Source organism: Streptomyces sp. NPDC046261 (assembly GCF_040646235.1).
In the GTDB taxonomy this organism is placed as follows: Bacteria; Actinomycetota; Actinomycetes; order Streptomycetales; family Streptomycetaceae; genus Streptomyces.
Map to the genome: position 1 here is coordinate 1 of NZ_JBEYZU010000030.1, position 57,671 is coordinate 57,671.

Here is a 57,671-nt window from a genome sequence, read left to right on the forward strand (position 1 = left end):
GCATCATCACCGAACAACACCCCCCGCAGCGAACTATCCATCCGCTCCAGCACCGCATCCAGCGCCTCCGCGAACACCGGGAACCGGCCGTACAACTCACGACCCATCCCCACCCGCTGCGAACCCTGACCCGAGAACAACACCGCCAACGACCGATCACCGATCGCCGCACCACGCGCCACCTCAGCCACCGCACCACCACCGGCCAGCAACACCGCACGGTGCTCGAAAGCCGACCGCCCCGCCGCCAGCGAGAAGCCCACATCGACCGGGGACAGCCCCTCCAAACCCGAGACCCGCTCCAGCTGCTCGGCCAGCGCGTCCTCGGTCTTGGCCGACACCAGCCACGGCACCACGGCCGGCGGCGGGGACATCGACACTGCGGGCTGCTGCTCGGTGAGAGCCTCCGCCGGGGCCGCCTGCTCCACGATCACGTGCGCGTTCGTACCGCTGATGCCGAAAGACGACACGCCCGCCCGCCACGGCCGGTCCACCTCGGGCCACGCCTGTGCCTCTGCCAGCAGCTCCACGGCTCCGGCCGACCAGTCCACGTGCGACGACGGCGCTGCCACATGCAGCGTCTTCGGCAGCACGCCTTCCCGCATCGCCATGACCATCTTGATCACACCTGCGACACCGGCCGCCGCCTGCGTGTGGCCCAGGTTGGACTTCACCGAGCCCAGCCACAACGGCCGGTCCTCCGGCCGTTCCTGCCCGTACGTGGCGAGCAGGGCCTGCGCCTCGATCGGGTCACCGAGTGGTGTGCCCGTACCGTGCCCTTCGACGACGTCCACGTCCGCGGGGGTGAGTCCGGCCGCGCGCAGCGCTCGCCGGATCACGCGCTGTTGGGAGGGGCCGTTCGGGGCGGTGAAGCCGTTGGACGCGCCGTCCTGGTTGATCGCGGACCCGCGCACCACGGCCAGCACCTGATGGCCCTTGCGGCGGGCGTCGGACAGCCGCTCGAGTACGAGCATGCCCACGCCCTCGGACCAGCCCGTGCCGTCGGCGGCGTCCGAGAACGCCTTGCACCGGCCGTCGGAGGCCAGGCCGCCCTGGCGGCTGAACTCCATCAGGGAGCCGGGGGTGGACATGACGTTGACGCCGCCGGCCAGGGCCAGTGAGCACTCGCCGTTGCGCAGGGCCTGGGCCGCCATGTGGAGGGCCACCAGGGAGGAGGAGCACGCGGTGTCCACGGTCACCGCCGGGCCTTCCAGGCCCAGGGTGTAGGAGAGCCGACCGGAGGTGGCGCTGGCGGCGATGCCTGTGCCGATGTCGCCGGTGGCGTCCGCCAGGGACCGGACGAGGAGGTAGGCGTAGTCCTGGCCGTTGGTGCCGACGTAGACGCCGGTCTGGCTGCCGCGCAGCGACACCGGGTCGATTCCGGCGCGCTCGAACGCCTCCCAGGAGGTTTCCAGCAGCAGGCGCTGCTGCGGGTCCATCGACACGGCCTCGCGCGGCGAGATGCCGAAGAAGTCGGCGTCGAAGTCCGCGACGCAGTCGAGGAATCCGCCCTTCTGGCTGACGTGGTTGCCGCGCTGGTCGACGCCGGCGTCCCGCAGGGCGTCGAGGTCCCAGCCTCGGTCCGCCGGGAAGCCGGCGATGGCGTCCGTCCCGGATGCCACCAGGTCCCAGAGGGCTTCGGGGGAGTTCGCCCCGCCCGGGTAGCGGCAGCTCATCGCCACGATGGCGATGGGTTCCGTGGCCGCGGCGAGGAGCTTGTGGTTCTGGCGCCGCAGCCGTTCGGTCTCCTTCATCGAGGACCGGAGGGCTTCGACGACTTTTTCGCTAGGCGTGGTCATTGTCAGCTCCGTCGGTCCCGCTGTCGGTCAGGGAGTTGCCGTTCAGTGCGGCGCGCACGAGGTCGTCGACGCCCATGGCGTCGATCGATTCGTCGTACGCGGCCTCGGTGCCCTCGCCGTCCCCGGCCGCGGTGTCGCTGCCCGCCCGGGTGCGGTCGGCGAGCTTGAGCAGGGGCTCCAGGACGCCGATCTCCCGCAGTTGGGCGAGGGAGACGTTGGCCAGCAGCGACCGGATGCCGGCCTGGTCCGCGTCTTCGGTCTCGTACGCGTCCTCGTCGCCGTCCCGGTCGTTGCCGGCGCCGCCGGATACGAGCTGGTCCAGCATGTGCCCGGCGAGGTCGAGCGGCGTCGGGTGGTCGAAGACGAGCGTGGCGGGGAGGCTCAGGCCGGTGGCGCCGTTGAGCTGGTTGCGCAGCTCGACGGAGCTCAGGGAGTCGAAGCCGAGGTCCCGGAAATTCCGGTCGGCGCCGACCGCGTCCACGTCGCTGTGGCCCAGTACTTCCGCGACCCGGGCGCGCACGATGTCGAGGACGACCGTGGAGCGCCGTCCGGCCGGCAGGCCGGCCAGTTTCTCGCGCAGGGCGGGGCCGGCATTGCCGGCGTCCGGCGTGGCGGTGCCGGTGGTGGCCGTTTCCGTGGGGGCTGGCAGCTCGGCCAGCAGGGGGCTGGGCCTGACGGTGGTGAAGGCGCGTACGAACTGTCCCGGTTCGACGTCGGCGACGACCGTGGTGGCGTCGGCGCTCATGACCACCTGGCGCAGCGCGGTGACGGCCAGGTCCGGGTCCAGTGGCCGGATGCCGGTGCGCTGGGCGAGGACGACCGCCCGGCTGTCGGCGGCCATGCCGTCTCCGCCCCAGGCGCCCCAGGCGATCGAGGTGGCGGCGAGGCCGTGGGCGCGCCGGTGCTCGGCCAGTGCGTCCAGGATGGCGTTCGCGGCGGCGTAGTTGCCCTGGCCGGGGTTGCCCACCGCCGCGGAGGCGGAGGAGAACAGGGCGAACACCGACAGGTCCAGGTCCCTGGTCAGTTCGTCCAGGAGGAGTGCCGAGGCGACCTTGGCGTGGAAGACCGACTCGAACCGTTCCGGGGTCAGGCTGTCCAGCACGCCGTCGTCCAGTACGCCGGCCGCGTGGACGACGCCGGTCAGGGGCGCGTCCTGCGGTATGGCGGCGAGGACGGCGGTCATCGCCTGCCGGTCGGCGCAGTCGCAGGCCGTGATCGTGACCTCGGCGCCCAGTGCGGTGAGCTCGTCGCGCAGTTCCCGTGCGCCGGGGGCGTCGGGGCCGCGGCGGCTGAGCAGCACCAGGTGGCGGGCGCCGGCGGCGGCCAGCCTGCGGGCCACCTGTGCGCCGAGGGCGCCGGTGCCGCCGGTGACCAGCACGGTGCCGGCCGGGTCCCAGGTGCGTACGGCCTGTCCCGCCGGTGCGGGCACCAGCCTGCGGCCGAAGACGGCCGCGGGCCGTACCGCCAGCTGGTCCTCGCCGTCGGAGGCGGCGAGGGCGGCCGTGAACCGGGCGCCGGAGCGCTCGTCCATGACCTCGGGCAGGTCGATCAGGCCGCCCCAGCGCTGCGGGTACTCCAGCGCGGCGACCCGGCCCAGGCCCCAGACACCGGCCTGTGCCAGGCCCGGTACGCGTTCGGAGCCCGACACGGCGACCGCGGCGCGGGTGACGCACCACAGGGGTGCCGTGATGCCGGCGTCGCCGAGGGCCTGCAGCAGTGCGGTGGTGAGCGCCAGTCCGGCGGGCACGCCGTGCGCGTCCCGCGTCGTGTCGAGGGCGAGCAGGGAGACCACGCCGTTGAACTGCCGGCCTGCGTCGGTGTGCTCGCGCAGTCGCTCGGCGAGGGCTTCGCGCTTGGGGTCGGCCACTTCGAGGCGGACCGCGTCGGGGCCCAGGAGGGCGACGACGTCGCCTGCCCAGTCCTGGCCGGTGTGTCCTGCCGGGACCACGGCGAGCCAGGTGCCGGACAGGGCGGTGGAGCGTGCCCTGCTCAGCGGCTTCCAGGTGATCAGCTGGCGCCAGCCGTCCACGGTGCTCTGCTCGCTGCGCCGGCTGCGCCAGTCCTTCAGCGCCGGCAGCACCTTGGACAGGGAGTCGCTGTCGACGTTCAGGGTCTCGACCAGGGAGTCGAAGTCCTCACCCTGGATGGCGGACCAGAACGCGGCGTCCTCGTGGGCCGCGGCGGGTGCGGCGGAGGGCTTGGTCTCCGGCCAGAACCGCTGACGCTGGAACGCGTAGGTCGGCAGGTCGGCCCGGCTCGCCCCGGTTCCGGCGAAGAAGCCGGACCAGTGCGGGCTCATGCCGTTGACGTGCAGGCGGGCCATGGCCGTGACGACCGAGGCTTCCTCACCGCGGTCCTTGCGGAGCGCCGGTACGGTCATCGCCTGCGGGAAGGCGTCGTCGAGGGTCTCCTGGGCCATCGCGCACAGGACGCCGTCGGGGCCGATCTCCACGAAGCGCGTCACGCCGCGCTCGGCGAGGGTGCGTACACCGTCGCCGAAGCGTACGGCCTGACGGATGTGGTCGACCCAGTAGCCGGGGTCGCACACCTGCTCCGCGGTGGCCATTCCACCGGTCAGGTTCGACACGAGCGGCAGGGTCGGCGCAGCGTACGACACGCTACGAGCGACCTGCCCGAAGTCCTCAAGCATGGCGTCCATATGCGGTGAGTGAAATGCATGGCTCACCCGCAAACGCCTAGTCTTTCGTCCTTCGGCGTCGAAACCTTCGGTGATGCGCAGCACGGCGGCTTCGTCGCCGGCGATGACGAGGGCGTTCGGGCCGTTGACGGCGGCGATGGAGACGCCGTCGGTCAGGCGCTCGGCCACCTCGTCCTCGGTGGCCTGGACGGCCGCCATCGCGCCGCCCGTGGGCAGTGCCTGCATCAGGCGGGCGCGCGCGGCCACCAGGGTGCAGGCGTCCTCGAGGGTGAGGACGCCCGCCACGTGGGCGGCCGCGAGCTCACCGATGGAGTGGCCGGCCACGAAGTCCGGGCGCAGTCCCCAGGACTCCACGAGCCGGAAGAGGGCCACCTCGACGGCGAACAGGGCGGGCTGGGTGAATCCGGTCTGGTTCAGCAGCTCCTCGTCGCCGGACATCACCTCGCGCAGCGGCCGGTCCAGTGCGACGTCGAAGCGCGCCAGGACGGCGTCCAGCGCCTCGGCGAAGACGGGGAAGCGGCCGTACAACTCCTGGCCCATGCCGAGCCGTTGCGAGCCCTGGCCGGAGAAGAGGAACGCGGTCTTTCCGCCGGGGACGGCCCGGCCCTGGAGGACCTGCGGTGTGCTGTGACCGGCGGCGAGCGCGGTCAGGCCCTTGAGCAGCTCGTCGTGATCGCCCGCCAGGACCGTGGCCCGGTGCTCGAAGTTCGAGCGGGTCGTGGCCAGGGAGTAGGCGATGTCGGCGACCGGCAGGCCGGGGTGTTCCGTCACGTACGACAGCAGCTGGGCCGCCTGGGCGCGCACGGCGTCCGGCGTGACGGCGGACACCGGGACCGGGGTGTGGCGCTGTGTGCCGGTTTCGGCTTGCGGGGCTTCTTCGCCGGTGGTCGGGGCTTGTTCGAGGATCACGTGGGAGTTGGTGCCGCTGGCGCCGAAGGCGGAGATTCCGGCCCGGCGCGGCCGGCCGGTTTGCGGCCATGCCGTCTCTTCGGTGAGCAGTTCGACGGCGCCTGCCGACCAGTCGACGTGGGTCGACGGCCGGTCGATGTGCAGGGTCCTGGGCAGGACCCCGTGCCGCATCGCCATGACCATCTTGATGACGCCCGCGACGCCCGCCGCGGCCTGGGTGTGACCGATGTTGGACTTGACCGAACCCAGCAGCAGGGGCCGTTCGCGGTCCTGGCCGTACGTGGACAGCAGCGCCTGGGCCTCGATGGGGTCGCCGAGGGTGGTGCCCGTGCCGTGGGCCTCGACCGCGTCCACGTCCGTGGGCGCCAGTGCGGCGTTGGCCAGGGCGCGGCGGATCACCCGCTGCTGCGAGGGGCCGTTGGGCGCGGTGATGCCGTTGGACGCGCCGTCCTGGTTGATGGCCGAGCCGCGCAGCACCGCCAGGACCTGGTGGCCGAGCCGCTGGGCGTCCGAGAGCCGTTCGACGACGAGGATGCCCACGCCCTCCGACCAGCCGGTGCCGTCGGCGGCGTCGGAGAACGCCTTGCACCGGCCGTCGGGCGAGAGTGCGCCCATCTCGCCGAACTCGACGAATGTCACCGGTGTGGACATCACCGTCACACCTCCGGTGAGCGCCACCGAGCACTCGCCCGAGCGCAGCGCCTGGGCGGCCAGGTGCAGGGCCACCAGGGACGACGAGCAGGCCGTGTCCACGGTCACCGACGGCCCTTCCAGGCCGAGGGTGTAGGACAGCCGGCCGGAGAGCAGGCTGGCCGACTGTGCCGTCTGCGCGTGGCCGATGTGGCCGGCGTCGGGGCGGTAGTCGCCGCTGCCGCCGCCGATGAACACACCGGTGTCACCGCCGCGCAGGGCGGCCGGGTCGATCCCGGCCCGCTCCAGGGCCTCCCAGGCGGCTTCGAGCACGATGCGCTGCTGCGGGTCCATGACCATCGCCTCGCGCGGGGAGATCCCGAAGAAGCCGGGGTCGAAGTCCGCCGCGTCGTAGAGGAATCCGCCCTGCTGGGTACGGGTACGGCCCCGGCCGTCCTGGTCGCCGCGGGAGAGCCGGTCGAGGTCCCAGCCACGGTCGGTGGGGAATCCGCCGATGACGTCCACTCCCCCGCTGACCAGCTGCCACAGGTCCTCGGGCGAGCGGACGCCGCCTGGGTAGCGGCAGCTCATGCCGACGATCACGATCGGGTCGTCGGCGACGGCCCCGGCATGACCGGCCGGGCCGGCCGGCGCGGGCCGCCCGCCGTGCGCGTCCTGCGCGTCCTGCTCGCCGAGCAGTTCGGCGCGCAGGTGGTCCGCCAGCAGGGCGGGGGTCGGGTAGTCGAAGACGAGCGTGGCGGGCAGGCTCAGCCCGGTGGCGGTGGCGAGCTGGTTACGGAGGTCGACGGCGGTGAGCGAGTCGAATCCGAGGTCGCGGAACGCCTGTCCGGACGGGACGGCGTCGGCGCCGGCGTAGCCCAGTACCGCCGCGACTTCGGTGCCGACGAGGGTGAGCAGCGGCTCGGTGCGGTCGGCCGGGGCGAGCCCGAGGAGTTCGGCGCGCAGGGCGGAGGCGGTGGTCGCCTTGCCCTGCTCGGCGTCCTGGGTGTCCGTGACGGCCTGCCGGGCCTCGGGCAGTTCCGCGAAGAGGGAGCTGCGGCGGGAGCGGGTGAAGGCCTGTGCGAAGCGGTCCCACGCCACGTCGGCCACGGTGACGGATGCTTCGCCGTCGCCGGTGGCCCGGCCGAGCGCGGCCAGTGCCCGCTCGGGGTCCATGGCGGGCAGCCCGTTGGCCCGCAGGTGCGCGGCGAGGCCGTCCTGGGCGGAGTCCGCCCAGGCGCCCCACGCGACTGATACGGCCCGGGCGCCCTGTGCGCGGCGCAGCTGTGCCACGGCGTCCAGGTAGGCGCTCGCCGCGGCACCGGCGTGCTGGCCGCCGATGCCCCAGATCCCGGAGATCGACGAGAACAGCACGAACGCGTCGAGCTGCCGGTCGCCGAGCACCGCTTCCAGGCTCGCGACGTCGGCTTGGACGTCGGACAGGAACGCGTCCGGCTCCTGCGGTGTGGAGCCGTCGAGTGCCGGCTGCCTGTTCTCGCCCGTGTGGACGACCGCGGTCAGCGGGAACTGATCAGGGACCGAGGCGACGGCTGCGGAGAGCGCCTGGCGGTCGGCGACTTCGCAGGCGGTGACGGTGAGTTCGGCACCCTGGTCGGCGAGCTCGGCCCGCAGTTCGGTGACGCCGGTGCCGGCTGCCGCCGGGTTGCCGGCTGTGTCCTCGGTGCCGAGCAGCAGGATGTGCTCGGCACCGTGCCGGGCGAGCCAGCGGGCGACGTGGCCGCCGAAGCCCGTCACCCGGCCGGTGACCAGCACGGTGCCGGCCGGCTGCCAGGGGGTCTCGGCCGGGGCCGCGGGGACCCGGACCAGTCGGCGTGCGAAGGCTCCGGAGGGCCGCAGGGCGACCTGGTCCTCGCCTTGCGCGCCGGACACGATGGCGCGGAAGCGGTCCACCGAGCGCTGGTCGAGTACGTCCGGTGCGTCGAGGAGGCCGCCCCATCGCGTGGGGTGGTCCAGGGCGGCGACGCGGCCGAGGCCCCAGACCGCCGCCTGGGCGGCGCTCTTGAGCGTCTCGGAACGTCCCACCGACACCGCGCCCCGGGTCACGCACCACAAGGGGGCGTCGATTCCGGCGTCCTCCAGCGCCCGCAGCACGGCATCCGGCCACGCCAGGCCCGTCGGCAGGTCTCCCTGAGCACCGGGCGCGGCGGGCGCGGCGGCGAGCAGGGAGACGACGCCCGCGTACGCGGTGTCGTGGGCGGCGAGCCGCCCGGCGAGTCCGGCGGCATCGGTGACATCGGTTTCGACGCACACCGTGTCGGCGCCGACCGCTCCGACGACGGCGGAGAACCACGCGTCCTCCGCCTGCCCGGCGGGGAGCAGCACCAGCCACGTCCCCGCGGGGGCGCTGCCCGCTGCCGTACCGGTCAGCGGCTTCCACGTCACGCGGTACCGCCAGCCGTCCACGACGGACGACTCGTTGCGCTTGCGGCGCCAGGAGGACAGGGCCGGCACCAGGGCCGACAGGGACGCGTCGTCCAGGTCGAGTGTGGAGGACAGCGACGTGAGGTCCTGTCGCTCCACCGCCGCCCAGAACGCGGCGTCCACGGCGTCCTGGGCGCCGGTGACGGCCGGTGCGGTCGCGCGCTCGGGCCAGTACCACTCGCGCTGGAAGGCGTACGTCGGCAGGTCGACGCGGCGGGCGCCGGTGCCGGTGAAGAGCGCCGCCCAGTCCACGTCGATGCCCGCGACGTGCAGCCCGGCGAGGGCGGTGAGCAGCGAGGTCTCCTCCGGCCGGCCCTTGCGCAGGGCAGGGACGACGACGGCGTCGTAGGCGTCCAGGCTCTGCTGGGCCATCGCGGCGAGGACGCCGTCCGGTCCCAGTTCCAGGAAGGCCGACACCCCGGCTTCGGCGAGCGCCGTGACGCCGTCGGCGAATCGGACGGTCTCGCGGACGTGCCGCACCCAGTACTCGGGTGTGCAGACCAGGTCCGCGGTCGCCGGCTCGCCGGTCACGTTCGACACCAGGGGAATCTCCGGCGCCGCGAACGACAGCCTTGAGGCGACCTGGCGGAACTCCTCCAGCATCGGGTCCATCAGCGGCGAGTGGAACGCGTGACTGACCGACAGACGCTGCGTCTTGCGGCCCTCGGCCGCGAACGTCTCCGCGATCCGGGACACGGCGGCCTCGTCACCGGCGATGACGACGCCGTTGGGGCTGTTGACCGCGGCGATGGAGACGCCCTCGGTGAGGCGGGGCAGCGTCTCGTCCTCGGTGGCCTGGACGGCCACCATGGCGCCGCCCGCGGGCAGCGCCTGCATCAGCCGCGCCCGGGCCGCCACCAGCGTGCAGGCGTCGTCCAGGGACAGCACCCCGGCGACGTGCGCGGCAGCAATCTCACCGATGGAGTGGCCGGCCACGAAGTCCGGGCGTACGCCCCACGACTCCACCAACCGGAACAGCGCCACCTCGATCGCGAACAGCGCTGGCTGCGTGAACCCGGTCTCGTTCAGTGTCTCGGCGGCGTCCTCGCCGAACATCACCTCCCGCAGCGGACGCTCCAGCTCCACGTCGAACCGGGCCAGCGCCGCGTCCAGCGCCTCGGCGAACACCGGGAACCGGCCGTACAGTTCACGGCCCATGCCCGCCCGCTGCGAGCCCTGGCCGGAGAACAGGAACGCCGACTTGCCGGCGACCGCGTCGGCGACACCGCGCGCGGCCTCCGTGACGGCTCCCTCCCCGTCGGCCAGGAGCACGGCGCGGTGGGCGAACGTCGACCTGCCCGTGGCCAGGGAGTATCCGACGTCGACGGTGGAGAGGTCCGGCTGCGCCGCGGTGAACGACGTGAGCCGTTCGATCTGTGCCCGCAGCGCGTCGGGCGTCTTGCCGGATACCGGCCACGGCACCACGTCCGGCACGGTGTCCGGCACGGTGTTCCGCGCTTCGCCGGTTCCGGCGGGCGAGGGGGCCTGCTCGACGATGACGTGCGCGTTCGTGCCGCTGACGCCGAAGGCGGACACGCCCGCGCGGCGCGGGCGTCCCGTCTCCGGCCACGCCAGCTGCTCCTGGACGAGCGACACCGCGCCGTCGGACCAGTCGACGTGCGAGGACGGGGCGTCGACGTGCAGCGTTCTGGGCAGCGTGCCGTGTCGCATCGCCATGACCATCTTGATGACGCCGGCGACGCCCGCCGCGGCCTGGGTGTGGCCCAGGTTCGACTTGACCGCGCCGAGGAGCAGGGGCCGTTCCCGGTCGCGGCCGTATGCCGCGATGAGGGCGTGGGCCTCGATGGGGTCGCCGAGGGTGGTGCCGGTGCCGTGGGCTTCCACGGCATCGACGTCCGAGGGGGCCAGGCCGGCGTCGGCGAGCGCCTGCCGGATCACGCGCTGCTGTGCGCGTCCGTTGGGGGCGGTCAGGCCGTTGGACGCGCCGTCCTGGTTGACTGCCGCGCCGCGCACGATGCCGAGGACGTGGTGTCCGTTGCGGCGGGCGTCGGAGAGCCGTTCGAGGACGAGCATGCCGGCGCCCTCGGACCACGCGGTGCCGTCCGCCGAGTCGGCGAACGCCTTGCACCGGCCGTCGGGGGCCAGCCCGCCCTGTGCCGTGAACTCGACGAAGGCGTCGGGGCTGGACATCACGGTGACGCCGCCGGCGAGGACGAGGGAGCATTCGCCGCTGCGCAGGGCCCGCGCGGCCATGTGCAGGGCGACCAGGGAGGAGGAGCAGGCGGTGTCGACGGTCACGGCCGGGCCTTCCAGGCCCAGCGTGTAGGACAGGCGTCCGGACATGATGCTCGCCGTGTTGCCGGTGGCGACGTGTCCCTGGACATCGGCGGTGCCCCTGCGCAGCACGGAGGTGTAGTCCTGGCCGTTGGTGCCGACGTAGACGCCGGTCTGGCTGCCGCGCAGCCCGGTGGGGTCGATGCCGGCGCGCTCGAGGGCCTCCCAGGTGGTTTCGAGCAGCAGGCGCTGCTGCGGGTCCATCGCGATGGCCTCGCGCGGCGAGATGCCGAAGAAGGGTGCGTCGAAGCGGCCGACGCCCTCCAGGAAGCCGCCTTCGAGTGTGGCGGAGGTGCCCCGGGCGAGGGTGTCCAGGTCCCAGCCGCGGTCGGCGGGGAATCCGGAGATCGCGTCCTCGCCCCGGGACAGCAGGCGCCACAGGTCCTCGGGGCTTTCGACGCCGCCGGGGAAGCGGCAGCTCATGCCCACGATAGCGATGGGGTCGTCGTCGACGGCCCGCGCGGCCGGTGCCGTGGTGTCCTGTTCGGGCATCGAGCCGAGGAGCTCGCTGAGGAGGAACGCGGACAGGGCGAGCGGGGTGGGGTAGTCGTAGACGAGGGTGGCCGGGAGGCGCAGCCCTGTCGTCGCGGTGAGCGCGTTGCGCAGTTCGACGATGGTCAGCGAATCGAAGCCGAGGTCGCTGAACGCCTGGTCGGTGCCGATGCTGTTGGCGTCGGAGTGGCCGAGGACCGCGGCGACCTGGCCGCGCAGGAGGTCCAGGACGAACCGTGCGCGTGCCGTCTCGGACAGGCCGGCCAGCCGCTGTCGCAGCGCCGGCTCGGCCGGGGTCGTACCGTCCGTGCCGCCGCCGATGGCGGTCAGGGCGTGGCGCACCTCGGGCAGGTCGCCGACGAGGGGGTTGGGCCGCAGGGCGGCGAAGACCGTGGCGAAGCGGTCCCAGTCGATGTCGGCGACGGTCAGGGCCGTGTCGTCGTGTTCGATGGCGTGCTGGAGGGCGGACAGGGCGAGTCGCGGTGCCATGGGGGTGAAGCCGCCACGGCGTACGCGGTTCTCGACGCCCGCTCCGTCGACGGCCATGCCGGCCTCGGCCCAGGGGCCCCAGGCGAGCGAGGTCGCGGGCAGGCCGTGGGCCCGTCGGTGTTCCGCGAACGCGTCGAGGAACGCGTTGGCGGCGGCGTAGTTGCCCTGGCCTGCGGCGCCGAGGGTGCCGGCGGTCGAGGAGAACAGGACGAAGGCGCTCAGACCGAGGTCCCGCGTCAGCTCGTGCAGGTGGACCGTCGAGGTGATCTTCGCCCGCAGGACGGTCGAGAACTTCTCGGGTGTCAGGGTGTCGAGGACCGCGTCGTCGACCACGCCGGCGGTGTGGAAGACCGCGGTGAGCGGGTGTTCTTCGGGAACGCCGGCCAGGACGGCCGCGAGGGCGTCGCGGTCGGCGGTGTCGCAGGCGGCCAGGGTGACCTTCGTGCCGAGTGCGGTGAGCTCGCTGCGGAGCTCCTCGGCTCCCGGGGCCTGCGGGCCGCGGCGGCTGACGAGCAGCAGGTGCTCGGCCCCGCGGCCGGCCAGCCAGCGGGCGACATGGCCGCCCAGCCCGCCGGTGCCGCCGGTGATCAGCACGGTGCCGGTCGAGGTGAATTCGGCCGGTGCGGGGCTTTCGCCGACGGGGTGACGGGTCAGGCGGCGTACGAACGTGCCCGAGGGCCGGACGGCGATCTGGTCCTCGCCGTCGGTGCCGGCGAGGACGCCCGCCAGGCGGCGGAGCGTGGTCTCGTCGAGGGTGCCCGGCAGGTCCACCAGGCCGCCCCAGCGCTGCGGCTGCTCCAGCGCGACGACGCGTCCCAGGCCCCATACGGCCGCCTGTGCCGGTGCGGTGAGGCGCTCCGAGCGGCCGACCGCGACGGCCTCGCGGGTCACGCACCACAGGGGTGCGTCGATGCCGGCGTCGCCGAGCGCCTGCACGGCCGTCGCGGTGAGCAGCAGGCCGGTGGGGACGTCCGGCTGTGTGGCCGCCGCGTCCTCGTGCAGGGCGAGCAGGGACAGGACGCCGGTGAAGGCGGTGCCGGACGCGGCCAGTTCCCGCAGGCGGTGGGTCAGGGCGTCCCGGTCGTGGTCGGCGACCTCGACGCGGAGGGTCGCGGTGGCCAGGGCGTCGACGACGGTGCCGGTCCATTCCTGCCCGGCGGTGCCGGCGGGGGCGAGGACCAGCCACGTGCCCGTGGGGTGTGCCGTCGGGGCGCCGGTGAGGGGCTTCCAGACGGACCGGTAGCGCCAGCTGTCGACGGTGGACTGGGCGCGGCGCCGGCGGCGCCACGAGGACAGCGCGGGCACGACGGCGGTCAGTGTGTCGTCGTCGAGTTCGAGGGAGGATCCCAGGGCCGTCAGGTCGGCTCGTTCGACCGCCGACCAGAATTCGGCGTCCACCGGGTCCGCGGGGGCCTGGCCTGGCGCCGCGGAGCCCGCGACGGCCTCCGGCCAGTAGCGCTGCCGCTGGAACGGGTAGGTGGGCAGGTCGACGCGGCGTGCGGCGCGGTCGGCGAACACCCCGTTCCAGTCCACCTTCGCGCCACTCACGTACAGCCGGGCGAGGGCGCTGGTGAGGGCGGGGACCTCGGGGCGTTCGCGGCGCAGCGCCGGGACCCCGACGATCTCGGACGCCTCGTCGAGGGTCTCCCGTGCGGCGCCGGAGAGGACGCCGTCGGGGCCGAGTTCGAGGAAGGCGGTCATGCCCTGGTCGGCGAGCCGGCGCACGGCGTCGGCGAAGCGGACCGTGGCGCGGACCTGTCCGACCCAGTACTGCGGGGAGCACAGCTGTTCGGTGGTGGCCAGTTCGCCGGTGACGGTGGAGACGAACGCGACTGTCGGAGCGTGGTAGGTCACGCCTTCGGCGACGCGGGCGAAGTCCGCCAGCATGGCGTCCATGTGGGGCGAGTGGAAGGCATGGCTCACCCGCAGTCGCCTTGTGCGGCGTCCGTCGGCCGCGAAGTGGGCGGCGATCGCCTCGACCGCGTCCTCGTCGCCGGCGACGACCAGGGAGGAGGGGCCGTTGATGCCCGCCACGGAGACGCGGTCCTCCTGCCCTGCCAGCAGGGGCAGGACTTCGTCCTCGGTGGCCTGCAGCGCGACCATGGCTCCGCCGGGGGGCAGGGCGGCCATCAGGCGGCCGCGCGCCGCGACGAGGGTGCAGGCGTCCTCCAGGGAGAGCACGCCCGCCGCGTGCGCGGCGGCGAACTCGCCGATGGAGTGGCCGGTGACGTAGTCGGGGCGCAGGCCCCACGACTCGACGAGGCGGAAGAGGGCCACTTCGAGCGCGAAGAGCGCGGGCTGGGTGTAGCCGGTGTCGTCGAGCAGCGCGGCCTCGGGCGTGCCCGGCTCGGCGAACAGCACGTCGCGCACGGGGCGGTCCAGCTCGGTGTCGAGGCAGGCCAGGACGGCGTCCAGGGCGTCGGCGTACACCGGGAACCGGTCGTAGAGCTCCCGACCCATCTGCGGGCGCTGGCTGCCCTGGCCGGTGAACAGGAACGCGAGCCTGCCCCGGCCGGTGCGGCCGGTGACGACGTGGCTGTCGGGCGTGCCGTCGCGCAGGGCCTCCAGGGCGCGTACGAGCGTGTCGCGCTCGGCGGTGACCACGGCCGCGCGGTGGTCCAGGCTCGCCCGGCCGGTGGCCAGCGAGCGGGCCAGGTCGGCCAGGGGCAGATCGGGCCGGGATTCGACGAACGACAGCAGCCGCTCCGCCTGTGCCCGCAGTGCCGTCTGCGTACGTGCCGAGAGCACCACGGGTACGGTGCCGGGCTCGGCGGGCGCGTGCGTTTCCGCTTCCTCGGCGGGGTTTTCGGGGGCCTGTTCGAGGACGGTGTGGACGTTGGTGCCGCTGAGTCCGAAGGAGGAGACACCGGCGCGGCGCGGCCGCCCGGTCTGCGGCCATGGGCTCTGCTCGGTCAGCAGGCGGATGGCGCCGGAGGCCCAGTCGACGTGGGAGGAGGGTTCGTCGATGTGCAGGGTCTGGGGCACCGTGCCGTGGCGCATGGCCATGACCATCTTGATGACGCTGGCCACGCCGGACGCCATCTGGGTGTGGCCGATGTTGGACTTGACCGAGCCCAGGAGCAGGGGCCGCTCGCGGTCCTGGCCGTAGGTGGCCAGCAGGGCCTGGGCCTCGATGGGGTCGCCGAGCTTGGTGCCGGTGCCGTGGCCGTCCACGACGTCGACGTCGGAAGCGGTCACGCCCGCGTTGGCGAGGGCCTGGCGGATGACGCGCTGCTGCGAGGGGCCGTTGGGGGCGGTCAGGCCGTTGGAGGCGCCGTCCTGGTTGACGGCGCTGCCGCGGACGACCGCCAGGACCTGGTGGCCGTTGCGCAGGGCGTCGGAGAGCCGCTCGACGAGCACCAGGCCGACGCCTTCGGCGAGGCTCATGCCGTCGGCGGCCTCGGAGTAGGCCTTGCAGCGGCCGTCGGCGGCCATGGCGCGCTGGCGGCTGAAGCCGACGAACGCGTTGGGCGTGGCCATGATGCTCACGCCGCCGGCCAGGGCGAGGGAGCTCTCGCCGTTGCGCAGCGACTGGCACGCCAGGTGCAGGGCGACCAGCGACGACGAGCAGGCGGTGTCGAGGGTGACCGCCGGGCCTTCGAGGCCGAAGGTGTAGGACAGGCGGCCGGACAGGACGCTGGAGATGGTGCCGGTGATGAGGTGGCCCTCGGCGCCGTCGGGGCTCGCCCCGCCGGAGCTGTAGTCCTGGTAGCTGGCTCCGATGAAGGTGCCGGTCAGGCTGCCCCGGAGGGAGGCGGGGTCGATGCCGGCCCGCTCCAGGGCCTCCCAGGCGGTTTCGAGCAGCAGGCGCTGCTGCGGGTCCATCGCGAGGGCTTCGCGGGGGGAGATGCCGAAGAATCCGGCGTCGAAGTCCGCCACGTCGTGGAGGAATCCACCGCGGGTGGAGTACGTCTTGCCGGGCCGGTCGGGGTCCGGGTCGTACAGTCCGTCGGTGTCCCAGCCCCGGTCGAGGGGGAACTCGGTGATGGCGTCGCCGCCCGCGGCGACGAGGTCCCACAGCTGTTCGGGGGAGCTGATGCCGCCCGGGTAGCGGCAGCTCATGCCGATGATGGCGATGGGCTCGTCGCTGGCGGACGTGCTGACCGGCGCCGCGGTCTCGGCGCGCGCGCCGGCGATCTGGCCGCGCAGGTACTCCACGAGCGCGAGGGGGTTGGGGTAGTCGAACACCATGGTGCTCGGCAGGGTCAGCCCCGTCACGGTGGACAGCCGGTTGCGCAGGTCCACGGCGGTGAGGGAGTCGAAGCCGACGTCGCGGAAGGCCCGCTGTTCGGACAGGACGTCGGGCGAGGCGTGGCCGAGGACCGTCGACGCCTCGGCGCGGACCAGGTCGAGCAGGGCCCGGTCCTGCTCGACGGGGGGCAGGGTAAGGAGCCGGGAGACGAACTCGCTGTCCGTGGCGGGGGCGCCGGTCTCCTCCTCCAGCCGCTGGACGTCGGGGACGTCCTCGAACAGCGGGGTGGGGCGCCCGGAGGTGAAGACCGGGTAGTAGCGCTCCCAGTCGATGTCGGCGATCGACAGCACGCTCTCGTCGTGGTCGAGGGCCTGCCGCAGTCCGGCCAGGGCCAGTTGCGGCTCCATGAACACCAGGCCGCTGCGGCGGATCTGTGACGGGTCGACCCGGCCGAGCTTGATGTCGTCGGCCCAGATGCCCCACGACACGGACGTCGCGCACGCGCCGCGGGCGCGGCGGTGCTCGGCGAGAGCGTTGAGGTAGGCGTTGGCGGCGACGTAGGCGGCGTGTGCTCCGCTGCCCCACATGCCGGCGGTGGAGGAGTACAGGACGAAGGCGTCGAGCTCGTCGTCGTCGAGGAGTTCGTCGAGATGGCGGGCGCCTTGGACCTTGGCGTCGACGACCTTGGCGAAGGCGTCGAGGCCGGTCTCGGCGATCGGTGCCAGTTCGATGACGGCGGCGGTGTGGACGACGGTGCGGACGGTGTGGCCGTCGGCCTTGAGCCGGTCGAGGAGGCCCGCGACCGCGTCCCGGTCGGTCAGGTCGCAGGCGACGACGGTGGCGTCGCAGCCCTGCTCGGTGAGCTGCTCGACGAGTTCGGCGGCGCCGGGGGCGTCCATGCCCCGGCGGCTGGTGAGGACGATGTGTCCGGCGCCCTGCTCGACGAGCCAGCGCGCCAGGTGGGGGGCCAGCGTTCCGGTGCCGCCGGTGACCAGGGTGGTGCCTCGCGGCGACCAGGCGCGGGCCGGGGCGGAGTCGGCGGAGGAGGCGCGCACGACGCGCCGGGCGAGGACGCCCGAGGGGCGGATGGCCAGCTGGTCCTCGCCGGTGCGGCCGGCGAGGACGGCGGCCAGTCGCTCGCCGGCGCGCCGGTCGAGCTGCTCGGGCAGGTCGACCAGGCCGCCCCAGCGCTGCGGGTGCTCCAGCGCCGCCGTCCAGCCCAGGCCGTGGATCTGGGCCTGGACGGGCCGGGTCAGCCGGTCCGAGCGTCCGGTGGAGACCGCGCCGCGCGTCAGACACCACAGGGGCGCGTCGATGGCGGCGTCTCCAAGGGCCTGCACGAGGGTGACGGTCAGGGCGAGCCCCTGGGCGAGCCCGGGGTGCCGCTCGTCGGGTGCCTCGGCGTCCGCCAGCAGCGAGATCACGCCGGCGAACGCGGCGGTGTCCTGCGTGCTGGCGAGCTCGGCCAGCCGTGCGGTCAGGGTGGCCCGGTCGCGGCAGGAGTCGTCGAGCACCAGGCGGTGGACGTGCGCTCCGTGCGCGGTCAGCGCGGACTCGACGTCGTCACCGTCGATGCCGTCGGCGGTCACGACCAGCCAGGTGCCCGACAGGGCCGCGGTGGGCAGGCCGCTGAGCGGCTTCCAGGTGGCGCGGTAGCGCCAGGAGTCCACGGTGGAGCGGTCGCGGCGGCGTCGGCGCCAGTCGGACAGGGCCGGCAGGACGGGTGCCAGGGAGCTTCCGTCGACGCGGAGGCTGGAGGCCAGGGAGGCGAGGTCCTCCTGTTCGACGGCGGCCCAGAACTCGCTGTCCGCCGGGTCCGCTCCGCCCTGGGAGTGCGGCTTGGCGGGGATGGCCCACAGGTGTTCGCGCTGGAAGGCGTACGTGGGCAGGGCGACCGGCCGGGTGCCGCCGGCGAAGATCCGGGCCCAGTCCGTGCGCACGCCCCGGACGAAGGCTTCGGCGAGGGAGGTCAGGAAACGGTCGGTGCCGCCCTGGTCGCGCCGGAGCGTACCGAGCACGGCCGCGCGGCCGCCGGCGTCCTCCACGGTCGCCTGGACGCCCATGGTGAGCACGGGGTGGGAGCTGACCTCGATGAACACCCGGTGTTCCTGGCCGAGCAGTTCCCGGATCGCGGGCTCGAACCGCACGGTCTGCCGCAGGTTGCGGTACCAGTACGGGGCGTCGAGGGCGGTGGTGTCGAGCCAGTCGCCCGTCACTGTTGAGAAGAACGGCACCTGGGCGGGCCGCGGCCGCACCGGGGCGAGGGTAGTCAGCAGTTCGTCACGCAACAGCTCGACCTGGGCGGAGTGCGAGGCGTAGTCCACCGCGATCCGGCGGGGGCGGACGTCCTCGGCCGTCAGGGCGGCCATCAGCGTCTCGAGCGGCTCCGGTGCGCCGGAGACGACGACGGCTCCGGGGCCGTTGACGGCGGCGATGGAGAGGTCGCCGTCGAAGGCGCGCAGGCGCTCCTCGACCTCGGCGGCGGGCAGCGGCACCGACACCATGCCGCCGGATCCGGCCAGCACCCGGGCGATGGCCTGGCTGCGCAGGGCCACGACGCGCGCCGCGTCCTCCAGCGACAGTGCTCCGGCGACCGCGGCTGCGGCGATCTCGCCCTGGGAGTGGCCGACCACGGCGTCCGGGGAAACGCCGTGGGAGCGCCAGAGTTCGGCCAGCGAGACCATCACGGCGAACGAGGCGGGCTGGACGACGTCGACGCGGTCCAGGGAGGGGGCGCCCTCGGCCTGGCGGAGCACGTCGACGAGCGACCAGTCGACGAACGCCGACAGCGCGGCCGCGCACTCGCGCAGGCGCTCGGCGAAGACGGGGGACTCCTCCAGCAGGCGTGCGCCCATGCCCAGCCACTGGGATCCCTGGCCGGGGAAGACGAAGACGATCTTGCCGTCGGCATCGGCCGTGCCGTGGACGGCGGCGGCCGACGACTCGCCTGCGGCCAGGGATCGCAGCTCGCCCAGGAGTTCGTCGGTGCCGGTACCGACGACCACCGCGCGATGGTCGAAGACGGTACGCGAGGTGACCAGGGCGTGGCCGATGTCGGCCGGCCTGACCTGGGGGTCGGCCTCGACGTGGGCGGCGAGACGGGCGGCCTGGGCGCGCAGGGCGCCGGGCGTACGGGCGGACAGCACCCACGGCAGGGCGCCGGCCGGAGCGGCCTGCGTGTCGGGGGCCTGTTCCTGCTCCCGCGGTGCCTCTTCGAGGACCGCGTGGGCGTTGGTGCCGCTGATGCCGAAGGAGGAGACCGCGCAGCGGCGCGGCCGCTCCCCCTCCTGCCAGTCGAGGTCCTCGGTCAGCAGGGACACCGTGCCGGGCGTCCAGTCGATGTGGGAGGACGGCTCGTCGGCGTGCAGGGTGCGCGGCAGGGTGCCGTGCCGCATCGCCATGACCATCTTGATCACACCGGCGACGCCGGCCGCCGACTGGGTGTGACCGATGTTGGACTTGACCGACCCCAGCAGGAGCGGACGCTGCGGGTCGCGGTCCTGGCCGTAGGTGGCCTGGAGGGCCTGGGCCTCGATGGGGTCGCCGAGCGCGGTGCCGGTGCCGTGCGCCTCCACCACGTCGATGTCCGCCGTGGTGAGGCCGGAGTTGGTCAGGGCCTGCCGGATGACGCGCTGCTGCGAGGGACCGTTGGGGGCGGTGAGCCCGTTCGAGGCACCGTCCTGGTTGATGGCGGAGCCGCGGACCACGGCGAGGATCTCGTGGCCGTTGCGGCGGGCGTCGGAGAGGCGCTCCAGGACGAGGATGCCCACGCCCTCGGCGAGGGTCATGCCGTCGGCGGCCTCGGAGAAGGCCTTGCACCGGCCGTCCTGCGCGAGGGCGCGCTGCCGGCTGAAGACGATGAACGGGTTGGGGTTGGTCATGACGGTCGCGCCGCCGGCCAGGGCCAGGGAGCTCTCGCCGTTGCGCAGCGACTGGCACGCCAGGTGCAGCGCCACCAGGGACGAGGAGCAGGCCGTGTCCACGGTGACCGCGGGGCCTTCCAGCCCGAACAGGTAGGCCAGGCGCCCGGACAGGATGCTGGGGCTGGTGCCGGTCACCGCGTGGCCGGCGGAGCTGTCGTCGAGGCCGAGCCCGTACTCCTGGTAGGTCGAGCCGATGAACGTGCCGGTCAGGCTGCCGTGGACGGAGACGGGGTCGATGCCGGCCTGTTCGAAGGCCTCCCAGGTCGTTTCGAGCAGCAGTCGCTGCTGGGGGTCCATCGACAGCGCTTCACGCGGGGAGATGCCGAAGAAGCCGGCGTCGAACTCGCCCGCGTCGTGCAGGAAGCCGCCCTGGGTGGAGTACGTCTTGCCGGGCTGGTCGGGGTCCGGGTCGTACAGGTCCGTGCCGTCCCAGCCCCGGTTGACGGGGAAGTCGCTGATGGCGTCCACGCCTTCGGACACCAGGTCCCAGAACTGCTGGGGGGAGCGCACGCCGCCGGGGAAGCGGCAGCTCATGCCCACGATGGCGATCGGCTCGTCGAAGCCGCCCGCCGGTACGGCCGCCGGGGCCGCGGGGGCGTCGCCCGCGCCGAGGATCTGGGTGCGCAGGTACTTCGCCAGTGCGATGGGGGTCGGGTAGTCGAAGGCCATCGTGCTGGGCAGGGCCAGCCCGGTCACCGTGGCGAGCCGCTTGCGCAGCTCGACCGCGGTGAGCGAGTCGAAGCCCGCCTCGCGGAAGGCGCGCCGCTCGCTGACGCCCTCGACGGAGGTGTGGCCGAGGACGACGGCGGCCTCGGCGCGCACAAGGTCGACGAGCGTCCGGTGCTGGTCGGCCTCGCTCAGGCCGTGGAGGCGGCCGGCGAATTCCGAGGCGGCGCGGTCGCCCTGCCGGTCGGGCTGTTCCAGTGCGCGGACCTCGGCCAGTTCGTCGAAGAGGACGCTGGGCCGCGAGGAGGTGAAGACGGGGTGGTAGCGCTCCCAGTCGACGTCGGCGACGGTCACCGTCACGTCGTGCTGGACGACAGCGCGGCGCAGTTCGGTGATGGCGTGGCGCGGTGCGAGGAACCGGAGGCCGCGGCGGAGCAGCTTGTCGGCCATGGCTTCGTGCGTGGCCATTCCGGCCTCGGCCCAGGGGCCCCACGCCACGGAGGTCGCCGCCAGGCCGCGTGCGAAGCGGTGCTCGGCGAGGGCGTCGAGGTAGGCGTTGGCCGCGCCGTAGGCGCTCTGGCCCGCGCTGCCCCATACGCCGGCGATCGAGGAGAACAGGACGAAGAAGTCCAGGTCGTGCTCGCCCAGCAGGTCGTCCAGATGGGCGGCGCCGAGCATCTTGGCGGCCATCATGTTGGTGACGTCGGCCAGTGACGTCTCGGTGAGGGGGGCGGCCTGGCCGACGCCCGCGGCGTGGATGACACCGGTCAGCGGCAGGTCCGCGGGGACGGCTGCCAGGACGCCGGCCAGCTGCTCGCGGTCGGCGGCGTCGCAGGCGGTGATGGTGACGCGGGCGCCCAGGTCCTCCAGCTCGGTGCGCAGGTGCGCCGCCCCGGGCGCGTCGGGGCCCCGGCGGCTGGTCAGGATGAGGTGCCGGGCTCCGCTGCGGGCGAGCCAGCGGGCGACCTCGGCTCCGAGGCCGCCGGTGCCGCCGGTGACGAGTACGGTGCCGTCGGCGGTGAAGTCCTCGGCCTGGGGCAGTTCGTGGACGGTGTGGCGCACGAGCCGCCGGCCGAGCGTGCCGGTGGCGCGGATGGCGATCTGGTCCTCGCCGTCCTGTGCGGCGAGTGCGCTGACCAGTTGCTGGATGGCCGGCGCGTCGAGGACGGGCGGCAGGTCGATCAGTCCGCTCCACGGCTGGGGGCGTTCCAGCGCGGCGATCCGGCCGAGGCCCCATGCGGCGGCCTGGAGGGGGTGGGTGAGCGGGTCGGCGGGGCCGGTGGAGACGGCTCCGCGCGTGAGGGTCCACACGGGGGCGGACAGGCCGGTGTCGGCCAGTGCCTGGGTGAGGACGACGCTGAGGGCGAGGCCGGTCGGCAGTTCGGTGCCGAGCGGGCCCGGCCGGTCGGCCAGCGGCAGCAGGGACAGGACGCCGGAGACGTCCCCGATGGCCTCCAGGCGGGTGGTGAGCTCGGCGCGGTCGCGGCAGGACGCGTCCAGGACCAGTCGCTCGAACTGAGCTCCGTGGCCGCGCAGGGCGTCCAGGATCTCGTCGGCGTCGATGTCCTCGGTGGTGACGGCCAGCCAGGTGCCGTCCAGGACCGGTGCCGCGTTGGCGCGGACGGGCTTCCACTGCACGCGGTAGCGCGCCGCGTCCAGGAGCGACTTCTCGTGGCGGTGCTGTCGCCAGGACGACAGGGCCGGGAGCAGGGCGTAGAGGGAGGCGTGCTGTTCGTCGCGCAGTCCGAGGAGGGCGGCGAGCTCGCCCGCGTCACCGCGCTCGACGGCGCCCCACAGCTCGGCGTCCGCCGGGTCGGCGGCCGGCTGGGCGCCGGTGGCGGCCTCGGGCTCGGGCTCGGGCCAGTAGCGCTCGTGCTGGAAGGCGTAGGTGGGCAGCTCGACGGGGCGGGCGCCGGTGCCGGTGAAGAACGCCGGCCAGTCGACGGTGATGCCGCGTACGTGGAGGCGGCCGAGCGCCGCGACGATCGCCTGCTCCTCGGTGCGGTCGGTGCGCAGCGAGGGGACCAGGTCGGCGTCGGTGTCGTCGCCGAGGGTGTCCTGGGCGAGGGCGGACAGGACGCCGTCGGGGCCGAGTTCGAGGAAGGTGGCGGCGCCGGCTGCCTGTGCGGTGCGTACGCCGTCGGCGAACCGGACGGTGCGGCGCACGTGTTCGACCCAGTAGTCGGGCGAGCACAGCTCTTCTTCGGTGGCGAGCTTGCCGGTCAGGTTGGAGACGACCGGGATGGCCGGTGCCGTGAAGGCGATGCCCTCGGCGACGCGGCGGAACTCCTCCAGCATGGGTTCCATGCGCGGCGAGTGGAAGGCATGGCTCACCCGTAGCCGCTTGGTCTTGCGTCCCCGGTCCTGGAAGTGGGCGGCGATCTCGGCGGTCGCCTGCTCGTCACCGGCGATGACGACGGCGGTGGGGCCGTTGACGGCGGCGAGGGAGACCTCGTGCTCGCGACCGGCGAGCAGCTCGGCGACCTCGTCCTCGGTGGCCTGCAGGGACATCATCGCCCCGCCGGCGGGCAGGGCCTGCATGAGGCGTGCCCGGGCGGCCACCAGTTTGGCGGCGTCGGGCAGGGACAGCACGCCGGCGGCGTGGGCGGCGGAGAGCTCGCCGATGGAGTGGCCGAGCAGGTGGTCGGGGCGTACGCCCCAGGACCGCAGCAGCCGGTAGAGGGCGACCTCGACGGCGAACAGGGCCGGCTGGGTCCAGCCGGTCTCGCTCAGCAGCTGCGCCTCGGGGCTGTGTGCGTCGGCGAAGAGGACGTCCTTCAGGGGCCGGTCCAGGAGGGGGTCGAGCTCGGCGGTCACCGCGTCGAGGGCTTCGGCGAAAGCGGGGAAGCGGGCGTAGAGCTCGCGGCCCATGCCGGGCCGCTGGCTGCCCTGGCCGGCGAACAGCAGGGCCAGCTTGCCCGCGCCGCCGGTCTCGCCCTCGGTCAGGGCGGGGTCGGGGCGGTCGGTGGCCAGGGCGGTCAGGGAGCGCAGGAGTTCGTCGCGGTCGCCGACGACGACCGCGCGCTGCTCGAAGGCGGCGCGGGTGGTGGCGAGCGAGAGGCCGACGTCGGCGGGGTCCAGTGCGGGGTGGGCGTCGATGAAGGACCGCAGGCGGGCGGCCTGTTCGCGCAGGGCGGCGCGGTTCTTGCCGGAGATCGTCCACGGCACGACGGCCGCTGTCGTACGGGCGTCCCGGTGCGGCTCGGGCGGTGTGCCGGGGGCCTGCTCGATGATCACATGGGCGTTGGTGCCGCTGATGCCGAAGGAGGACACACCCGCTCGGCGGGGCCGGCCCGCGTCGGGCCAGGACATCTCCTCGCTGAGCAGTTCCACCGCTCCCGCGGTCCAGTCCACGTGCGAGGACGGGGTGCCGGCGTGGAGGGTGCGCGGCAGGACGCCGTGGCGCATGGCCAGGACCATCTTGATGACGCCGGCGACGCCGGCGGCGGCCTGGGTGTGGCCGATGTTGGACTTGATCGACCCGAGCAGCAGGGGGCGCTCGGGGTCGCGTTCCTGGCCGTAGGTCGCGAGCAGGGCCTGGGCCTCGATGGGGTCGCCCAGTGCGGTGCCGGTGCCGTGTGCCTCCACGGCGTCGACGTCGGCGACGGACAGGCCAGCGCCGGCCAGGGCTTGCCGGATGACGCGCTGCTGCGAGGGACCGTTGGGGGCGGTGAGCCCGTTCGAGGCGCCGTCCTGATTGACGGCGGAGCCCCGCACGACGGCCAGGACGCGGTGGCCGTTGCGGCGGGCGTCGGAGAGCCGTTCGAGGACGAGCACGCCGACGCCCTCGGACCAGCCGACGCCGTCGGCACTGTCCGAGAAGGCCTTGCACCGGCCGTCCGGGGAGAGGCCGCGCTGCCGGGAGAACTCGATGAGGGAGGTGGGGGTCGACATCACCGTGACGCCGCCGGCCAGGGCCAGCGAGCACTCGCCGGAACGCAGGGCCTGCATGGCCCAGTGCATCGCGACCAGTGAGGACGAGCAGGCAGTGTCGACGGTGACGGCGGGGCCCTCCAGGCCGAGGGCGTAGGAGACCCGGCCGGAGGCGATGCTCGGCGAGGTGCCGCTGCCCTGGTAGCCCTCGAACTGCCCGCCGGTGAGGGTCGCGGCGTAGTCGTTGTACATGACGCCGGCGAAGACGCCCGTCTGGCTGCCGCGCAGCGACACCGGGTCGATGCCGGCGCGCTCGATGGCCTCCCAGGAGGCTTCCAGCAGCAACCGCTGCTGGGAGTCGGTGGCCAGGGCCTCGCGGGGGCTCATGCCGAAGAAGGCCGGGTCGAACTGTGCGGCGTCGTGCAGGAAGCCGCCGAAGCGGGTGTAGGTGGTGCCGAGGTGGTCGGGGTCCGGGTCGTAGAGGGCGTCGAGGTCCCAGCCGCGGTCGACGGGGAAGCCCGAGATGGCGTCGGTGCCCTCGCTGACGAGCCGCCACAGGTCCTCGGGCGAGGTGACGCCGCCGGGGTAGCGGCAGCTCATGCCGACGATCACGATGGGGTCCTGGTCGGCGGCGGCGCGGGGAGCGGTGACCGCGACGGCGGCCTCCGAGCCCATCAGCTCGCCGAGGACGTGGCCGGCCAGTGCCGTGACCGTCGGATAGTCGAAGATCACGGTGGCGGCGGTGCGCAGACCGGTCGCGGTGCTCAGCCGGTTGCGCAGTTCCACGGCGGTCAGGGAGTCGAATCCCAGTTCCTGGAACGGCCGGGTCGTGTCGACGTCCGCGGGGCTGGTGTGGCCGAGCACGGCGGCGACCTGGGCACGCACCAGCTCGAGCACCACGTCGGTGCGGTCCGCCTCGTCCAGCCGCGACAGGCGCTGGACCAGGCCGACGGCCGCTTCGGAGCCCGAGAGCGCCGAGCGTCGGGCGGGGGTGCGGATGAGGCCGCGCAGCAGAGGCGGTACGTCGCCCTGGGCGCGCAGGACCGGCAGGTCGAGGCGGACGGGCAGCAGCACGGCGGCACGGGTGGCGACGGCGGCGTCGAACAGCGCCACGCCCTGCTCTTCGGAGAGCGCGGGCGTGCCCATGCGGGCCAGGCGCTCCAGTTCGGCTCCGGAGAGGCCGCCGGTCATTCCGCCGGTGGGGGCCCACGGGCCCCAGGCGAGGGACAGACCCGGCAGGCCCGCGCCGCGCCGCAGCTGGGCGACGGCGTCGACGAAGGCGTTCGCGGCGGCGTAGTTGCCCTGGCCGGGGGCACCGATGGTGCCGGACAGGGAGGAGAAGATGACGAACGCCGCCAAGTTCAGGCCCTGGGTGGCCTCGTGGAGGTTCCACACGGCGTCGGCCTTGGGGCGCAGCACCGCGTGGATCCGTTCGGCGGTGAGCGACTCGATCAGGCCGTCGTCGAGGGTGCCGGCACTGTGCACCACCGCGGTCAGGGGGTGGTCGGCCGGGACGGTGGCGAGCAGTCGCCCGATGGCGTCGCGGTCGGCGAGGTCGCACGCCTCGACGCGGACGTGCGCGCCGTGGTCGCTCAGTTCGGCGACCAGCTCCGCCGCACCCTCGGCCGCGCCGCCGCGGCGGCTGACGAGCAGCAGGTTGCGTACGCCGCGCTCGGTGACCAGGTGCCGGGCCAGCACGCTGCCCAGACCGCCGGTACCACCGGTGATCAGTACCGTGCCGTCGGCATCCCACGGCGCGGCGTCGGGGGCGGGGGTCACGCGGGCGCGCGCCAGCCGTGCGCCGAGCACGGCGCCGTCCCGGACGATCGCCTGCGGTTCGGTGACGCCCAGGGCGTGCGGGGGCAGGGCCGGCCGGGACATGCCGGGTTCGAGGTCGAGGAGGGCGAAGCGGCCGGGGTGTTCCGTCTGGGCAGAGCGCACCAGGCCCCAGACGGCGGCGGCGGCCGGGTCCGGCACGCTCTCACCGTCGGCGGCGACGGCGCCGCGGGTGACGAAGACCAGCCGGGATTCGGCGTAGCGCTCGTCTGCCAGCCAGGTCTGCAGCTGCCGCAGGACCCTAGACGTCAGATCGTGGGCCGAGGCGACCGCTCCTACCGCGCTGTCGCCGGTGAGGGGGGCGAGCACGACGGCCGGGACGGCCGTCTCGCCGTCCTCCGTGAGCTCGAAGGGGTGGACGGGCAGGCCGTCCTGGGCGAGTGTCCCGAGCAGGCCGAAGGGGTCCGTCCCGAGCACACCGACCGAGCCGGGCATGGCCGTGTGACCGCGCAGGCGCGTCCACCGCAGCTCGAACATGGCGTCCCGCACCAGCGGAACCGAGGCGCCGGAGTGCTGGTCGGGCTGTGCCCGCAGCACGAGCGAGCCCACCGAGGCGACGAGGCCACCGGTGGTGTCGGTGACGGCAATGGACACGGCGTCATCACCGGCCGGGGAGAGCTTCACCCGGACCGTGGACGCGCCGCTCGCGTGCAGGGTGACGTCCTGCCAGGAGAAGGGCAGGCCGCCGCGTACGTGCTCGCCGAGGTCGACGAAGGCCGACGCGTGCAGGGTGGCGTCCAGCAGGGCGGGGTGAATACCGAAGGCGCCGGCGTCGGAGCCGGCCGTCTCGGGCAGGGCGACCTCGGCGAAGACGTCGTCGCCCTGGCGCCAAGCGGCGCGCAAGCCCTGGAACACGGGGCCGTAGGCGAAGCCCGTTTCGGCAAGGCGGTCGTAGAAGCCGTCGAGCTCCAGCGGCTGCGCGTCCGCGGGGGGCCATGCGGTGGCGTCGAAGTCGGCGTGCTGCTCGCCGGAGGCCAGGATGCCCGCGGCGTGCTGGGTCCAGGGCTGCTCCTCGGCACCGTCGGGACGGGAGTGCAGGCTCAGGGTGCGGCGGCCGGACTCGTCGGGGCTGCCGACCCATACCTGAACCTGGACGCCGCCCTGCTCGGGCAGGATCAGCGGTGCGGCCAGGGTGAGCTCCTCCACCCGGTCGCAGCCGACCTCGTCGCCGGCGCGAATGGCCAGCTCCAGGAAGGCGGTGGCCGGGAGCAGTACCGCGCCGCGCACGGCGTGCTCGGCGAGCCAGGGGTGGGTCTGCACCGAGAGCCGACCGGTCAGCAGCAGTCCGTCGGAATTGGCCAGGGACACGGCCGCTGCGAGCAGCGGGTGGTGGGCGGCGCCCAGTCCGGCGGCACGGACGTCACCGGCCTGGGTGAGCACGCCCTTGGGCCAGAAGCGGCGCCGTTGGAAGGCGTAGGTCGGCAGGTCGACGTGCTGTGCTCCGGTGCCGGAGAAGTACTGCTCCCACTGGAGGGGCACCCCGCGGACGTGCAGGCCCGCAGCGGCGGCCGTGATCGTGTCGGTCTCCGGGCGTCCCGGGCGCAGCAGGGGCAGCGCCACAGCGCTTTCATGGGCGGTGCCGTCGGTGTCGTCCAGGCAGGCGCGGGTCATGGCGGACAGGACGCCGTCGGGGCCGATTTCGAGGAAAGTGGTGGTGCCGTGGCCGGCCAGCCAGTCGATGGCGTCCGCGAACCGGACGGCCTGGCGGGCGTGGTCCACCCAGTAGTCGGCGGAGGTCAGCTGCTCGACCGTGGCGAGGGTGCCGGTCAGAGTCGACACGACCGGGATGACGGGCGCCTGCGGCGTCAGGCCCGCCACCACGGCCCGGAACTCCTCGAGCATGGGTGCCATGAGCGGGGAGTGGAAGGCATGGGAGACGCGCAGCCGCTTGGCCTTGCGGCCGAGGCCGGTGAAGTGTTCCTCGATGGCGGCGACCTCATCGGCGTCACCGGCGACGACGACGGCCTCCGCACCGTTGACGGCCGCGATCGAGACGCGGTCGGCGCGGGCCTCCAGCAGGGGAAGGACCTCTGCCTCGGTCGCCTGGAGCGAGACCATCGCGCCGCCGACGGGCAGCGCCTGCATCAGGCGGCCTCGGGCGACGACCAGCGCGGCGGCGTCGGCCAGGGAGAACACGCCGGCCACATGCGCGGCGGCGATCTCACCGATCGAGTGTCCGGCGAGGAAGTCGGGCTTGACGCCCCATGAGGCGACCAGCCGGTAGAGCGCGACCTCGATCGCGAACAGGGCAGGCTGTGCGTAGCCGGTCTCGTTCAGCAGCGCCGCTTCCGGCGAGCCCTCGGCGGCGAACAGCACGTCCTTGAGGGGCCGGTCGAGGCCGGGGTCCAGGTGGGCCAGGACCTCGTCGAGAGCATGGGCGAACACGGGGAAACGGGCGTGGAGCTCGCGGCCCATGCCCAGTCGCTGGGAGCCCTGGCCGGCGAACAGGAAGGCCAGCTTGGACCTGCCCTGTGTGGTGCCCTGCACGAGGGCCGGGTAGGGGTCGCCGGCGGCCAGTGCGGTGAGGCCCGCGAGGGCGCCGTCGCGGTCGGCGGCTGTCACGGCCGCACGGTGTTCGAGGCCGGAGCGGGTCGTCGCGAGGGAGAAGGCCACGTCCACGGGGGCGAGCGCGGGACGGGACTCCATGAAGTCCAGCAGGCGTGCCGCCTGGGCGCGCAGGGCCTCACGGGTGCGCCCGGAGACGAGCCAGGGCATGGTCCCGGCGTCGATGGGCAGCGCTGCCGGCGCGGGCTCGGCGTCGGTGCCGTTCTCGGGAGCTTCCGGGGCCTCGGCCTCGGCGGGCGGGGCCTCCTCCAGGATCGTGTGGGCGTTGGTGCCGCTGAGCCCGAAGGAGGAGATGCCCGCGCGGCGCGGTTCCGGCCGCTGCGGCCACGGGGCCGGCTCGGTGAGCAGGCGTACGGCTCCCGCGGTCCAGTCGACGTGCGTGGAGGGCTCGTCGACGTGCAGCGTCTTGGGCAGCATGCCGTGCCGCATCGCCATGACCATTTTGATGACGCCGGCCATGCCGGCCGCCGCCTGGGTGTGGCTGATGTTGGACTTTACCGACCCCAGGAGCAGGGGGCGGTCCTCGGGACGGTTGCGGCCGTAGGTGGCGAGCAGCGCCTGGGCCTCGACCGGGTCACCGAGGGTCGTGCCGGTGCCGTGGGCTTCCACGACGTCGATCTCGTCTGCAGAAAGGCGGGCGTTGACCAGCGCCTGCTCGATCACCCGCTGCTGCGAGGGTCCGTTGGGGGCGGTCAGGCCGTTGGACGCGCCGTCCTGGTTGACGGCGGAGCCACGCACCACGGCCAGGATCCGGTGTCCGTTACGGCGGGCCTCCGACAGTCTTTCCAGTACGAGGACGCCCACGCCCTCGGACCAGCCGGTGCCGTTGGCGGAGTCGGCGAACGAGCGGCAGTGGCCGTCGGCCGCCAGGCCGCCCTGGCGGCTGAACTCCACGAAGGTGGTGGGGCTGGACATCACCGTGACGCCCGCGGCGAGAGCCAGCGAGCACTCTCCGGCGCGCAGGGAGTGTGCGGCCAGGTGGAGTGCCACGAGTGAGGACGAACAGGCGGTGTCGACGGTCACCGCGGGGCCCACGGCGCCGAAGAAGTACGACAGCCGGCCCGAGAGGATGCTGGTGGCGTTGCCGGTCAGGGTGAAGCCCTGGACGTCGTCGTCGGGGCCCACGCGGTAGTCCTGGGGCATGGCCCCGACGAACACACCGGTCTTGGTGCCGCGGACGGCGGCAGGGTCGATGCCGGCGCGCTCGAATGCCTCCCAGGAGGACTCCAGGAGGACGCGCTGCTGGGGGTCCATGGACAGCGCCTCGCGCGGCGAGATCCCGAAGAAGCCGGCGTCGAACTCGGCGGCGTCGTGCAGGAAGCCACCGGAGAAGGTCTCGTCGGTGCCCAGTTCCCAGCCACGGTCGTCGGGGAAGCCGGTGATGCCGTCCTCACCGTTGGCCAGCATGGTCCAGAGCTCTTCCGGGCTGGTCACGCCTCCCGGGAAGCGGCAGCTCATGCCCACGATCGCGATCGGCTCGCTGGCGGCCGTCTCGAGCTCGCTGACCCGCTGCCGGGAACGCCGCAGGTCGGCGCTCGCCCGCTTGAGGTAGTCCCGGAGCTTCTGTTCCTTGTCCATATCAACTCAACCCATCTGAAGACCGGCGGACAGCGGAGGATTCGATGTGGACATCCGGTACTCGGGACGGCTGTCGTCCGGTCACTGCGCCGAAGCGGACGCGGACCGCGATTGCCCTGCTCGTATTCCCGCACGCCATGGGCTCAGTGTCGGCGGGCACGGTCATGAAAATCCCTAGTGTCGGATGGGCGCGGACGGGGTGCGGAGGTCTTTCACAGAAGCCTCGCGGTGCGGCAGGATGAGGCGGCAGACGATCACCGGCCGCAAGGAGATGTCAGGTGTCATGCGCGTAGGGCTGTTTGTCACCTGCGTCAACGACACGCTCTATCCGGGCACGGGCCGGGCGGTCGTCTCCCTGCTGGAACGGCTGGGTGTGGAGGTCGATTTCCCGGCGGCGCAGAGCTGCTGCGGACAGCCCTTGTTCAACACCGGATACCGGCACCGGACCGAGGCGCTGATGCTTCGCCATGCCGCCGCCTTCCGGGGCTACGACCACATCGTCACCCCGTCGGCCTCCTGCGCCGCCATGGTGCGCGACGCCTACCCGAGGATCGCGGCCCGCGCCGCCACAGAGAACCGTCCGCGGCGGGAGTCGGAGGAGCTGGCCGAGGCGGCCGCGAGCGTCGGTCCCCGCACCTACGAGCTGACCGAGTTCCTGGTGGACGTCCTGGGGGTGAGCGACGTCGGCGCCTTCTTCCCGCACACCGTGACCTATCACCCCACCTGTCATGGGCTGCGCGTCCTCGGTCTGGGCGACCGTCCACGACGGCTGCTGGAGCACGTCAAGGGACTCCAGCTGCGGGAGCTGGCGGGCGCCGAGGAGTGCTGTGGCTTCGGCGGCACCTTCGCCGTCAAGAACCCGGCCGTCTCCGCGGCGATGGGCGCGGACAAGACCCGTGCCATCGAGGAGTCCGGCGCGCGTGCGGTCTGCGCGGTCGACAACTCCTGTCTGCTGCACATCGGCGGCACCCTCACCCGGGAGGGATCCTCCGTTCGCCCGGTCCACATCGCGGAGATCCTGGCCAGCACAGAGGGGAACGTCCTGTGAGCCGCACGTACCTGGGCATGCCGGCCTTTCCCCGGGCCGCCGCCGACTCGTCCCGCGACGCCACCCTGCGGGCCAACCTCCGCCACGCCACGCACACCATCCGCGCCAAGCGGGCCCGTGCTGTCGCCGAACTGAGCGACTGGGAACAGCTGCGCGCCGCCGGAGCCGCCGTCAAGGACCGCACGCTGCGCCACCTCGACCACTACCTCCTGCAGCTGGAGGAGAACGTCACCCGTGCCGGGGGCACCGTCCACTGGGCGGCGGACGCGGCCGAGGCGAACCGCATCGTCACCCGGCTCGTCCAGGCCACCGGCGAGCGCGAGGTCGTCAAGGTCAAGTCCATGGCCACCCAGGAGACCGGTCTCAACGCCGCGCTCGAGGAGGCGGGCATCCGGGCCTACGAGACCGACCTCGCCGAACTCATCGTTCAGCTCGGCGACGACCTGCCCTCCCACATCCTGGTCCCCGCCATCCACCGCGGCCGCACGGAGATCCGCGACATCTTCCGCGACCGGATGGCCGACTGGGGGCGCCCCGCCCCGCATGGGCTCACCGACCGCCCCGCCGACCTCGCCGAGGCCGCACGGCTGCACCTTCGCGAGAAGTTCCTGCGGGCCGCCGTCGGCGTGTCCGGAGCCAACTTCATGGTCGCCGAGACTGGCACGCTCGTCGTCGTCGAGTCCGAGGGCAACGGCCGGATGTGCCTCACCCTCCCCGACACGCTGATCTCCGTCGTCGGCATCGAGAAGACCGTGCCGACCTGGCGGGATCTGGAGATCTACCTTCAACTGCTTCCCCGTTCCTCGACTGCCGAACGTATGAACCCGTACACGTCGATGTGGACCGGCACCGCCGACGAGGACGGGCCGCGCGCCTTCCACCTGGTGCTGCTGGACAACGGCCGCACCGACACCCTGGCCGACGAGGTCGGACGTCAGGCGTTGCGTTGCATTCGCTGCTCGGCCTGCCTCAACGTCTGTCCCGTCTACGAGCGGGCCGGCGGCCACGCCTACGGCTCGCCCTATCCGGGCCCGATCGGCGCGATCCTCACGCCACAGCTGCGTGGCCTCGCCTCTCCTCTCGAGGAATCCCTGCCGTTCGCCTCCTCCTTGTGCGGTGCCTGCTACGAGGCGTGTCCTGTCGCCATCGACATCCCGGAGGTCCTGATCCACCTGCGCGAGCGGGTCGTTGAGGGCGGCGAGGTGACGGTCCGCGGTACGCGCACCGTCATCAGGCCGGCGAAGGGCCACACGTTCGAGCGCGCCATGATGCGTACCGCGGGCTGGGTCCTCGACCATCCCGCGGCGCTGCGTCGTGGTCAGCGCCTCGCGGCCCGTGCCCGGCGCTTGCGGCCCCGGCGGCTGCCGGGCCCGGGCCGGGCCTGGTCGGACACCCGTGAGCTGCCGGAGATTCCCCCCGAGTCGTTCCGGGACTGGTGGGCCCGGACCCGAGGCGGTGACGCATGACCGCCGCCGCGGGCCCCGGTGGCCTGAGCCCGAACCCCTCCAGGGAGCGGATCCTGGGCCGGATCCGGCGCGCCCTGTCCGACGTGCCGCCCTACGAACGCCCGCGTGACCATCCCGTGCCACGGGACTATCGGCGCACGCACGGGCAGCGGACCGCCGCCGAGTCCGTCGCCCTGCTGGCCGACAACCTCACCGACTACCGCGCGACCGTGCACCGGACGGACGCCGACGGGCTGCCGGCTCTCCTGGCCGAGCTGCTCCGACGGCGCGGCGCCCGTCGCGTGGTCGTGCCGGTCGGTCTGCCGAGCGGTTGGCTCGCGCAGGCGCCGGTGGAGCTCGTGCGCGACTCCGCCTCGCTGTCGCCCCATGACCTGGATGCCATGGACAGCGTGGTCACCGGCTGTGCGCTGGCCATCGCCGAGACCGGCACGCTGGTGCTCGACGCGGGCCCGGACCAGGGGCGCCGGCGTATCACGCTCGTACCCGACCACCATCTGTGCGTGGTGCGCGTCGCGGACCAAGTGGTGGACTCGGTACCGCAGGCTCTGGGAAGACTGACCCCGACCCGGCCCCTGACCTGGATCTCCGGCCCGTCCGCGACCAGCGACATCGAGTTGGACCGGGTCGAGGGCGTACACGGGCCGCGTGCGCTCGACGTCGTCCTGCTCATGTGATCCCCCGTGGTTTCCATGAACGTCAGGCTACGGGCGGGACGTTCGTCGTGCGGCGCGCTATCCACAGGCCCGGTCATATGATCCTCACGCTGGGAGGAAGTGTTGGAACCGCCACTGCGCGGCGTCACGGTCGTCGCTCTCGAACAGGCCGTCGCCGCTCCCTTCGCCACCCGCCAGCTCGCGGATCTCGGCGCGCGAGTCATCAAGATCGAGCGCCCCGGGCGCGGGGACTTCGCCCGGGACTACGACCGCCGCGTCAAGGGCCTCTCCGCCTACTTCGTCTGGATCAACCGGGGTAAGGAGAGCGTCGCCCTCGACCTCAAGGCCGGCGCCGACCGCTCGTTGCTGGACCGGCTCCTCGCCCGTGCCGACGTGTTCATCCAGAACCTCGGCCCGGGCGCGGCCGGCCGGCTCGGCCTCGGCGCCGACGCCCTGCGCGCCCGGCATCCGCGCCTGATCACCTGCGACGTGTCCGGCTACGGCACGGAGGGGCCGTACCGGGACAAGAAGGCATACGACCTGCTGGTGCAGTGCGAGACCGGGCTGCTCTCGATCACAGGCAGTGCCGGTTCCCCGGCACGGCCGGGCATCTCCATCGCCGACATCGCCGGTGGGATGTACGCCTATACCGGCATTCTCACCGCCCTCTACGAACGCGAACGCACCGGCGAGGGATCGGCGCTGTCCGTCTCGCTCTTCGACGCCCTCGCGGAGTGGATGGGGCACCCCTATTTCGCCCAGGCCTACGGCGGAGCGCCCATCGCCCCCAGCGGCGCCCGCCACCCGTCCATCTCCCCCTACGGGCCCTACCGGTGCGGTGATGGCGCGCGCGTGTTCCTCAGCGTGCAGAACGACCGTGAATGGACAGCCCTGTGCGAACAGGTCCTCAGGCTCCCCGCCTTGGTGCGCGACCCTCGCTTCGCCGACAACCCCCTGCGTCACACCCATGACGACGATCTGACCGACGTCATAGAGAAACGCTTCGCCCGCCATACGGCGGACGGGGTCCTCGCCCTGCTCGAAGGCGCGGGCATCGCGCACGCCCGCCTGCGGACGGTGGCGGAATTCACCGATCACCCGCAGTTGACGGCGCGTGGCCGCTGGCGGGAGTTCGACTCCCCGGCCGGTCCGCTGCGCGGTCTGCTGCCGCCGGTGGAGGTGGCCGGGCGGGAGGCCGCCATGGGTGCGGTGCCCGCGCTCGGCGAGCACACAGCGGCGATCCGCGCGGAGTTCCCTCCGCCAGGCACATCCGGCGACGACTAGGGGCCCCCAACACCCCGACTGCACAGGCTACCGCCGTGCCGCAGGCCGTCGATCTCGGCGGCCTGCGAACCGTCGCCGGAGTGGGCCGAGCGGGTTAGCCACTCGGCCCAGCGGTGGAGCGGCGCCTTCTTCAGACCTTGGCCGTGAGGTACGTATCGCGCCGCACCAGCGAGGCGTAGCGCCCGTCGTCCGCGAGGAGCTCCTGATGCGTACCGCGCTCGGCGATACGGCCGCCGTCGAGGACGATGATCTGGTCGGCATGACGGACCGTGGAGAGCCGGTGCGCGATGGTGATCGTCGTCCGGCCGGCGGACAGCGCGTCGATGGCCTGCTGGACGGCGTGCTCGGTATGGGTGTCCAGAGCACTGGTCGCCTCGTCCAGGATGAGGACGGGCGGGTCCCGCAGGATGGTGCGCGCGATGGCCAGGCGCTGCTTCTCGCCGCCGGAGAAGCGGTAGCCGCGCTCGCCGACGAGAGTGTCATAGCCCTCGGGCAGCGAGGTGATGTAGTCGTGGATCTGGGCCGCTTCCGCCGCCTGCCGGATCTCCTCGTCCGTGGCGTCGGGCTTGGCGAAGCGGAGGTTGTCGGCGACGGAGGCGTGGAAGAGGTACGTCTCCTGGGAGACGACGCCCACCGCGCGGGCGAGGGTGTCGAAGTCGAGGTCACGGACGTCGACGCCGTCGAGCAGGACCCGCCCGCCGGTGACGTCGTACAGCCGGGGCACGAGATAGCTCAGGGTGCTCTTGCCGGAGCCGGTGGGGCCGACCACCGCCAGGCTGCCACCAGCCGGGACGGCGACGTCGATGCCGTTGAGCGCCGTGCTGGTGGGGTCGTAGGAGAAGGAGACGTTCTCGAAGCGGACTTCGCCTCTGATCTTCTCCAGCCGTACCGGCTCCGCGGGCTCGGTGATCTCCACCGGCAGATCGAGGTACTCGAAGATGCGCTGGAAGAGTGCGACGGAGGTCTGCATCTGCACGCCGGTGGAGAGCAGGCCGACCGTCGGCCGGAAGAGCCCCTGCTGGAGCGAGACGAAGGCCACCAGCGTGCCGAGGGAGATGGCGGGGCCGCCTGTCTGCAGGGCGAGGCCGGCGGCCCAGTAGATGAGCGCGGGCATGGCGGCCATGACGATGCCGATGGTGGACATCCGCCACCGTCCGGCCATGCTCGCCCGCACTTCGAGGGCGACCAGACGGTCGGACTCCCCGGCGAACGTCTGCGTCAGCGAGTCAGAGCGGCCCATGGTGCGGCCGAGCAGGATGCCGCTGACCGACAGCGATTCGGTGACCATGGCGGCCATGGACGCCATCTGCTTCTGGCGTTTGACCGTGATCTTTCTGCGCTCGTCGCCCACCCGGCGGCTGACCCAGACGAACACCGGCAGCAGCAGGAGCGTGACGACGGTCAGCCGCCAGTCCAGGGCCACCATGGCGATGACCGTGGCGATGACGCTGGTGAGGTTGGAGACCAGTGACGTGGCGGTGGAGGTCACGGTGGCCTGCATCCCGCCGATGTCGTTGGCGATGCGCGATTGCACCTCGCCGGTGCGGGTGCGGGTGAAGAAGGCGAGCGGCATGCTCTGGAGCCGGCCGTAGACGGCGGTGCGCAGGTCGTGCATCACCCGCTGGCCGACGGTGGTGGAGATCAGGGTCTGCAGGACGCCGAAGACGCTGTTGACGACGGCGGCCGCGATCATTCCCAGAGCCAGCAGGCTGAGCAGGCCGGTACGGCCGTGGGGGATGGCGTCGTCGAGGACCTCGCGCAGCATGAACGGTGAGGCGACCGTGACGAGGGAGGAGGCGGCGACGAGCAGCCCCACGAGGGCCAGCCTGCCGCGGTAGGGGCGGAAGAGACGGAGGATGCGCCGCACCTGTGCGGGCTGTTCCGGGTCCCGGGGAGGTGGTGTCCAGTCGAGTTCGTCGTGAGGCATGGGCTCCTTCAGCGAAGTCCGGTTTCGAATACGGAGAGGTGCGACAAGCGCAAGAGACGCTGAGAACACTGACTGAACAGAGCATAGCTCACTGTTACCTATACTCACAATGGAGGTAGTCCTGATAGAATGCGATCATGACGGCCCCCGACACGTCCGGTCAGCTCGCCGAGCAACTGCTGAGGCTGACTCGCAGGCTCCATCGCGCGCAGAAGCGCTATCTGGACCCGGTCGGCATCACGCCCGCCCAGTCGCGGCTGCTGCGCACCGTCGCGCACTACGAGACCCCGCCGCGGATGGCGGATCTGGCCCGGCATCTGGAGGTCGTGCCGCGGGCGGTCACCACGCTGGTCGACGCCCTGGAGACCAACGGCGCGGTGCGCCGGGTGCCGGATCAGTCCAATCGCCGGGTGATCCGCATAGAGCTAACCGACCAGGGCCGCATGACGCTCAAGGCCCTGCGTGACGCCCGGCGGGCCGCCGTGGAGGACATCCTCGCCCCTCTCCGCCCCGAACAGCGCGAGGTGCTCGGCGGCCTGCTGAACGAACTGCTGGCGGGCCCGGACCGCGGCGCGCCCTGAGGGCGGCGCCCAGCGATCGCGGACCCGCCGCGTGCGGGTTTCAGCAGCGCCGGCTGTCCTGCGTCAGCTCGCCCTGGGCCGTGGCCAGGGTGCGGTCGTAGCAGACCCCCGGACCGTACAGGCGGTAGCGCTCGCTGGAGACGCCCGTCGCATGACGCTGGTCGCGCGGCACGTTCTGGTTGTACGCCGCGTCGCCCCGGTAGGTGTCGTCCAGGCGTGACCAGCCGACGCGCTGTCCGGCGCGCAGCGTGACACTGTCCACGGCGTCCCCCATGGTCATGACCGTGCGCAGACGGTCGCCGGAGCCGACCGACGTCTCACCGTCCATGGTGTACACCCGGTGGGAGCGGGTCGTGACCGCCGGGCCGCGGCCGTCCACCGTGACCGTCTCGTCGTCGGTCCAGCGGGCCTTGAGCGCGTCCAGCGACTCGCCGTCCCCCGTCCACCGGTGTGTGGAGGTCCCGGCCAGCTTCCGGGTGACGGTCGTGGCGACGCGCCCGTGCGAGGTGTCGATGTAGCCCCCGACAGTGAGGGAGTTCCCGCCCTCGGACTTCAGCCGGCGCTCGGTGCCGGGCTCGTACGCGACGGTGTTGGCCGGTTCGCCCTGTCGGTGGGTGGTGACCGCGCCGGTGACCCGTTCCGACTTGCCGTCCTGCCACACCAGGATGTTGGTGGGTGTGCTCCAGCCGCTCTGCCCCTGGGGGACGCCGGCGACCGAGATCGTGATCTTGTGGGGCTTGCCGTCGTTCAACTGCCCGGCGAAGGGCGTGAGGTCGTACTCCACGGGCCGGACGTCGAACGCACGCGGACCCGGAATCACGTACCAGAGGAAGGGGTTCGACCAGCCGCCGGTCCAGACGGTCGGGAAGGGCGCCGCGATGCCGGCGAGCCGGCCGTCGACCGAGACACGCACCTCACGATAGGGGCCGTCCTTGGCCTTGCAGGGGTACGGCGCCGCGTCCGGGACGGTGAGGTACCAGAACTCCTCGCATCCGCCGCCCGAACCGGTGGCGTAGACCTCGGCGACGATCCGTTCGCTGTTGCGCGGCGTGGTCAGCCGCCCCTCGTAGACCGCGCCGTCGTGGTGTGCGCCCTCCAGGGTGAGGACCTGGTCGGGGGTCTGGGCTGGCTTGACCCGGCCCTCGGCCTTGTAGAAGGTCAGCGTCGCCTTGACCTTGATGACGCCGGTGTAGGTCTCGTTCACGGTATTGCCGATGAGCATCTCGACGGGTTGTGCGCTGCGCAGGGTGGGGGCGTACCGGGTGACGTCCTTCTCCACGTTCCAGGTGATGCCCTCGGGTGAGGGTTCCGGCGTCGAGGTGCGGAGCACTTCGACGCCGCCTATGTGCAGATACCCCAGACGGTCGTACTGCCGCCCGGCCACGGCGCCTTCGAGGCGCAGAACGACCTTGTTCCAGCGGTCTCCGCAGCCCTTGGGCGGCAGGTAGGTGCTCTTGTAGGGCGTGTAGTCGCGGAACTCGGTCTCGGCGACGGTCACTTTGCACGAGGTCGTGCCGGGTGTGGCCACCGGTGGTCCGGCGGTGATGGGGTCGTGCCAGTCGGTCCCGAATTCGGTGGGCGCCGCGGCCACGGCTGGGCTGATGCCCAGCAACAGGCCTACGGTCGCGGCGCACAGCGCGAGAAACAGTCGTCTCATGGGGCAGGAGTGAAGCGCTTCACCGAAGGGCGCACCAGTACTCGTCTGGCCTGATCCACCGCCCCGGCGGAAAACCAGTTGTAACCGGAGTACTGCGGGCGCGAGCCTTGCACAGCCCCCACCCACCCCCCAGCCCGAACCGGGATGCCATGCAGATCAGTGATCTTCCCTATGCCGACCCGGGCCGGCCGGATGTCCGGTCAGGCCCGCGCTTCCTGCTCTGGCTGGGACGCAACCAGCTGGGCGGGCAGGTGAAGGCGATGCTCTGGGGCGTCGTCCATATGGCGTCCGTGGCCACGTTCCCGCTGGCCGTGGGCCTCGCCGTGCAGGCCGTCGTCGACCGGTCGGGGGCACGACTCGCCCTCGCGGGTGGCCTGATACTGGTACTCGGCGCGCTCACGGCGCTCGGTGACACGATGCTGCACCGCGTGGCGGTCACCAACTGGATCACGGCCGCGGCGCGTGTGCAGCAGCTCCTCGCCCGTAAGACGGCCGAGTTGGGAGCCGCGCTGACGCGGCGGGTGGCAGCGGGTGAAGTCATCGCCGTGTCGACGGGCGACGTCGAAAAGATCGGCTGGTTTGTAGAGGCGCTGTCGCGTTTCGCGTCCGCCGCGTTCACGACGGTTGTGCTGTGCGTGGCTCTGATGATCTACCAGCCCGCCCTGGGGGCGCTGATCGCCCTCGGAGTGCCGGTACTGGCGCTGGCAGTACTGCCGTTGCTGCCGCCCGCGACGAAACGGGCGGACGAGCAGCGGGAGAAGGCCGGCCGGGCCACCGAACTGGCGTCGGACACCGTGGCAGGGCTGCGGGTGCTGCGCGGCATCGGCGGCGAGGAGCTGTTCCTGTCCCGCTACCGGCGCGCCTCGCAGGAGGTACGCAAGGCGGCCGTGCACAGCGCCCGTATGTGGGCCCTCATCGCTGCGGTGCAGGTGGTGCTGCCGGGGCTGCTGCTGATCGCGGTGGTCTGGTACGGGGTGGCACTGGCGCAGGACGGCCGGATCGGCGTGGGCGAGCTGGTGACGGTCTACGGCGTGGTCACCTTCCTGCTGTTCCCGCTGCGGCAGTTCGAGGAGATCGCCATGGCGTATTCCTTCTCCCGGCCGTCCGCGCAGCGTGCCGCCCGGGTGCTGGGGCTGGAGCGCACCGCGCCCTCGGCGGAGGAGGAACGGGACCCCGGGAGTCTGACGGGCGATCTGTACGACCCCGCGAGCGGGCTTCTGGCCCCCGCGGGGCAGCTGACGGCCGTGGTGTGCGGTGACCCCGACGCCGCCGGGCGGCTCGCCGACCGGCTCGGCGGGCACGCCCCGGAAGGCACGGAGGGCACGCCGTCGCCTCTGCTGGGCGGAGTGGCGCTGGACGAGGTGCCGCTGGACGCGGCCCGTGCCGCGGTGCTCGTCCAGGACAAGGACCCGGTGCTGCTCTCGGGGACGCTCGCCGAGCTCCTGGACGTTCCGGCGTCGGGGGCCGTGACGGCGGAGGCGGCCTTGGCGGCGGCGCAGTGCGGTGATGTGCTGACCGCGCTGGCGCAGGGCTCGGCGGACGACAGCGGAGACCCGATGCGCACCCGGATCACCGAGCGCGGGCGGTCGCTGTCGGGCGGGCAGCGGCAGCGGCTGGCGCTGGCGCGCTCGCTGGTGACCGACCCCGAGGTGCTGGTGCTGGACGAGCCGACCTCGGCCGTCGACTCGCACACCGAGGCCAGGATCGCCGACGGCGTGCGGGCGCTGCGCAAGGGGCGTACGACGGTGGTGTTCACCTCCAGTCCCCTGCTCCTGGACCGGGCGGACCGGGTGGCGCTCGTGCGCGACGGCCAGGTGGCGGCGGTGGGCACGCACGGCGAACTGGTGCGCTCCCATTCCCTGTACCGCGCGGTCGTCACCCGTCGGACGGACGGGGCGACGGATGGGGCGATGGGCGGGAAGACGGACGTGGCAGTGGACAGCGAGCTCACCGAGTTCGACAAGAGCGAGCAGATCGAGGAGTCGGCATGATCGGCGTGGCGCCACCGGCGTACGACCCGGCCGCACCGGAGTCGGCGACGACCCTGCCGGTCGGCAGGCCCGCCACGGTGCGGAGTTATGTGAAGGAGCTGCTGCGCCGGCACCGGGCGGCATTCGTCCTGCTGGTGACGGTGAACGCCATCGCCGTGATCGCTTCGATGGTCGGCCCGTATCTGCTGGGCGGGCTGGTCGATGACCTGGCGTCGGGCGTGGAGGAGATCCACCTGGGGCGCGCGGTAGCCCTGTTCATGGTCGCCTTGGCCGTACAGACAGTCTTCGTCCGCATGGTGCGGTTGCGCGGGGCCGTGCTGGGCGAGGAGATGCTGGCGGACCTGCGCGAGGACTTCCTGGTGCGCTCGGTGGCCCTGCCGCCGAGCGTGCTCGAGCGGGCGGGCACCGGTGATCTGCTGTCCCGGATCACCACGGACATCGACCGGCTGGCGAACGCCATGCGGGAGGCAGTGCCGCAGCTGGCGGTCGGTTTCGTGTGGGCGGGGCTGCTGCTGGGGGCGATGACGATCACCGCGCCGCCACTGGCGCTGTGTGTGCTCGTCGGGCTGCCGCTGCTGATCGCCGGCTGCCGCTGGTACTTCCACCGCGCGCCGGCCGCGTACCGCTCCGAGGCTGCCGGGTACGCGGCGGTCGCCGCGTCCCTGGCCGAGACCGTGGACGCCGGGCGGACGATCGAGGCGCACCGGCTGGGGCACCGCCGGGTGGAGCTCTCCGACCAGCGGGTCGCCGAATGGACCGCTTGGGAGCGCTACACGCTCTGGCTGCGCTCGGTCCTCTTCCCCGTGATCAATGTGACGCATGTGCTGCTGCTCGGCTCCGTGCTGATCATCGGTGGCGTGTTCGTCCTGCACGGGTGGATCTCGGTGGGGCAGCTGACGACGGGCGCGCTGTTCGCGCAGATGCTCACCGAGCCGATCGGGCTCATCCTGCGCTGGTACGACGAGCTCCAGATCGCCCAGGTGTCGCTGGCCCGGCTGGTGGGAGTGCGTGAGATCGAGCCGGCCGACGCCGACGGGCGGGTGCGCCCGGCCGGCCGGAAGGTGCGGGCGGACGAGGTGCGCTTCGGCTACGTCCCCGGCAACGATGTGCTCCACGGCGTCTCCCTCGACGTCCCGCCCGGCACGCGGGTGGCACTGGTCGGCCCCTCCGGGGCCGGCAAGTCGACGCTGGGCCGGCTGCTGGCCGGCATCTACGCGCCGCGCGCGGGCGCGGTGACACTGGGCGGCGCGGAGCTCTCCCGGATGCCCACGGAACAGGTGCGCCGCCACGTCGCGCTGGTCAATCAGGAGCACCACGTCTTCGTGGGCTCGCTGCGCGACAACCTGCTGCTGGCGCGCACGACGGCCGGGGACGACGACCTGTGGTCGGCGCTCGCGGCCGTGGACGCCGACGGCTGGGCGCGGGCCCTGGAGAACGGTCTGGACACGGAGGTGGGCTCGGGCGGGCTCGCGCTCACCCCGGCCCAGGCGCAGCAGATCGCCCTGGCGCGGCTGGTCCTCGCCGACCCGCACACGCTGGTCCTGGACGAGGCGACCTCGCTGCTGGATCCGCGGGCCGCCCGGCACCTGGAGCGTTCGCTGGCGACGGTGCTGGAGGGACGTACGGTCGTGGCGATCGCGCACCGGCTGCACACCGCGCACGACGCGGACGTGATCGTGGTCGCGGAGGACGGCCGGATCAGCGAGCTGGGCAGTCACGACGAACTGGTCGCGGCGGACGGCGCGTACGCGGCGCTGTGGCGCTCCTGGCACCAGTAGCCCGCCGTGGTGGGCCGGGGCCGGGGACGTCAGATGAGGTCCAGGGCCCCGAGCCCGCCGGCACCGCCGAGCACCATGAAGGCCGGCATGAGGACCTTCAGCTCCACCCAGCTGCCGGCCCGGAAACGCATGCTCTTCGGCGGACCGAGGGGGTACCAGCGCTTGCGGCCGATGGGCAGGGGCCACAGGATCGGGCAGCCCGAGACGGTGAGGGCGTCCCCGATGTCGTGCACCAGGGCCCCAAGGACGATGGGCAGGCCCAGCCACATGTACTCCTGGCCCGGGCCGGTGAACAGCCAGTGGGAACCGTTGCCCGGCTCGTCCAGGACGCCGGCGAGGATCCAGGCGCTGGTGGCGCCGAGCAGCCAGACCAGGACGTCGCTGGAGGTCCGGGCCATCCGCCACAGGAGCCCCTCGACGGCGAGCACCATGTGGACGAAGAGTATGCCGAGCACCGCCCAGCGGTCGCCGGTCATGGCCAGGGCCGAGGTGCCGGCTCCGATGAGCACGGCCCACAGCGCGGTGTGGGTCAGGGTGCGGTGGCCGCCGTTGCGACGGGGGTCGCCCTTGGCGCGGGTGGCCTTGTAGACCGTGTGGGACAGTGCGTCGATGACTCCGCACAGGATGCGTGATATCGGGCCGAAGGCCCGCGATATCGTCGCGGATTTGTGATCGAGGTCGGGGGCGAGCGCCGCTCCGGCGCAGATCAGCGCGCCGACGACGAGCACCGGCCAGGGCATCGGGTGCCCGGCTCCCGCGGCGGCGGCCCCCACGCCCAGCCAGGCCGCCGCGCCGGAGAGCGAGTGCGCCGGTCCCATCATGGTCGTTCCACCCCTTCGCTGGTCGGCGCCCAGCCTTTCTGACGCCGTATCGGCGACTCAGCGTAATGCCCGGATGATCATCGTTCGACCGGCCGGTTCCCTGATCCGTCCCGGGGCCAGGCAGTATGGGGGTGTGACCCTTATCGATCAGATGCCGAGCCATGCCGACCCCGATGCCCTTTTCGAAGCTTTCTCGACCTGGGCCGAGGAGCGGGGCATCACGCTGTACCCCGCTCAGGAGGAGGCGCTGATCGAGGTGGTCTCCGGCGCGAACGTGATCCTTTCGACGCCCACCGGGTCGGGCAAGAGCCTCGTCGCGGCCGGAGCGCACTTCACCGCGCTCGCCAACGATCAGGTGACCTTCTACACCGCGCCGATCAAGGCGCTGGTCTCGGAGAAGTTCTTCGACCTGTGCAAGATCTTCGGCACGGAGAACGTCGGCATGCTCACGGGCGACGCCTCGGTCAACGCCGACGCTCCGATCATCTGCTGCACCGCCGAGGTCCTCGCCTCGATCGCGCTGCGGGACGGCAAGGACGCCGACATCGGCCAGGTCGTCATGGACGAGTTCCACTTCTACGCGGAGCCGGACCGGGGCTGGGCGTGGCAGATCCCGCTGCTGGAGCTGCCGCAGGCGCAGTTCATCCTGATGTCCGCCACGCTGGGTGACGTCTCCCGCTTCGAGGAGGACCTGACCCGGCGCACCGGGCGGCCCACCGCCGTGGTGCGGTCCGCGACGCGGCCCGTTCCGCTGTCGTACGAGTACCGTGCGACGCCGCTGACCGAGACCCTCACCGAGCTTCTCCACACGCACCAGGCGCCGGTGTACATCGTGCACTTCACGCAGGCGGCCGCGGTCGAGAGGGCGCAGGCGCTGATGAGCATCAACATGTGCTCGCGCGAGGAGAAGGACGAGATCGCCAAGCTGATCGGCAATTTCCGCTTCACCACCAAGTTCGGGCGGAACCTCTCGCGCTTCGTCCGCCACGGCATCGGGGTCCACCACGCCGGAATGCTGCCGAAGTACCGGCGCCTGGTGGAACGGCTGGCGCAGGCCGGTCTGCTGAAGGTCATCTGCGGTACGGACACGCTCGGAGTCGGCGTGAACGTGCCGATCCGCACGGTGCTGTTCACGGCCCTGACCAAGTACGACGGCCAGCGGGTGCGGACGCTGCGGGCCCGGGAGTTCCACCAGATCGCCGGGCGGGCCGGACGGGCCGGTTTCGACACCGCGGGCTTCGTCGTGGCCCAGGCCCCCGATCACGTCGTCGAGAACGAGAAGGCGCTGGCCAAGGCGGGCGACGACCCGAAGAAGCGTCGCAAGGTGGTCCGCAAGAAGGCCCCCGAGGGCTTCGTCAACTGGACCGAGAACACCTTCGACAAGCTCATCGCGTCCGAGCCCGAGCAGCTCACCTCCCGTTTCCGGGTCACGCACGCGATGCTGCTGGCGGTCATCGCACGGCCCGGCAACGCCTTCGACGCGATGCGCCGGATGCTGGAGGACAACCACGAGCCGCGCAAGAGCCAGCTGCGGCACATCCGCCGGGCCATCGCCATCTACCGCTCGCTGCTGGACGGCGGTGTCGTCGAGCGGCTCGACGAGCCGGACGCCGAGGGGCGGATCGTCCGCCTGACGGTGGACCTGCAGTCGGACTTCGCGCTCAACCAGCCGCTGTCGACCTTCGCGCTCGCCTCCTTCGAGCTCCTCGATCCCGAGTCCCCTTCCTACGCCCTGGACATGGTCTCGGTGGTCGAGTCGACGCTGGACGACCCGCGCCAGATCCTGGCCGCGCAGCAGAACAAGGCGCGCGGCGAAGCGGTCGCGGCGATGAAGGCGGAGGGCATCGAGTACGAGGAGCGCATGGAGCGGCTGATGGACATCAGCTACCCCAAGCCCCTGGAAGAGCTGCTGTCCCACGCCTACGACGTCTACCGCAAGAGCCACCCGTGGGTCGGCGACCACCCGCTCTCGCCGAAGTCGGTCATCCGCGACATGTACGAGCGGGCCATGACCTTCACGGAGTTCACCTCCTACTACGACCTGGCCCGGACCGAGGGCATCGTGCTCCGCTACCTGGCCAGCGCGTACAAGGCGCTGGACCACACCGTGCCGGACGACCTGAAGTCCGACGACTTCGAGGACCTGATCGCCTGGCTCGGCGAGATGGTCCGCCAGGTCGACTCCAGCCTGCTGGACGAGTGGGAGCAGCTGGCCAACCCGGAGGAGGAGTCGGCGGAGGAGGCCCAGGACCGCGCCGACCAGGTCAAGCCGGTCACCGCCAACGCGCGGGCGTTCCGGGTGCTGGTGCGCAACGCGATGTTCCGCCGCGTCGAGCTGGCCGCCTTGGACAAGGTCGGCGAGCTCGGCGAGATGGACGCCGAGTCCGGCTGGGACGAGGACCGCTGGGGCGAGGCCATGGACGCCTACTGGGACGAGTACGAGGAGCTGGGCACCGGCCCCGACGCGCGCGGCCCGAAGCTGCTGCGCATCGAGGAGCGGCCGGAGGACGGTCTGTGGCGGGTGCGGCAGACCTTTGCCGACCCCAATGGTGATCATGACTGGGGCATCTCTGCCGAGGTGGATCTCGCGGCATCCGACGAAGAGGGCCGCGCAGTGGTGCGGGTCATGGACGTCGGCCAGCTGTAGCCTCGGGCGCCCTGTCCCGGCCGGGCGGCCTTTTTCTTCCGCACAGCCTCGCCCACAGCCCGCGTGGCCGTGCGGGCATCGTCGGCTCCGCCCCGGGCACGGGCTCGGCAGGCGGCGCCGGCCGCCGCTCCGGCTCCGTCGGCTCTTGAGGGGCGGCCGCACTGCCCGTAGGGGTGTGGCAGCCGGGCGCGGGACGGTCGGCGCGTGCTTCCGTCAGGGCGGCGATGAGGCAGTGCCGGTGCCAGTCGATCTCGTCCGGGTCCTCGGCCATCACCAGCTCGTCGATCACCTCGCGCGCGGCGGTCGCCTCCGGCCGGGCGCGGGCGAGGACCGGGCGCAGCGCGTGGAGGTAGGCGCGTTCCCCCGGGTCCGGCACCGCATGGGCCAGCTCGCCGGGGTCGAGTACGGCGGCGGGGACGGCCGCCCGCTCCCATGGGTCACCGGTCGCGGCCGTCAGCTGGTCGAGTCGGCGGGCGCGCCAGCTGCGGGCGCGCCGGTCGGGGTGTTTCTCCAGGGCGGCGCGCAGCAGGGCCGGGGTGCGGCCGGTGAGCATCTCGGGGTTGCGGTCGGCGAATTCCACGAGGTCCGACGCCAGGTAGTGCCAGACGACCACGCGGTATCGGTTGACGTAGAAGCGGACGGGCGCGAAGCAGCCGCCCCGGGCGAGGCGGGCGAACCGGGCGGGGCTGATGCCCATCAGCTCGGCTCCCTCGGCCGTGCCGACCACCCACAGCCGCGTGCGCAGCTCCTTGGGGAAGCCCTCGGCGGACTTGTGTCGCTCGATCTCCTCCCGTGCGATGCGTCGCCGCCCACCCGGCCCGGACGAAACGGTCCGTACCTCCCCCAGTTGCACGGCCAGTTCGAACTCGCGTGGTTTGAGCTCCAGCTCTCGTGCGGCCCGCGCGAACGGAACGCATTGCTCCGCGATGCCCCGCGCCTGAACCTGTCGTACCGCCATGACACCCTCCCGCCACCAGTCGATTACTTACAGTGACGACTGTAGCGGTGGGTCACCCCGGGCCGTCCAGCCCTGTGGATAACTTCGGCCAGGCCCGCGAACGCCCAGGTCGGAGGCGGTCAGCCGGCCCGCCCGCCAGGGCCGCCGCCCTCCAGGCCGCCCCGCTCCGCGCCTGCCTGATCGACGCGATTGACGAGCAGCGTCATCTCGTACGCGACCTGGCCGATATCGGCCTCGGCGCCGCCGAGGACGCACAGACAGCTCTCCTGGCCCGCGGCCGTCACGAAAAGCACCCCCTCCTCGAATTCGACCATCGTCTGCCGCACCCGTCCGGCCCGGAACTGCCGGCCGGTCCCCCTGGCCAGGCTGTGCAGTCCGGAGGCGACCGCCGCCAGATGTTCGGCGTCCTCCCTTTCCAGGCTCGCGCTCGCTCCCGTCACCAGCCCGTCGTTGGACAGCACCAGCGCGTGTCGTATCTCCTCCACACGATCGGTCAAGTCGTCCAGCATCGAGTCGAGTTCTTTACCGGCTGCCATGTTCCGCCTCCCCGTTCCGCAATTTCCCCGTAACTGCCGTGCAAGCCTTGCTCACCTCCGTGCTCCCGGCAACCCGCCCGGCCCGCCCGCACGCCTCTGTTCGCCAGTTGGCACAGGACAGGGACGCGACGCGGAAAATGACGGTGACGCATTCGGTCGACACGACAGTTCACCCACCGCCCACTTTCATTACCGGCGGTTCAACTCCGCCGATGCCGGGCACACTTGAACGACCGCAGGAAATGCCGCTCCCGGGGGCAGGTGATCCGCGTGTTCGACAAACTTCGCAGGCGTATCGAAGAGGTGCGGCAGCCTCCCGCCCCGCGGGCACCCGTGGGCGCCGGCCACGGGCGCCCACGCCAGCGCAATCTCTTCGAGGCAGCAGCGGTCTATGTGGCCGCCTGTGCCGAGAACGACGTCGAAAAGAGCGCGGAAGCGGCGCGGTGGGTCTCACCGGAGGCACTCAGCTTCGGGGTGAACGAGCTGGCGTGCCGGGCCGTCATAGCGCTCGCGCGTGAGCGCGACGAATCTCCGCAGACCGTGACCCGCACACTGCTCGGCCTGCCCCCCACCTGAACGAGCGTCACCGCCCTATCGCCACGACCCCACGCCGCGACCTCCGCCATGCCGCGATCCGCGCCCGCGCCACGCTTCCGCCTGCGCCGGGACCGGGCCCGTCGAGCTCCGATCAACGGACGTTTCCCAACCCGTCATCCGGAAGTCGTGTACATGTCATGACCGTCGCTCTACGCTGCCAACGCGCCCTGCGCACCGCACCCCCACCGATGAGCCCTGTACGGAGGACCTCGTGCCAGCCGCAGCCAGCCACCCCCACAGTCCACGCCGCCTCCCCCGCCGCCACTTCATCGCCCTGGCCTCCGCGTTCGGCCTCGCCGCCACCTCCCTGGGCCTGTGGGCCTCGGACTCCGCCGCCGCGCCCGCCGTGCCCACCCCCGACCATGTGGTGGTCGTCGTCTTCGAGAACCACGCCTACAACCAGGTCATGGGCAGCGCCCGCGCCCCGTACATCAACTCGCTCGCGGCGGGCGGCGCGAACCTCACCGCCTCGTACGCCGAGACCCACCCCAGCCAACCGAACTACTACGCCCTGTTCTCGGGCGACACCCAGGGCGTCACCGACGACAGCTGCGTCGAGCCCGGCTTCAGCAACGAGCCCAACCTCGCCTCCGAACTCATCGCCGCCGGCAGAACCTGGGCCAGCTACAACGAATCCCTGCCGTCCGAGGGCTCCACCACATGCAAGAGCGGGAAGTACGCCCAGAAGCACAACCCCTGGTTCGGCTTCGACAACGTCCCGACCAACACCGCGCACACCTTCAGCGCCTTCCCCCGTGACTACGCCACCCTCCCCACGGTCTCGTTCGTCGTGCCGAACCTGTGCAACGACATGCACGACTGCTCCGTGGGCACCGGGGACACCTGGCTCAAGAACAACCTCAAGGGCTACGCGGACTGGGCCAAGAGCCACAACAGCCTGCTCCTGATCACCTTCGACGAGGACAACAGGCTGAGCGGCAACCGCATACCGACGGTCCTCTATGGAGCACCGGTGAAGGCGGGAGCCAGCTCCGGCACGACGTACAACCACTACGACGTGCTGCGCACGCTCGAGACCATGTACGGCCTCCCGCACGCCGGACACGCCGCGAACGCCAAGGACATCACCGGCATCTGGAACAGCTGACCGTGTACCTCGCGGACGGCCGCACCGCCCCGGGCACCGCCGACGGCACCCGTGCCACGGCCCGCGCCCGGCGCGCAGCGGTCCCCGGTGCGGTGCTCGCCCTCGGCACCGTCAGCCTGATCACCGACATCTCCTCGGAGATGGTCAGTGCCGTCCTCCCGCTGTATCTCGTCGCCGGGCTGGGCCTGTCCCCGCTCGGCTTCGGCCTTCTGGACGGCCTCTACAACGGCGTCAGCGCACTCGTACGGCTCATCGGCGGCCGGCTCTCCGACCGCCGGGGCGGCAGCCACAAGGGCGTGGCCACCGCCGGCTACGGACTGTCCGCGCTGTGCAAGCCCCTGCTGCTCGTCACCCACAGCGTGCCGCTGATAGGCGCCGTTCTGGCCGCCGACCGCACCGGCAAGGGACTGCGCACCGCACCGCGCGACGCCATGATTTCGCTGGCCTGTGAGCCCGCCGCCCGCGGGCGGGCCTTCGGTGTGCACCGGGCGATGGACACGGCGGGGGCACTGCTCGGCCCGATGCTCGCCTTCGTGATCCTGCGGGCCGCGGCAGAGGGGTACGACGCCGTCTTCGCCACCAGCGGATGCGTGGCCGCACTGGGCGTCCTCATCCTCGTGCTGTTCGTACCAGGACGGGGAGAGAAACCCACGCGCCCCCGGCGCACGGAGGCGCGGGCGCCCGTCCGCGAGGTGCTGCGCCGCCCCGGCATCCGCCGGCTGACCGGTTGTGCGGTGCTCCTGGGGCTGACCACCGTCAGCGACTCTTTCCTCTACCTCACCCTGCAGCGCCGGCTGGAGCTGTCCGAGCCCTGGTTTCCGCTGCTGCCGCTGGGCACCGCCGCCACCTTCCTGCTGCTGGCCGTGCCGCTCGGCGTAGTGGCCGACCGCTTCGGCCGCCGCCGGCTGTTCCTGTGCGGCCACCTCGCGCTCCTCGGCGCGTACGGGCTGCTCGTCGCCCCGCTCGGCAGCTCCTCCGCCCTCGTCGCCCTCGTCCTCGCGCTGCACGGCACCTTCTACGCCGCCACCGACGGAGTCCTCGCCGCCGCGACCGCCGACAGCGTACCCGCTGCGGTGCGGGGCAGCGGGCTGGCGGTCGTCCAGACCGGCCAGGCCGCCGCCCGCTTCGTCTGCTCGATCGGCTTCGGCGCCGCCTGGACCGCCTGGGGCGACCGTACGGCCCTGGGCGCGGCCGCCGCGGGTCTGCTGGTCTCCGCCGCCGTCAGCACGCGGCTGCTGCGCCCACACCCCACCGACGCCACACCGGAGCCCGCCCGTTGAACCGCACCCACCGTCTCCTCGTCCTCCTGGCCGCCGTCCTGCTTCTGGCGGGCGTCGCCGTCGGCGCCACTCTGCACGCCGCCGGGCGGGCGGCGGAGAAGGACCGCACCCAGGCGGACGGCCCACCCGTCCGGTCGGGCAAGGTCACCCTGGACGCCCCGGGCCGCAGCGTCTTCCGCAACATGGCGTGGGGCCCGCACCGCGACGAGATCGCCTCGGTCTCCGACACCGACCCCACCGGCCCGCGCACCGCCTCGGGGGTGCGCTGTCTGCGCTTCCACACGGCCGGCGGTACCGGGATCTGTCTGCAGGCCGTCCGCGGCGGGCTCCGCGACAGCTACCGCGCCCTCGTGCTCGACGCACACCTGCGGGAACTGCGCCACTACGACCTGGCCGGCATTCCCAGCCGCGCCCGGGTCAGCCCCGACGGGCGCACCGTCGCCTGGACGGTCTTCGTCAGCGGCGACTCCTACGCGGGCACCGCGTTCTCCACCCGCACCTCGGTCCTGGACACCCGTACGGGGGCCCTGGACCGCAATCTGGAGACCTACCGCGTCTTTGTGGAGGGCCGTCCGTACCGGGCCGCGGACATCAACGTCTGGGGGGTCACGTTCGCCGACGACACCCGCTTCTACGCCACCGTCGCCACGGGCGGGAAGACCTACCTGGTGCGCGGGGACCGCACCGACCGGACGCTGCGCACCCTGCACTCCAACGTGGAGTGCCCCTCGCTCTCCCCCGACGGCACCCGCATCGCGTACAAAAAACGCGTCCAGGGCGCCTCTTCCGACGCGCCCTGGCGGTTGTACGTGCTGGATCTGCGCACGCTGCGCGAGAGTGCCACGGCAGAGCGACGCAACATCGACGATCAAGTCGTCTGGCGGGACACTCACACCCTGGTGTACTCGCTGCCGGGCGACTACGGCTCCGACCTGTGGACCGTCCCGGCCGATGGCTCCGGGGCCCCGCGGCTGTCGATGGCGGCGGCGCTGGCCCCCGCCTACACCGGGCGCTCCTAGCGGTCCAGCTGCTTACGGGAGACCCGGCGCAGCCGCTTGCGCTGCGAGGAGTCGAGCAGCAGATAGGCGCCGACCGGCACCCCGACCATCACCAGCAGCGCCGCCCAGAAGGGCAGCAGCCACAGCAGGATCACTCCCACCGCCACGCCACCCACGGCGACCTTGGCCTTGTTGGTCATTTCCGTGCCTCCTTAGCGGCGGCCGGCGCGACACCTGCCGCTGTGCCTGTCACAACGCCCGGCCGACGTCGCCGGTTCCTTGTCCGTCCCGCAGCGGGGCGCCGACCTCGTGCATGTGGCGCAGCGCCTGTGCGTAGGAGTCGATGAGTCCGGTTTCAGCGTACGTCAGCCCGGTCGCCGCGCAGTGGGAGCGGACGAAGGGGCGGGCGAGGCGGAGGTGGGGGCGGGGCATGTTCGGGAAGAGGTGGTGTTCGATCTGGTAGTTCAGCCCGCCCATGAACCAGTCGGTGACCAGGCCGCCGCGTACGTTCCTGGAGGTGAGGACCTGCCGGCGCAGGTGTCCCCAGCGCTCGCCGTCCGGGTCGGGCATTTCCATGCCCTTGTGGTTGGGGGCGAAGACCGCGCCGAGGTGGAGCCCGAAGAGGGCGTGGTGGAGCAGGGCGAAGGCGATCGCCTTGCCGGGTGACATCGAGGACAGCAGCAGGGTGGCGTAGCCGGCCACGTGCAGGGTCAGCAGCGTCGCTTCGAGCCGGCGTTCGCCTGCCTCTTGCCGTTTGAGGTCGCGCACGCTCGAAACCTTCAGATTGATTCCTTCGAGCAGCAGCAGGGGGAAGAAGAGCCGGGCCTGGTGGCGGGTGAGCCACCGGGTGAAGCCCTCGCGCAGGGCGGCCTGCCGCTGGGTCCACACCAGGGCCCCCACTCCCACATCGGGGTCCTTGTCGACGTGGTTGGGGTTGGCGTGGTGGCGGTTGTGCTTGTCGTTCCACCAGGCATAGCTCATGCCCAGCAGCAGGTCGGCGTGGATCAGCCCCAGGATCCGGTTGGCCCGGCGGGTGGCGGCTATCTGCGCGTGCCCGCTGTCGTGCCCGATGAAGGCGGTGCGGGCACAGAAGACCGCCGCGGGGATGGCCAGCAGCAGCGTCCACCAGGAGTCGCCGGTGAGCACGACGGCGGTGGCCGTGGCGGCGAGCGCGAGCAGGTTGCCGGCGATGGTGAGCGCGTACCGGCCCCGGCGGCGGTCGAGGAGACCGGCCGACCGGACCTGGCGCAGGAGCGGGGCGAAGTCGCTGCCCGCGGCGGGTTCCGCGAGGACGGCACTGGCCTGTGGCATGAGGCATTTCTCCGGTGAAGGTGGGGAGGGAGTCCGACCTCACGAAACGTACGGATCGCGGGCAGGGTGGGGCCATGGCGTCACCACCCGGACCCGCAGGGGGCCATCCCCCGGATCGAATAGGGGGTTTGGGTACACCCCACCCGCGAAAAGTGACGCGCCTCACTGGCCGGTCCGCTCCGCCTGACGCCTGCGGCCTGTACCCTCGGCGACTCCGACTCCGCACTAGTCAAATTTGAGGAATGCGCAGCGCTGTGACCCCACCCTCTGCCGCAACACCCTCCACTGTCTCCCTGCTCGTCGGGTGCCGGACGGCCTTCCTTCCGGGAGACCCCGCCCGCACCGGACGCGTCGCCTTCTGGCTGCCGACCGGCGAGCCTCCTCTGACGTCGGGCGACGTCGAGGACCTGACCATCGTCGTGCCCGACGGCACCGACGTCACCACCACGAGCGTGCGGGCCACCGTCCTGCCCGTCCGCGATGCCCTGCCCGTCCTCACCCGCGCCCGCGCCGCCCGGGCCGACGAGGCCACCGCCTTCTGGGGCGCCGTCGCCGTCCTCGCCCTGCAACTGGCCGCCCGTGGCAAGCTGCTGCCCGGACTGACCGACGCCGACCACGACTCCTGGCGGGTCGGCCCCCTCACCGCCGACGACCAGCACCGGGTGCGCGGGCTGGCCGCCGCCATGCCGCCGGCCGCCCATGCCGTACCGCTCCCCGGCAGCGACCCGCTGATGCTGCCCGAACCGGACCGGCTCGTCCGGGCCTTCCTGGACGCCGTGGCCGACGGCCTGCCCCGCTCCCCCGCCGCCGCGCTCGCCGCCGGCGGCCGGGCCTTCGCCGCCCCCGAGCCGCAGCGGCTGCCCGGGCAGCGCGCCTGGGCGACGGAGGTGGCGGCCGGGCACGACACGGGCGTACGACTGTCCCTGCGGGTCGAAGTCCTCGGGCTGACCGGCGCGGACGACGGCACCGGCGACGACGCGCACCCGCGCTTCCGGGCCGTACTCCAGGTGCACAGCCTCACCGACCCAGCACTCGTCGCGGACGCCGCCGACGTGTGGTCAGGCGGCTCCCCCGCGGGAGCCGCACTCGGAAGGACTGCCCGGATGAACGCACTGCTCGCGCTCCGGCGCGCCGCCCACGCCTGGCCGACGCTCTCACCACTGCTGTCCTCCGCGGCCCCCGACGCCGTCGAACTCGCCGACGAGGAGGTCGGCGAGCTGCTCGGCGCGGCATCGGCGGCACTGGACGCCGCCGGAGTGGAGGTGCACTGGCCGAAGGAACTGGTCCGCAAACTCACCGCACGGGCCGTCGTGGGCCCGCCCGACGACGAGGACGGGCCGGCGTTCGACCGCCGGTCGGGCATGCCGCCCCTGCTCTCCGCCGACGCACTGCTCGCCTTCGGCTGGCGCTTCGCCATCGGTGACCGCGACCTGACCAAGGAGGAGCTGGACCGGCTCGCCGAGGCGAGCCGCCCGGCCGTGCGCCTGCGCGACCAGTGGGTGCTGGTGGACCCGGAAGCGGTGCGCCGTGCCCGTGAGCGGCAGGACCGCAAGGTCACGCCCCTCGAGGCGCTCGGCGCGGCTCTGACCGGCCGCGCTCACACACACGACGACGCCGACGGCAGTGACGGCACTGTCGACGTACAGGCCACCGGCTGGCTGGCGGCGCTCCGCGACCGCATCGCCGATCCCGAGAGCACCCGTGAGCCAGTCGCACAGCCCGCGGCGCTCGCCGCCACCCTGCGCGACTACCAGTTGCGCGGCCTCGGCTGGCTGGACCGGATGACCTCGCTCGGCCTCGGGGGCTGCCTGGCCGACGACATGGGCCTCGGCAAGACCATCACCCTCATCGCCCTGCATCTGCACCGCCAGACGCTGCCCGGTGCCGCCGGCCCCACCCTGGTCGTCTGCCCCACCTCCCTGATGGGCAACTGGCAACGCGAGATCGAACGTTTCGCCCCCGGCACCCCGGTACGCCGCTTCCACGGCGCCTCACGCGACCTGGACGCCCTCACCGACGGGGAGTTCGTCCTCACCACCTACGGCACGATGCGCCTGGACGCGCCCCGGCTGGCACGGACGGGCTGGGGCATGGTCGTCGCCGACGAGGCGCAACACGTGAAGAACCCGTACTCCGCCACCGCCAAGGCGCTGCGCACCATCGGCGCGAAGGCACGCGTGGCACTGTCGGGCACCCCCGTCGAGAACAATCTGTCCGAGCTGTGGGCGATCCTGGACTGGACGACGCCCGGCCTCCTCGGGTCCCTCGCGAGCTTCCGCCGGCGCTACGCACAGGCCGTCGAAGGCGGTGCCGACCCGGCCGCCGCCGAGCGGCTGGCGGCCCTCGTCCGGCCCTTCCTGCTGCGCCGCCGCAAGTCCGACCCCAGCATCGCCCCCGAGCTGCCGCCCAAGACGGAAACGGACCACAGCGTCACGCTCACCAAGGAACAGGTGGCGTTGTACGAGGCCGTGGTGCGGGAGATGCTCGCCGAGGTAACGGAGGCGGACGGTTTCGAACGGCGTGGGCTCATCGTCAAACTGCTCACCGGGCTGAAGCAGATCTGCAACCACCCGGCACAGTTCCTGAAGGAAGACGGCCGCACGGTCAACGGCTCACGCTTCTCCGGCCGTTCCGGCAAGGTCGAGCTCCTCGACGAGCTCCTGGACACCATCCTCGCCGAAGGGGCGAGCGTGCTCGTCTTCACGCAGTACGTCCAGATGGCACGCCTGTTGGAGCAGCACCTGGCCGCGCGCGGCGTGGCGACCCTCTTCCTGCACGGCGGGACACCCGTGGCACGCCGTGAGGAGATGGTCCGGCACTTCCAGGAGGGGAAGGTGCCCGTCTTCCTGCTGTCGCTGAAGGCCGCCGGTACGGGTCTGAACCTCACCCGGGCCGGGCATGTCGTGCACTTCGACCGTTGGTGGAATCCGGCGGTCGAAACACAGGCGACCGACCGCGCCTACCGCATCGGCCAGACCCAGCCGGTGCAGGTGCACCGCCTCGTCGCGGAAGGCACGATCGAGGACCGGATCGCGGAGATGCTCACGCGCAAGCAGGCACTGGCGGACGCGGTGCTGGGCTCCGGGGAGGCCGCGCTGACCGAGCTGACCGACGCCGAGCTGGCGGAACTCGTGGAACTGAGGGGGACGACCGCACGATGACCGAGCGCACCTTCGACACCTTGCCGCCCGTACAGGGACGGGCCTTCGCGACGAGCTGGTGGGGCAGGGCCTGGCTCAAGGCACTGGAGGACACGGCCCTGGACGGCCAACAGGTCAAGGCCGGCCGCCGGCACGCGCGCGCGGGAGCGGTCGGCGCGGTGTCCGTCCGCCCCGGCCGGATCACCGCGCTCGTACGCGACCGGGACGGCACGCCCTACCGCTCCGACGTGGTGATCCAGCAGCTGTCCGCGGCCGACTGGAACCGGTTCCTGGAGCTGGTGGCCGACCGCGCGGGCCACATCGCCGCACTGCTGGACCGGGACATGCCACCGCACCTCGTCGAGGACGCCGCCGCCGCGGGCGTGGACCTGCTGCCCGGCATCGGCGACCTGGAGCCGGAGTGCGGCTGCGAGGCATGGGACCACTGCCCGCACACGGCGGCCCTGTGTCATCAAGTGGCGCGCCTGCTCGACCAGGACCCGTTCGTCCTGCTGCTGATGCGCGGCCGGGGAGAACGGCAGCTGCTGGACGAGCTTCAGCAGCGCAGCACCGCCCGCACCACCGCACATACGCCGGAGCCTCCCGCAGGCATACCGGCACGCGAGGCATTCGCGGCGCACACGCCCGTACCGCCGCTGCCCGGGCCCCCGCCGCCGGTGGACGTTCCGGGACGTCCGCCCGTACTGGCCGGTGCCACCGCCGCCGCGCCGGGATTCGACGTCGGGGCACTGGAGTTCCTGATAGCGGACGCAGCCGTCCGGGCCCGCCGGCTGCTGGCCGAGGCCCTGGCCCCCGGCCACGAAACGGCGCCCGTGCCCGAGGAGCTCACGCTGCGTCAGGACGCGGTGCGCCTGGCCGCCGCGACTCCGCCGGAGGGCGTGGTCGCGCGGCTCGCGACCGGCTGTGGCTACGCGCCGGCGGAACTGGCACGCGCCGTACGCGCCTGGGGATACGGCGGACCGGCCGCACTGGCAGTCCTGGAAGAGGAGTGGACTCCGGAACCGGAGGCTCTCGCACGCGCCCGCGCCGCCTTGGCCGGCGCGTGGGAGGAGGACGAGAACGCGCCCCGGCTGAGGGTGACGCGCAATCGGTGGACGGTGGTCGGCGCGGACGCCCAGCTGCGCTACGGCCGGGACGGTGGGTGGTGGCCGTACCGCAAGGAAGGCGGCCGCTGGCAGCCCGCCGGCTGCCGTGACCGGGACCCGGCGGCGGCCCTCGCGACCCTGCTCGCCGAGGACTGCTAGCCGGAGGGGCGGTGCTCGCCTAGAGCCCGAGGATGTCGGTGGGGAGCGCGGTCGGCAGGCCGGGCAGGCTCGTGGGCAGTTGCGACGGGAAGCCGGAGGGCAGGCCGCTGGGCAGCCACGAAGGAAGCTCGCTCGGGAGCCGGAAGGACGGCGAGGCGGCGCCCGGGCCGCCGGGTGAGCGTTCCTTCCCCGGCCCGCTGTCGCTCCTGTCCCCCACCACCAGCACCGCCCCCAGCGCGAGCGCCGCGACCGCCACCAGCGCGGTCACGGCCAGCAC

Annotated in this window: 23 protein-coding genes and 1 pseudogene (1 of these 24 running past the window's edge); 14 read left to right on the forward strand and 10 right to left on the reverse strand. The window is 72.7% G+C overall.

Annotated elements, in window-relative coordinates; all coding sequences use genetic code 11:
- Both ABZ956_RS29405 and ABZ956_RS29410 read right to left on the reverse strand, forming a co-directional pair.
- The coding region (locus ABZ956_RS29405) for a type I polyketide synthase (RefSeq protein ID WP_361900148.1) at positions 1 to 1,799 on the reverse strand (1,799 nt) is incomplete at its 3' end.
- Positions 1,786 to 30,348, reverse strand: coding sequence for a type I polyketide synthase (locus ABZ956_RS29410; protein ID WP_361900151.1), 28,563 nt, complete (start codon positions 30,346 to 30,348; stop codon positions 1,786 to 1,788). The genes ABZ956_RS29405 and ABZ956_RS29410, both read right to left, overlap by 14 nt.
- A 283-nt stretch (positions 30,349 to 30,631) precedes the next feature.
- Between ABZ956_RS29410 and ABZ956_RS29415 the strand changes: the two genes are divergently transcribed.
- The 4 genes from ABZ956_RS29415 to ABZ956_RS29430 all read left to right on the forward strand — a co-directional run bounded on the left by ABZ956_RS29415 (position 30,632) and on the right by ABZ956_RS29430 (position 34,799).
- Entirely contained in the window at positions 30,632 to 31,396 is a 765-nt protein-coding gene (locus ABZ956_RS29415) for a (Fe-S)-binding protein (RefSeq protein ID WP_361900154.1), read from the forward strand.
- The gene (locus ABZ956_RS29420) at positions 31,393 to 32,862 is read left to right on the forward strand and encodes a lactate utilization protein B (RefSeq protein WP_361900157.1); all 1,470 of its coding nucleotides are present in this window, start codon (positions 31,393 to 31,395) and stop codon (positions 32,860 to 32,862) included. Before ABZ956_RS29415 ends, ABZ956_RS29420 begins: the two co-directional genes overlap by 4 nt.
- Positions 32,859 to 33,536: an LUD domain-containing protein gene (locus tag ABZ956_RS29425; protein WP_361900160.1), complete on the forward strand. Its 678-nt coding sequence runs from the start codon at positions 32,859 to 32,861 to the stop codon at positions 33,534 to 33,536. The genes ABZ956_RS29420 and ABZ956_RS29425 overlap by 4 nt, the downstream gene beginning before the upstream one ends.
- Positions 33,537 to 33,635: 99 nt before the next feature.
- Positions 33,636 to 34,799, forward strand: a complete 1,164-nt coding sequence (locus tag ABZ956_RS29430; RefSeq protein ID WP_361900162.1) for a CaiB/BaiF CoA-transferase family protein — start codon at positions 33,636 to 33,638, stop codon at positions 34,797 to 34,799.
- Between the two features lie 130 nt (positions 34,800 to 34,929).
- Here ABZ956_RS29430 and ABZ956_RS29435 read toward each other — a convergent pair whose 3' ends face one another.
- Positions 34,930 to 36,726 (reverse strand): ABC transporter ATP-binding protein, encoded by a 1,797-nt coding sequence (locus ABZ956_RS29435; protein ID WP_361900165.1) that lies wholly within the window; start codon positions 36,724 to 36,726, stop codon positions 34,930 to 34,932.
- 137 nt (positions 36,727 to 36,863) lie between these two features.
- Between ABZ956_RS29435 and ABZ956_RS29440 the strand changes: the two genes are divergently transcribed.
- Positions 36,864 to 37,307: a MarR family transcriptional regulator gene (locus tag ABZ956_RS29440; RefSeq protein WP_361900168.1), complete on the forward strand. Its 444-nt coding sequence runs from the start codon at positions 36,864 to 36,866 to the stop codon at positions 37,305 to 37,307.
- Positions 37,308 to 37,347: 40 nt separating this feature from the next.
- Here ABZ956_RS29440 and ABZ956_RS29445 read toward each other — a convergent pair whose 3' ends face one another.
- Positions 37,348 to 38,964 carry a peptide-N4-asparagine amidase gene (locus ABZ956_RS29445; protein WP_361900171.1) on the reverse strand — a complete coding sequence of 539 codons (1,617 nt, stop codon included), beginning with the start codon at positions 38,962 to 38,964 and terminating at the stop codon, positions 37,348 to 37,350.
- A gap of 149 nt (positions 38,965 to 39,113) precedes the next feature.
- Here ABZ956_RS29445 and ABZ956_RS29450 point away from each other — a divergent pair, with 149 nt between their 5' ends.
- Both ABZ956_RS29450 and ABZ956_RS29455 read left to right on the forward strand, forming a co-directional pair.
- Entirely contained in the window at positions 39,114 to 40,955 is a 1,842-nt protein-coding gene (locus ABZ956_RS29450; protein ID WP_361900174.1) for an ABC transporter ATP-binding protein, read from the forward strand.
- Complete coding sequence (locus tag ABZ956_RS29455) at positions 40,952 to 42,733, forward strand: ABC transporter ATP-binding protein (protein WP_361900177.1); 1,782 nt, start codon at positions 40,952 to 40,954, stop codon at positions 42,731 to 42,733. The genes ABZ956_RS29450 and ABZ956_RS29455 overlap by 4 nt, the downstream gene beginning before the upstream one ends.
- Before the next feature lie 29 nt (positions 42,734 to 42,762).
- Here ABZ956_RS29455 and ABZ956_RS29460 read toward each other — a convergent pair whose 3' ends face one another.
- The gene (locus tag ABZ956_RS29460; protein WP_361900179.1) at positions 42,763 to 43,554 is read right to left on the reverse strand and encodes a metal-dependent hydrolase; all 792 of its coding nucleotides are present in this window, start codon (positions 43,552 to 43,554) and stop codon (positions 42,763 to 42,765) included.
- 133 nt (positions 43,555 to 43,687) lie between these two features.
- Here ABZ956_RS29460 and ABZ956_RS29465 point away from each other — a divergent pair, with 133 nt between their 5' ends.
- Positions 43,688 to 46,201, forward strand: coding sequence for a DUF3516 domain-containing protein (locus ABZ956_RS29465; protein ID WP_361900182.1), 2,514 nt, complete (start codon positions 43,688 to 43,690; stop codon positions 46,199 to 46,201).
- On the opposite strand, the gene ABZ956_RS29470 is transcribed toward ABZ956_RS29465, so the two are convergent.
- Positions 46,179 to 47,159, reverse strand: a complete 981-nt coding sequence (locus ABZ956_RS29470) for a DUF6397 family protein (RefSeq protein ID WP_361900185.1) — start codon at positions 47,157 to 47,159, stop codon at positions 46,179 to 46,181. The genes ABZ956_RS29465 and ABZ956_RS29470 overlap by 23 nt on opposite strands.
- 119 nt (positions 47,160 to 47,278) lie before the next feature.
- Entirely contained in the window at positions 47,279 to 47,695 is a 417-nt protein-coding gene (locus tag ABZ956_RS29475) for a roadblock/LC7 domain-containing protein (RefSeq protein WP_361900188.1), read from the reverse strand.
- A gap of 333 nt (positions 47,696 to 48,028) precedes the next feature.
- Here ABZ956_RS29475 and ABZ956_RS29480 point away from each other — a divergent pair, with 333 nt between their 5' ends.
- The 4 genes from ABZ956_RS29480 to ABZ956_RS29495 all read left to right on the forward strand — a co-directional run bounded on the left by ABZ956_RS29480 (position 48,029) and on the right by ABZ956_RS29495 (position 51,699).
- The gene (locus ABZ956_RS29480) at positions 48,029 to 48,271 is read left to right on the forward strand and encodes a hypothetical protein (RefSeq protein ID WP_361900209.1); all 243 of its coding nucleotides are present in this window, start codon (positions 48,029 to 48,031) and stop codon (positions 48,269 to 48,271) included.
- A 289-nt stretch (positions 48,272 to 48,560) separates the two neighbouring features.
- Positions 48,561 to 49,400 carry an alkaline phosphatase family protein gene (locus ABZ956_RS29485; RefSeq protein ID WP_361900212.1) on the forward strand — a complete coding sequence of 280 codons (840 nt, stop codon included), beginning with the start codon at positions 48,561 to 48,563 and terminating at the stop codon, positions 49,398 to 49,400.
- Positions 49,401 to 49,402: 2 nt separating this feature from the next.
- A complete protein-coding gene (locus tag ABZ956_RS29490; RefSeq protein WP_361900191.1) occupies positions 49,403 to 50,680 on the forward strand; it encodes an MFS transporter in 1,278 nt (425 codons plus the stop codon).
- Entirely contained in the window at positions 50,677 to 51,699 is a 1,023-nt protein-coding gene (locus tag ABZ956_RS29495; protein ID WP_361900194.1) for a TolB-like translocation protein, read from the forward strand. The genes ABZ956_RS29490 and ABZ956_RS29495 overlap by 4 nt, the downstream gene beginning before the upstream one ends.
- On the opposite strand, the gene ABZ956_RS29500 is transcribed toward ABZ956_RS29495, so the two are convergent.
- Both ABZ956_RS29500 and ABZ956_RS29505 read right to left on the reverse strand, forming a co-directional pair.
- Complete coding sequence (locus ABZ956_RS29500) at positions 51,696 to 51,878, reverse strand: hypothetical protein (RefSeq protein ID WP_361900197.1); 183 nt, start codon at positions 51,876 to 51,878, stop codon at positions 51,696 to 51,698. The genes ABZ956_RS29495 and ABZ956_RS29500 overlap by 4 nt on opposite strands.
- Positions 51,879 to 51,927: 49 nt before the next feature.
- A complete protein-coding gene (locus ABZ956_RS29505; protein WP_361900200.1) occupies positions 51,928 to 52,989 on the reverse strand; it encodes an acyl-CoA desaturase in 1,062 nt (353 codons plus the stop codon).
- A 254-nt stretch (positions 52,990 to 53,243) separates the two neighbouring features.
- On the opposite strand from ABZ956_RS29505, the gene ABZ956_RS29510 reads away from it, so the two are divergent.
- Together ABZ956_RS29510 and ABZ956_RS29515 are read left to right on the forward strand one after the other, a co-directional pair.
- Complete coding sequence (locus ABZ956_RS29510; protein ID WP_361900203.1) at positions 53,244 to 56,150, forward strand: DEAD/DEAH box helicase; 2,907 nt, start codon at positions 53,244 to 53,246, stop codon at positions 56,148 to 56,150.
- On the forward strand, positions 56,147 to 57,394 hold the full coding sequence (locus ABZ956_RS29515; RefSeq protein ID WP_361900206.1) for an SWF or SNF family helicase: 1,248 nt from the start codon (positions 56,147 to 56,149) through the stop codon (positions 57,392 to 57,394). Before ABZ956_RS29510 ends, ABZ956_RS29515 begins: the two co-directional genes overlap by 4 nt.
- Before the next feature lie 19 nt (positions 57,395 to 57,413).
- On the opposite strand, the pseudogene ABZ956_RS29520 reads toward ABZ956_RS29515, so the two are convergent.
- Positions 57,414 to 57,671, reverse strand: a pseudogene (locus ABZ956_RS29520) (hypothetical protein); its annotated part runs 67 nt beyond the window's last position; the annotation flags it as partial.

Excerpts from the sequence above, each read along its gene's own strand:
- ABZ956_RS29460 (WP_361900179.1), bottom strand. The coding sequence starts at position 43,554 with ATGATGGGACCGGCGCACTCGCTCTCCGGCGCGGCGGCCTGGCTGGGC.
- ABZ956_RS29435 (WP_361900165.1), bottom strand. The coding sequence starts at position 36,726 with ATGCCTCACGACGAACTCGACTGGACACCACCTCCCCGGGACCCGGAA.
- ABZ956_RS29500 (WP_361900197.1), bottom strand. The coding sequence starts at position 51,878 with ATGACCAACAAGGCCAAGGTCGCCGTGGGTGGCGTGGCGGTGGGAGTG.
- ABZ956_RS29515 (WP_361900206.1), top strand. The coding sequence starts at position 56,147 with ATGACCGAGCGCACCTTCGACACCTTGCCGCCCGTACAGGGACGGGCC.
- ABZ956_RS29450 (WP_361900174.1), top strand. The coding sequence starts at position 39,114 with ATGCAGATCAGTGATCTTCCCTATGCCGACCCGGGCCGGCCGGATGTC.
- ABZ956_RS29425 (WP_361900160.1), top strand. The coding sequence starts at position 32,859 with ATGACCGCCGCCGCGGGCCCCGGTGGCCTGAGCCCGAACCCCTCCAGG.
- ABZ956_RS29440 (WP_361900168.1), top strand. The coding sequence starts at position 36,864 with ATGACGGCCCCCGACACGTCCGGTCAGCTCGCCGAGCAACTGCTGAGG.
- ABZ956_RS29410 (WP_361900151.1), bottom strand. The coding sequence starts at position 30,348 with ATGGACAAGGAACAGAAGCTCCGGGACTACCTCAAGCGGGCGAGCGCC.
- ABZ956_RS29505 (WP_361900200.1), bottom strand. The coding sequence starts at position 52,989 with ATGCCACAGGCCAGTGCCGTCCTCGCGGAACCCGCCGCGGGCAGCGAC.
- ABZ956_RS29415 (WP_361900154.1), top strand. The coding sequence starts at position 30,632 with ATGCGCGTAGGGCTGTTTGTCACCTGCGTCAACGACACGCTCTATCCG.
- ABZ956_RS29470 (WP_361900185.1), bottom strand. The coding sequence starts at position 47,159 with ATGGCGGTACGACAGGTTCAGGCGCGGGGCATCGCGGAGCAATGCGTT.
- ABZ956_RS29475 (WP_361900188.1), bottom strand. The coding sequence starts at position 47,695 with ATGGCAGCCGGTAAAGAACTCGACTCGATGCTGGACGACTTGACCGAT.
- ABZ956_RS29445 (WP_361900171.1), bottom strand. The coding sequence starts at position 38,964 with ATGAGACGACTGTTTCTCGCGCTGTGCGCCGCGACCGTAGGCCTGTTG.
- ABZ956_RS29455 (WP_361900177.1), top strand. The coding sequence starts at position 40,952 with ATGATCGGCGTGGCGCCACCGGCGTACGACCCGGCCGCACCGGAGTCG.